Origin of the sequence: Leucobacter chromiireducens subsp. chromiireducens, assembly GCF_016758255.1 — a bacterium.
GTDB lineage: Bacteria > Actinomycetota > Actinomycetes > Actinomycetales > Microbacteriaceae > Leucobacter > Leucobacter chromiireducens.
This window is the reverse complement of the sequence record NZ_QYAD01000005.1, coordinates 1-57,258: the sequence shown is the minus strand read 5'-3', so window position 1 is coordinate 57,258 and position 57,258 is coordinate 1. Positions and strand designations below refer to the sequence as shown.

The 57,258-nt window shown below is 66.6% G+C and carries 51 protein-coding genes, 3 tRNA genes and 1 pseudogene; 26 read left to right on the top strand and 29 right to left on the bottom strand.

Features of this window, described 5'->3' with window-relative positions; genetic code table 11:
- Nucleotides 1–82 precede the first annotated feature (82 nt).
- Entirely contained in the window at nt 83–1,105 is a 1,023-nt protein-coding gene (locus D3226_RS13040) for a TerC/Alx family metal homeostasis membrane protein (RefSeq protein ID WP_202383045.1), read from the bottom strand.
- A 262-nt stretch (nt 1,106–1,367) separates the two neighbouring features.
- Between D3226_RS13040 and D3226_RS13035 the strand changes: the two genes are divergently transcribed.
- Together D3226_RS13035 and D3226_RS13030 are read left to right on the top strand one after the other, a co-directional pair.
- Nucleotides 1,368–2,195 (top strand): TIGR00645 family protein, encoded by an 828-nt coding sequence (locus D3226_RS13035; RefSeq protein ID WP_202383044.1) that lies wholly within the window; start codon nt 1,368–1,370, stop codon nt 2,193–2,195.
- 78 nt (nt 2,196–2,273) lie between these two features.
- A tRNA-Leu gene (locus D3226_RS13030) sits at nt 2,274–2,355 on the top strand.
- Between the two features lie 57 nt (nt 2,356–2,412).
- Here D3226_RS13030 and map read toward each other — a convergent pair.
- Entirely contained in the window at nt 2,413–3,210 is a 798-nt protein-coding gene (gene map / locus D3226_RS13025) for a type I methionyl aminopeptidase (protein WP_202383043.1), read from the bottom strand.
- A gap of 63 nt (nt 3,211–3,273) precedes the next feature.
- On the opposite strand from map, the gene D3226_RS13020 reads away from it, so the two are divergent.
- Nucleotides 3,274–3,582: a helix-turn-helix transcriptional regulator gene (locus D3226_RS13020; RefSeq protein ID WP_202383042.1), complete on the top strand. Its 309-nt coding sequence runs from the start codon at nt 3,274–3,276 to the stop codon at nt 3,580–3,582.
- A 167-nt stretch (nt 3,583–3,749) separates the two neighbouring features.
- Here D3226_RS13020 and D3226_RS13015 read toward each other — a convergent pair whose 3' ends face one another.
- Both D3226_RS13015 and D3226_RS13010 read right to left on the bottom strand, forming a co-directional pair.
- Entirely contained in the window at nt 3,750–7,007 is a 3,258-nt protein-coding gene (locus tag D3226_RS13015; RefSeq protein ID WP_202383041.1) for a Calx-beta domain-containing protein, read from the bottom strand.
- Between the two features lie 131 nt (nt 7,008–7,138).
- A complete protein-coding gene (locus D3226_RS13010) occupies nt 7,139–8,548 on the bottom strand; it encodes a DHA2 family efflux MFS transporter permease subunit (protein ID WP_202383040.1) in 1,410 nt (469 codons plus the stop codon).
- Between the two features lie 178 nt (nt 8,549–8,726).
- On the opposite strand from D3226_RS13010, the gene D3226_RS13005 reads away from it, so the two are divergent.
- Entirely contained in the window at nt 8,727–9,374 is a 648-nt protein-coding gene (locus D3226_RS13005) for a TetR family transcriptional regulator (protein ID WP_202383039.1), read from the top strand.
- Between the two features lie 68 nt (nt 9,375–9,442).
- Here the strand turns inward: D3226_RS13005 and D3226_RS13000 are convergent, their stop codons facing one another.
- The gene (locus D3226_RS13000; protein WP_202383038.1) at nt 9,443–10,108 is read right to left on the bottom strand and encodes a TetR/AcrR family transcriptional regulator; all 666 of its coding nucleotides are present in this window, start codon (nt 10,106–10,108) and stop codon (nt 9,443–9,445) included.
- A 75-nt stretch (nt 10,109–10,183) separates the two neighbouring features.
- Here D3226_RS13000 and D3226_RS15195 point away from each other — a divergent pair.
- Together D3226_RS15195 and D3226_RS12990 are read left to right on the top strand one after the other, a co-directional pair.
- Nucleotides 10,184–10,552, top strand: a pseudogene (locus D3226_RS15195) (amidase family protein); the annotation flags it as partial.
- Nucleotides 10,553–10,625: 73 nt separating this feature from the next.
- Nucleotides 10,626–11,576: an amidase gene (locus D3226_RS12990; RefSeq protein WP_202383037.1), complete on the top strand. Its 951-nt coding sequence runs from the start codon at nt 10,626–10,628 to the stop codon at nt 11,574–11,576.
- Here D3226_RS12990 and D3226_RS12985 read toward each other — a convergent pair.
- The 4 genes from D3226_RS12985 to D3226_RS12970 all read right to left on the bottom strand — a co-directional run bounded on the left by D3226_RS12985 (nt 11,573) and on the right by D3226_RS12970 (nt 14,841).
- On the bottom strand, nt 11,573–12,460 hold the full coding sequence (locus D3226_RS12985) for an EamA family transporter (RefSeq protein WP_237462884.1): 888 nt from the start codon (nt 12,458–12,460) through the stop codon (nt 11,573–11,575). The genes D3226_RS12990 and D3226_RS12985 overlap by 4 nt on opposite strands.
- A complete protein-coding gene (locus tag D3226_RS12980; protein WP_202383036.1) occupies nt 12,457–13,401 on the bottom strand; it encodes an endonuclease/exonuclease/phosphatase family protein in 945 nt (314 codons plus the stop codon). Before D3226_RS12980 ends, D3226_RS12985 begins: the two co-directional genes overlap by 4 nt.
- A 94-nt stretch (nt 13,402–13,495) precedes the next feature.
- Nucleotides 13,496–13,825, bottom strand: a complete 330-nt coding sequence (locus tag D3226_RS12975) for an antibiotic biosynthesis monooxygenase family protein (protein ID WP_202383035.1) — start codon at nt 13,823–13,825, stop codon at nt 13,496–13,498.
- On the bottom strand, nt 13,822–14,841 hold the full coding sequence (locus D3226_RS12970; RefSeq protein WP_337249000.1) for a MerR family DNA-binding transcriptional regulator: 1,020 nt from the start codon (nt 14,839–14,841) through the stop codon (nt 13,822–13,824). The genes D3226_RS12975 and D3226_RS12970 overlap by 4 nt, the downstream gene beginning before the upstream one ends.
- Before the next feature lie 304 nt (nt 14,842–15,145).
- On the opposite strand from D3226_RS12970, the gene mgtE reads away from it, so the two are divergent.
- A complete protein-coding gene (gene mgtE / locus D3226_RS12965; RefSeq protein WP_202383034.1) occupies nt 15,146–16,504 on the top strand; it encodes a magnesium transporter in 1,359 nt (452 codons plus the stop codon).
- Between the two features lie 64 nt (nt 16,505–16,568).
- Here mgtE and D3226_RS12960 read toward each other — a convergent pair whose 3' ends face one another.
- The 9 genes from D3226_RS12960 to D3226_RS12920 form a co-directional block, all read right to left on the bottom strand.
- The gene (locus D3226_RS12960; RefSeq protein ID WP_202383033.1) at nt 16,569–19,601 is read right to left on the bottom strand and encodes an aminotransferase; all 3,033 of its coding nucleotides are present in this window, start codon (nt 19,599–19,601) and stop codon (nt 16,569–16,571) included.
- A gap of 120 nt (nt 19,602–19,721) precedes the next feature.
- Entirely contained in the window at nt 19,722–20,327 is a 606-nt protein-coding gene (locus tag D3226_RS12955; RefSeq protein ID WP_202383032.1) for a non-canonical purine NTP pyrophosphatase, read from the bottom strand.
- Nucleotides 20,324–21,070, bottom strand: a complete 747-nt coding sequence (rph, locus tag D3226_RS12950; protein ID WP_202383031.1) for a ribonuclease PH — start codon at nt 21,068–21,070, stop codon at nt 20,324–20,326. Before rph ends, D3226_RS12955 begins: the two co-directional genes overlap by 4 nt.
- Nucleotides 21,071–21,118: 48 nt before the next feature.
- The gene (gene murI / locus D3226_RS12945; RefSeq protein ID WP_202383030.1) at nt 21,119–21,958 is read right to left on the bottom strand and encodes a glutamate racemase; all 840 of its coding nucleotides are present in this window, start codon (nt 21,956–21,958) and stop codon (nt 21,119–21,121) included.
- Between the two features lie 21 nt (nt 21,959–21,979).
- The gene (locus D3226_RS12940) at nt 21,980–22,642 is read right to left on the bottom strand and encodes a ribonuclease HII (RefSeq protein WP_202383029.1); all 663 of its coding nucleotides are present in this window, start codon (nt 22,640–22,642) and stop codon (nt 21,980–21,982) included.
- Nucleotides 22,635–23,351 (bottom strand): signal peptidase I, encoded by a 717-nt coding sequence (lepB, locus tag D3226_RS12935; RefSeq protein ID WP_202383028.1) that lies wholly within the window; start codon nt 23,349–23,351, stop codon nt 22,635–22,637. The genes D3226_RS12940 and lepB overlap by 8 nt, the downstream gene beginning before the upstream one ends.
- A 166-nt stretch (nt 23,352–23,517) precedes the next feature.
- Nucleotides 23,518–23,865, bottom strand: a complete 348-nt coding sequence (gene rplS, locus D3226_RS12930) for a 50S ribosomal protein L19 (protein WP_125099645.1) — start codon at nt 23,863–23,865, stop codon at nt 23,518–23,520.
- Between the two features lie 120 nt (nt 23,866–23,985).
- On the bottom strand, nt 23,986–24,564 hold the full coding sequence (locus D3226_RS12925; RefSeq protein ID WP_202383027.1) for a dihydrofolate reductase family protein: 579 nt from the start codon (nt 24,562–24,564) through the stop codon (nt 23,986–23,988).
- A 41-nt stretch (nt 24,565–24,605) separates the two neighbouring features.
- On the bottom strand, nt 24,606–25,523 hold the full coding sequence (locus tag D3226_RS12920) for a helix-turn-helix transcriptional regulator (RefSeq protein WP_202383026.1): 918 nt from the start codon (nt 25,521–25,523) through the stop codon (nt 24,606–24,608).
- Between the two features lie 112 nt (nt 25,524–25,635).
- On the opposite strand from D3226_RS12920, the gene D3226_RS12915 reads away from it, so the two are divergent.
- Nucleotides 25,636–27,750 carry a RecQ family ATP-dependent DNA helicase gene (locus D3226_RS12915; RefSeq protein ID WP_202383025.1) on the top strand — a complete coding sequence of 705 codons (2,115 nt, stop codon included), beginning with the start codon at nt 25,636–25,638 and terminating at the stop codon, nt 27,748–27,750.
- Nucleotides 27,751–27,765: 15 nt separating this feature from the next.
- Here D3226_RS12915 and D3226_RS12910 read toward each other — a convergent pair whose 3' ends face one another.
- From D3226_RS12910 to D3226_RS12900, 3 genes are read right to left on the bottom strand one after another with little or no spacing between them, the layout of a single operon-like run.
- Nucleotides 27,766–28,764: an Fpg/Nei family DNA glycosylase gene (locus D3226_RS12910; RefSeq protein ID WP_202383024.1), complete on the bottom strand. Its 999-nt coding sequence runs from the start codon at nt 28,762–28,764 to the stop codon at nt 27,766–27,768.
- 2 nt (nt 28,765–28,766) lie between these two features.
- Nucleotides 28,767–29,261, bottom strand: coding sequence for a ribose-5-phosphate isomerase (locus D3226_RS12905; protein ID WP_202383023.1), 495 nt, complete (start codon nt 29,259–29,261; stop codon nt 28,767–28,769).
- 31 nt (nt 29,262–29,292) lie between these two features.
- A complete protein-coding gene (locus D3226_RS12900) occupies nt 29,293–29,913 on the bottom strand; it encodes a mycothiol-dependent nitroreductase Rv2466c family protein (protein WP_202383022.1) in 621 nt (206 codons plus the stop codon).
- A 73-nt stretch (nt 29,914–29,986) separates the two neighbouring features.
- Between D3226_RS12900 and pepN the strand changes: the two genes are divergently transcribed.
- The 5 genes from pepN to D3226_RS12875 all read left to right on the top strand — a co-directional run bounded on the left by pepN (nt 29,987) and on the right by D3226_RS12875 (nt 34,699).
- Nucleotides 29,987–32,584, top strand: coding sequence for an aminopeptidase N (gene pepN, locus D3226_RS12895; protein WP_202383021.1), 2,598 nt, complete (start codon nt 29,987–29,989; stop codon nt 32,582–32,584).
- Nucleotides 32,584–33,477 carry a mechanosensitive ion channel family protein gene (locus D3226_RS12890; RefSeq protein WP_202383020.1) on the top strand — a complete coding sequence of 298 codons (894 nt, stop codon included), beginning with the start codon at nt 32,584–32,586 and terminating at the stop codon, nt 33,475–33,477. Before pepN ends, D3226_RS12890 begins: the two co-directional genes overlap by 1 nt.
- On the top strand, nt 33,474–33,920 hold the full coding sequence (locus D3226_RS12885) for a globin (RefSeq protein ID WP_202383019.1): 447 nt from the start codon (nt 33,474–33,476) through the stop codon (nt 33,918–33,920). Before D3226_RS12890 ends, D3226_RS12885 begins: the two co-directional genes overlap by 4 nt.
- Before the next feature lie 62 nt (nt 33,921–33,982).
- Nucleotides 33,983–34,552 carry an HhH-GPD-type base excision DNA repair protein gene (locus D3226_RS12880; protein ID WP_202383018.1) on the top strand — a complete coding sequence of 190 codons (570 nt, stop codon included), beginning with the start codon at nt 33,983–33,985 and terminating at the stop codon, nt 34,550–34,552.
- 71 nt (nt 34,553–34,623) lie between these two features.
- A tRNA-Arg gene (locus tag D3226_RS12875) sits at nt 34,624–34,699 on the top strand.
- 4 nt (nt 34,700–34,703) lie between these two features.
- Here D3226_RS12875 and D3226_RS12870 read toward each other — a convergent pair.
- Both D3226_RS12870 and D3226_RS12865 read right to left on the bottom strand, forming a co-directional pair.
- Nucleotides 34,704–35,597 carry a DUF1295 domain-containing protein gene (locus tag D3226_RS12870; protein WP_202383017.1) on the bottom strand — a complete coding sequence of 298 codons (894 nt, stop codon included), beginning with the start codon at nt 35,595–35,597 and terminating at the stop codon, nt 34,704–34,706.
- Nucleotides 35,598–35,605: 8 nt separating this feature from the next.
- Complete coding sequence (locus tag D3226_RS12865) at nt 35,606–37,480, bottom strand: AMP-dependent synthetase/ligase (protein ID WP_202383016.1); 1,875 nt, start codon at nt 37,478–37,480, stop codon at nt 35,606–35,608.
- Nucleotides 37,481–37,735: 255 nt separating this feature from the next.
- Here D3226_RS12865 and D3226_RS15105 point away from each other — a divergent pair, with 255 nt between their 5' ends.
- Complete coding sequence (locus tag D3226_RS15105; protein ID WP_337248999.1) at nt 37,736–38,098, top strand: cupin domain-containing protein; 363 nt, start codon at nt 37,736–37,738, stop codon at nt 38,096–38,098.
- A gap of 22 nt (nt 38,099–38,120) precedes the next feature.
- Entirely contained in the window at nt 38,121–39,242 is a 1,122-nt protein-coding gene (locus D3226_RS12855; RefSeq protein WP_202383015.1) for an FAD-dependent oxidoreductase, read from the top strand.
- Nucleotides 39,243–39,388: 146 nt separating this feature from the next.
- On the opposite strand, the gene D3226_RS15100 is transcribed toward D3226_RS12855, so the two are convergent.
- Complete coding sequence (locus D3226_RS15100) at nt 39,389–40,186, bottom strand: SIP domain-containing protein (protein WP_202383014.1); 798 nt, start codon at nt 40,184–40,186, stop codon at nt 39,389–39,391.
- A 330-nt stretch (nt 40,187–40,516) separates the two neighbouring features.
- On the opposite strand from D3226_RS15100, the gene D3226_RS12845 reads away from it, so the two are divergent.
- The 3 genes from D3226_RS12845 (at nt 40,517) to D3226_RS12835 (ending at nt 44,202) form a co-directional block, all read left to right on the top strand.
- On the top strand, nt 40,517–41,152 hold the full coding sequence (locus D3226_RS12845; RefSeq protein ID WP_202383013.1) for a TetR/AcrR family transcriptional regulator: 636 nt from the start codon (nt 40,517–40,519) through the stop codon (nt 41,150–41,152).
- Between the two features lie 81 nt (nt 41,153–41,233).
- The gene (locus D3226_RS12840; protein ID WP_202383012.1) at nt 41,234–42,898 is read left to right on the top strand and encodes an MDR family MFS transporter; all 1,665 of its coding nucleotides are present in this window, start codon (nt 41,234–41,236) and stop codon (nt 42,896–42,898) included.
- A 77-nt stretch (nt 42,899–42,975) separates the two neighbouring features.
- Nucleotides 42,976–44,202, top strand: coding sequence for an MFS transporter (locus D3226_RS12835; protein WP_202383011.1), 1,227 nt, complete (start codon nt 42,976–42,978; stop codon nt 44,200–44,202).
- On the opposite strand, the gene def is transcribed toward D3226_RS12835, so the two are convergent.
- On the bottom strand, nt 44,199–44,762 hold the full coding sequence (def, locus tag D3226_RS12830; protein ID WP_202383010.1) for a peptide deformylase: 564 nt from the start codon (nt 44,760–44,762) through the stop codon (nt 44,199–44,201). The genes D3226_RS12835 and def overlap by 4 nt on opposite strands.
- 137 nt (nt 44,763–44,899) lie before the next feature.
- Here def and orn point away from each other — a divergent pair, with 137 nt between their 5' ends.
- Nucleotides 44,900–45,562, top strand: a complete 663-nt coding sequence (gene orn / locus D3226_RS12825; protein ID WP_202383009.1) for an oligoribonuclease — start codon at nt 44,900–44,902, stop codon at nt 45,560–45,562.
- A 206-nt stretch (nt 45,563–45,768) separates the two neighbouring features.
- Nucleotides 45,769–48,093, top strand: coding sequence for a putative bifunctional diguanylate cyclase/phosphodiesterase (locus D3226_RS12820; RefSeq protein ID WP_202383008.1), 2,325 nt, complete (start codon nt 45,769–45,771; stop codon nt 48,091–48,093).
- A gap of 7 nt (nt 48,094–48,100) precedes the next feature.
- On the opposite strand, the gene D3226_RS12815 is transcribed toward D3226_RS12820, so the two are convergent.
- Nucleotides 48,101–48,973, bottom strand: a complete 873-nt coding sequence (locus D3226_RS12815) for a hypothetical protein (RefSeq protein ID WP_202383007.1) — start codon at nt 48,971–48,973, stop codon at nt 48,101–48,103.
- 261 nt (nt 48,974–49,234) lie between these two features.
- Between D3226_RS12815 and D3226_RS12810 the strand changes: the two genes are divergently transcribed.
- Nucleotides 49,235–49,984, top strand: a complete 750-nt coding sequence (locus D3226_RS12810) for a hypothetical protein (protein ID WP_337248998.1) — start codon at nt 49,235–49,237, stop codon at nt 49,982–49,984.
- Between the two features lie 137 nt (nt 49,985–50,121).
- On the opposite strand, the gene D3226_RS12805 is transcribed toward D3226_RS12810, so the two are convergent.
- Nucleotides 50,122–50,197 (bottom strand) — tRNA-His (locus tag D3226_RS12805).
- 166 nt (nt 50,198–50,363) lie between these two features.
- On the opposite strand from D3226_RS12805, the gene D3226_RS12800 reads away from it, so the two are divergent.
- From D3226_RS12800 to D3226_RS12790, 3 genes are read left to right on the top strand one after another with little or no spacing between them, the layout of a single operon-like run.
- Nucleotides 50,364–50,711, top strand: a complete 348-nt coding sequence (locus D3226_RS12800) for a metallopeptidase family protein (RefSeq protein WP_202383005.1) — start codon at nt 50,364–50,366, stop codon at nt 50,709–50,711.
- Between the two features lie 5 nt (nt 50,712–50,716).
- On the top strand, nt 50,717–51,004 hold the full coding sequence (gene clpS, locus D3226_RS12795; RefSeq protein WP_202383004.1) for an ATP-dependent Clp protease adapter ClpS: 288 nt from the start codon (nt 50,717–50,719) through the stop codon (nt 51,002–51,004).
- Nucleotides 51,001–51,633: a DUF2017 family protein gene (locus tag D3226_RS12790; RefSeq protein ID WP_202383003.1), complete on the top strand. Its 633-nt coding sequence runs from the start codon at nt 51,001–51,003 to the stop codon at nt 51,631–51,633. Before clpS ends, D3226_RS12790 begins: the two co-directional genes overlap by 4 nt.
- 24 nt (nt 51,634–51,657) lie before the next feature.
- On the opposite strand, the gene dinB is transcribed toward D3226_RS12790, so the two are convergent.
- Entirely contained in the window at nt 51,658–52,872 is a 1,215-nt protein-coding gene (gene dinB, locus D3226_RS12785; RefSeq protein ID WP_202383002.1) for a DNA polymerase IV, read from the bottom strand.
- A gap of 80 nt (nt 52,873–52,952) precedes the next feature.
- Between dinB and D3226_RS12780 the strand changes: the two genes are divergently transcribed.
- Nucleotides 52,953–54,695, top strand: coding sequence for a glycerol-3-phosphate dehydrogenase/oxidase (locus D3226_RS12780; protein ID WP_202383001.1), 1,743 nt, complete (start codon nt 52,953–52,955; stop codon nt 54,693–54,695).
- A gap of 13 nt (nt 54,696–54,708) precedes the next feature.
- A complete protein-coding gene (gene glpK, locus D3226_RS12775; protein WP_202383000.1) occupies nt 54,709–56,226 on the top strand; it encodes a glycerol kinase GlpK in 1,518 nt (505 codons plus the stop codon).
- Here the strand turns inward: glpK and D3226_RS12770 are convergent.
- Nucleotides 56,223–57,239 carry a CPBP family intramembrane glutamic endopeptidase gene (locus tag D3226_RS12770; RefSeq protein ID WP_202382999.1) on the bottom strand — a complete coding sequence of 339 codons (1,017 nt, stop codon included), beginning with the start codon at nt 57,237–57,239 and terminating at the stop codon, nt 56,223–56,225. The genes glpK and D3226_RS12770 overlap by 4 nt on opposite strands.
- Nucleotides 57,240–57,258: the final 19 nt, after the last annotated feature.

Below are 57,258 nucleotides of genomic sequence, written 5' to 3'. Positions count from 1 at the left end.
GCGGCACCCCAGGCCGCAGTGGCGTGCCGGGGGTGCCGCGGGTGCCAGAGCGAAAGCGCTGCCGGCCAGTGGTCACTGAGGATCAGTCCTCAGTGTGAGACTCGGCCGCTCCGAGGTGGATCCGCTCTCCGCCGGCCCGCTCCTCACGCTTCACCTTGATCAGGCTCGCCACCGTTGCGATGAGCATCGCGACCACGATGAAGCCGAGCGACATCCAGGTGGAGATCTCGGGCACCGGCACTGGGTTGCCGCCGTTGATGAACGGCAACTCGTTCTCGTGGAGCGCGTGGAGAATCAGCTTGACGCCGATGAACGCGAGAATCGCGGCGATACCGTACTTCAGGTACTCGAGCCGCTCGAGCAGACCGCCCAACAGGAAGTAGAGCTGGCGCAGGCCCATCAGCGCGAACACGTTCGCAGTGAACACAATGAAGGGGCTCTGCGTGATGCCGAAGATCGCGGGGATCGAGTCGAGCGCGAACAGCAGGTCGGTCGCGCCGAGCGAGATCAGCACGAGCAAGAACGGGGTGAACATCCGCTTGCCGTCGACCTCGGTACGGAGCTTTCCGCCGTCGTACTCGTCGGTGAACGGCATGACCTTCTTGACCTGACGAATCAGCCAGCCGTCGCCTTGCTCCTCGTGCCCCCCTGGCTTGATCTGCTGCCACGCAGTCCAGATCAACCAGGCGCCAAACACGAAGAAGATCGCGATGAAGCGCTCGATGATGGCCGCACCCACAAGAATGAAGATGCCACGGAAGATGAGCGCGAGCACGATCCCGATCATGAGAGCACGCTGCTGATACGCCGTCGGCACCTTGAACGCCGCGAGAATCAGCACGAACACGAAGAGATTGTCGATCGAGAGACTGTACTCAGTGAGCCAGCCCGCGAGGAACTCGGTGCCGTGCTGCACATCGCCGAGCAGGAAGATCGCGCCAGCGAACGCGAGCGCGAGCAGCACATAGAACCCCACCCACAGGCTCGCCTCGCGCATGGAGGGAACGTGGGGGCGGCGGATGATGAGCAGGAGATCGACGACGAGGATCGCGACGAGCACGATCATCGAAGTGATCTCGAACCAGAGTGGGAGTACTTGGGTCACGGGTGAAGCCTTCTCCTTCGGCTGGCGCAGGGTGCGCAAAAGACCGAAAGTCTCTTCCCGGCGTCGGCCCGATGTGGCCCGCGCCGCGCCCGCACCGGCCACGCGATCTGCGCGCAGCGTATTGACGACACGGACGAAACGGAATACTCCCCTTCGCAGAGAGCAAGTATACCCGTACATAGACTCCCCCAGCGTTGCCAGCCCGGGCTGCGATAGCATGTGACTCCGCTTTTCGCTCACCCCCAGCAGCAGGAGAACCCCAGTGAATCAACGCAAGACGTCGCCGATTGCGCGCAGCGCCGAGCACGGCCCGGGCGCGGCGTCGCGCACCCTCGCCGCGTTCATCTTTGCGAGCCGCTGGCTCCAGGCGCCGCTGTACCTCGGCCTCATCATCGCGCAGGCGGTCTACGTCATCCTGTTCTTCGTTGAGCTCTGGCATCTTGTGGAAAAGGTCGTGGTGACCGGACAGGTGACTGAGACCGACATCATGCTGAGCGTGCTCGCGCTCATCGACATCGTGATGATCGCGAACCTCCTCATCATGGTGATCATCGGCGGCTACGAGACCTTCGTCTCGAAGATTCGCGTACAGGGCCACCATGATGAGCCCGATTGGCTCTCGCACGTCAATGCCAACCTCCTGAAGGTCAAGCTCGCTGTCTCGATCATCTCGATCTCCTCGATCCACCTCCTGAAGACCTTCATCGAGGTGGGCCGCATGGAAGATGGCCTCGTAAAGTCCGGCGACAAGGTGATCTACTCGTCGACGGGCGTGTTCTGGGAGGTCATGATCCACCTCGCCTTCATCGTGTCCGCGCTCGCGCTCGCCTGGATCGACAAGATGGCGCAGCACCATCCCGCGGTGCAGCGCGACGAGGTCACGGCCGGTGGCATGGAGGCGGAGTTGCTCGCACCGATCGCCGCGCCCGCCGCAGCGCCCGCGCCCGCCGCACCACAGGCCGCCGCAGAGCAAGTCGCCACTGAGCAGGTCGCCACAGAGCAAGTCGCCACAGAGCACACCGGTTTCGTTACCGTCCGGCTCCCCGCAGGCGCGCCGCTCCCCGAGGGCGCGGAGGTCATCGAGCGGTAGCTCGAGTGTGCGGGGGCGCGTTTCGCGGCGCTCCCCCGCACACCACTAAGCTGGTCTGGTGCCACCCACGTGGCACGCGCGCGAGTGGCGGAATTGGCAGACGCGCTGGATTTAGGTTCCAGTGTCTTCGGACGTGGGGGTTCAAGTCCCCCCTCGCGCACGCGAATGACTACTGGCCTCTGACCGGGAATTGAGTTCTCTCGGTCAGGGGCCATTTTCACGAAGATGAGACAGCTGACGTTGACGCAGGAATCGTGAGTATCTCGGCGCCGCCCTCGGTGATCGCGATGGTGTGTTCACTGTGCGCGGTGCGTGCTCCCGTCGCGCTACGCAGCGTCCACCCGTCATCGGGATCGGTGATCAGACGGTCGGTGTCGTTCATCACCCAGGGTTCGAGCGCCAGGAGTAAACCGGGGCGCAACTTGTACCCACGGCCGGGACGACCATCGTTGGCGACATGGGGATCCTGATGCATGGTTGATCCGATCCCGTGCCCACCAAATTCCATATTGATGAGATACCCCGCACCTGAGAGCACCTGCCCAATCGTGTGGGAGAGGTCACCGAGGCGCACACCAGGGCCGGCGATGGCGATTGCGGCGGCCAGCGCTTGCTCGGTTGCGGCGATCATCGCCACGTCTTCGGGATCGTGGGTGTTGCCGATGATGAAGCTGATCGCCGCATCTGCCGCGATACCGTCCTTCTTGACGGCGAGATCAAGAGTGAGCAGGTCGCCGTCTCTGAGACGGTAGTCGCGTGGCATGCCATGCAGCACGGCATCATTGACGGCGGTGCAGATGTAGTGCCCAAACGGGCCACTCCCGAATGAGGGCGCGTAGTTGACGTAGCAGCTTGTCGCTCCGGCACTCGCAATCATCTCTTTCGCCCACTGGTCAATTTCGAGGAGATTCGTGCCGACCTGACACCGGGCTTTGATGGCGTGGAGGATGTCACCGACGAGTCGGCCCGTAGTCCTGGCGTGGTCTACCTCGGCTGGGCTGAGTATCTCGATCATGGGCGCCTCTCGCTGTATCCAATAACTATCCCGGTAATTCTATACCGGGATAGTATGACGGATATGGTTCGATTGCCACTCACTCCCGAAGACATCCAGCGAGGAGAACTCCTCGGCGCTCTGCTGCGCCACACGCGAGGCGCACGCCCGATGCTCGACGTTGCTCTCGCAGCAGGCATCTCCCCGGAAACGCTTCGCAAGATCGAATCTGGCCGTGTCGCAACCCCGGCGTTCCCCACGGTTGCAGCAATCGCGGCAGTACTCGGGCTTTCGCTCGACACCATCTGGTCGGAGATCAACCGCACTGACGAACAGCAGGCTCAGTCGAAGTGTGACCGACTCGAGCGCGGATCAGTTCTCCCCACGAGATAGCGGGATCGTTTCGCTGCGAGGCGAGCGGCATGGATGCCACGAAGTAGTTCCGGTCTTCGCGCGGCACCCATCGTTCCCCTCGGAGATATCTGGCTCCTCGGTGCAATCTGCACATAGAGTTCCGAGGAAGCAGATATCTCCGTGGCGAACGTACGCGGCCTCAAATGTTAGGCACGCTTCTTGCGGCGCAGCAGCAGCGCACTGCCCGCGAGAAGCGCCGCGCCGCCGAGCATCAATGGAAGCTCGATTCCCGGGCCGCCCGTTGCCGCGAGGCCGTCGCGCGGCGCGGACGTTCCGCCGCCGCTGCCGTCTCCGCCGCCGGAACCTGGGTCGGTCTCCGTACCCGGGTCCGTTTCGGGGTCAGCGTCTGGGTCGGGGTCTACCGGTGTCAGCTTCGCGTAGCTGATGGTCCCCACTGCCGTTGAAGCTCCGGCTTCCACCACCGCGTGCTCACTCGGTGCAGAGATTTCCAGCGTAAGCTGCCTGGACTCGTCACCGCGAAAGCCTGGAGTCGTCGGCACTTCGACTTGCTGTGAGGAATCGTCTCCGGCCTCCCAGGAGAGTTCAACGTCCACTGGAGTGAAGTGCGTGCCTGCGTGCGCTGTGCCATCCTGTGTGCGGACGCGTACCGTGACTGGCCCCGTCCACGTTCGTTCCGCGGCGTCTGTGCGAGTCACGGTGAACACTGCAGCCTCCCCCGCGCGCACCTCTGGCTCCCCCACGACGGCAAGCAGACTGGGATCGGGGACTTCTGCGACGATCACTCCTTCAACCTCCGAGGGGCTGCCGAATTCGCCGTAGGCGCCCGGTTCACTGAGCCGCACCTGGAAGGTTCGGTCCGGATCCCCCGCGGCCACGCGCTCGGTCGCCACAGTCACCGTCTTCGAATCAGTATCCCCCGCCTCCCAGGTCAGCGTGGTCGGAGCAACTGCGGTGAAGTGCGTACCGCCCTCCGCAGAGCCGTCAACGGTCTCTACCACGACGCTGGTCTCGCCCTCCCAGGGCAGCTGCGTCGCGTTCACGCGAGAGACCTCGAAGGAGAGCGTCTCTCCCGCGATCCCCTGCTGATCGCCGTTCAGAGCAAATACGGTGAGCTCGGGCGCGGGTGCGGTGATCGTCCCGGTCACCGAGCTCACCTTTCCGAGCGCTGCGAACGTGCTGGGCTCGCTTAGCTCCACCGCAAAATTCCGTTCCGGGTCGCCCGCGGCTGGCGCCAGCGTAGGGACGACGAACTGCTTCGCGGCAAAGTCGTTCGGCCCCCACTCGAGCGTTGCAGTGGTCTCCTCGTAGTGTGTGCCCGCGAGCGCAGACACGTCGGCCGTGGACACCTGCACGCTCGCCACCCCGGTCCAGGGGTCTTCTGCGGCGCGGCTCCGACTCACCTCAAATGTCAGAGACTCCCCGCCCTCGGCTCGCTGGGGGCCGGTGAAGTTCAACTCGTTGGGCACCGGAGTCGGGGCGACGATCGTCACGTCGGTGGAACCCCCCGCGCCAATTGCCACGAGGCCAGCCGGCTCGGCACCGGCGAGTTCCAGGGTGAAGCTGCGGTCAGGGTCGCCTGCTGCAGTTTCAAGCGTCGCCACCGTGACTTCCCGCGGTGACGTGTCGCCGTCGGCCCAGCTGAGCGTCTCGGCGAGAGGTGTGTAGTGGACGCCGGCGCGCGCTGGGTTCTCGTCGCCCGCGGCCCCGTCTTGCGTAGCCACAGTCACGGAGGCCGCGCCCGCGTATCCGTCGTTCGCGCGCGTCACGGTGAACGTCGCCGACCCCCCGGCTGCAACCGTCTGGTCGTGGCTGAGTTCGACCGTCGCAGTTCCAGGATCGGCAACCGCGATATCGAGCCGCTGCGTCATCGTGTTGCCGAGGGCATCAGCGACACGCAGATCAAACGCCCACTCGCCGAACGTGTCTGGCGTGCCCGAGAGCTTGCCCTCAGCATCGATCTGCAGCCAGTCGGGACGTTCCACCCCATCCCGCGGCACAAGCTCAAAGCTCGCGGCGGGGAAGCCCTGGGTGTACGTTGTCTGCTGCTCCCAGGGCTGCTGGAACGTGAGCGTCGCCGAGTCTTCGCTCGTAATCGTGCTCCACACAATCGGGTGATACACGGTTCCGGTGTAGCGATCGTTGTCGAGCTCGTTGGTCTCGGAAAACGTGTACTCCGCAGTAGGAATCGCGGAATACACGGTGATGTCAACGTACGGCAAGTCCGGTGAGAGCACCGGCGCCTGGTTTCCGCCGAAGCGGGGGAATGTGATCCCGTCGCGCAGCGCCAGCTCACCGCTCACATCAGCCCGGTAGCGCTTTGCTCCGCGCGGCACCCAGACATCTTCAAGATGGATCTGCTGCGCGGTGACCGCCATCGTCCCGTCGGAGCGGCTGCCCGGAGCTGCCGGGAGCCCCTCGAGCGATTGAATATGGTTGCCCATCGCCTGGAGACTCTTCAGACCGGCCAGTTCGCGTAACGGTGCAAGCGTGGTGGCCCCGATTGCGTCCATGTGAATTCGGTACAGCAGGGGCTTGTTTCCAATGGCGGTGATGTTGTCGCCCAGGTCGCTGTTGTGGTCGATCTCGAGCGTCTTCAAAGCTGCCGCGTTCTCGATGCCCGCCAGGCTAGTGAGCTGCGCGCGTGACATGCTCAAATTCGAAAGCGCGGTGAGCTTCGCAAGCGGTTCCAGGCTGCTCACCTGTGTGTGCGTAGCGGAGATCGAGGTGAGCTTCGTCAGCTCGGAGAGCGGGGCCAGGCTGTCGATTCCCGTCATTTGGGCGTTCAGGTAGCTCAGCTCAGTCAGGCCAGCGAGCGGAGCAAGGTCCGTGAGGAGCGGGTTCTGCGAGATCGTCAGGTCTCGGAGCGAGCGCAGCTTCGCGAGGGCTTCAAAGTCGCTCAGCGCCGCATTGCGGGAGGCATCCAGTGTGGTGAGGCTCGTCATCGTGGCGAGTGGCTCGAGCGTGGTGAGCTTCGGGTTGCCTACAACGGTGAGCCGCGAGAGTTTGCCCGCACCACTCACCACGCCAAGCGAGGCGTCCGTGAGGTTCGCGTCTGTGAGTGTGAGGCTCGAGAGCTTCGGCATCGTCGTGAGCGGACGCAGCACACCACTTCCGGAGAGGTCATGTCGCCCACCCAGGAAGGCAAGCGTGCGCAGGTCGTTCGCCGCCTCGAAGCCCTCGAGAGAGGTCACAGCGAAGTCGCCGTTGCAGGTCATCACGGTGATGCCCTCAATCTCGGCCTGCATGATCGGCGCATCCGGCGCTCGACTCGCTCCGAGCTTCGCATTGACACACGCGGTGAGCTCGGGATCGGCGAGGTGCACCCCTGCCGCCCTGTTCGCGCCCTCGTTCGCGAGCGCTGGCGAGCCTACGCCTCCAAGACTCGCCGCGATAGCCACCGCCGCACTCGCGGCAAGCAGACTTCTCCCCCAGAAACTCGCCATTGCACTCCCAGCTTCCTGAACTCACTCGGCGCCGTGCGCGCACGATGGATTCGCTGCCCCACCCCCGGTACGCAGCCTACACAGATCCTATCTATCCGCTATGGCAAATGACTACCCATGCCCTGCACCCGTCACCGTCGGGCCAGCCGCGTGAGAAAGAGCGCACAGATCGCGCCCGCGAGTGTGAGACAGCCACCGAGTTGGAAGGCGAGGCGCGCACCCGCGATAACCGCACCCGCTCCCGCGACCGGCGCCGCTGCGGAACCAACCGCGAGCGCCCCGACGAGCGCGGCCGTGCCCGCAGCGCCTGCGAGCTGCTGCAATGTGTTCAGAATGGCACTCCCGTGCCCGAAGAGCGGGGCAGGAAGCGCACTCATGCTGTGCGTCATCATGGGCGTGAGCACGAGCGCCATACCCGCTGAAAACATCACGTGCATTGCGATCAGCTCGCCGAGCGAGGTCGCCTGGGTGAGCGCACTGAGCCACCACTGCGCACCACTCATCAGCAGGAGCCCGGGGATCACAATCACCCGCGCACCGATGAGGTCGGTGAGCCGACCCACGATCGGCGCGAGCACTCCCTGGGTCACTCCCCCGGGAAGCAGCATCAGCCCAGTTGCCAACACGCTCATACCGAGCCCGCTCTGCGCGGCGATCGGCAGTACGACCACCGTTCCTAGGAGCACGCCAAACGCGATCATGATGAGCACGACTCCGAGCGTGAAATTCCGCTCTGCGAAGGGGCGCAAGTCGAGCAGCGCTCGATCTCCATCGCGCTGTAGCCCGAGCTGCCGGCGCGCGAACAGCGCAAGCGCCGCCACGCCAATCACCAGCGAGAGCACGGGACTCCAGGCCCCCTCGGCAATGTCCGCCGCGGTCGACAACGCCGCCACGAGCCCGCCGAACCCCAACAGGGACAGCACGACCGAGCGGATGTCGAGTGGGACCCGCTCACCGCCACCTATTCGCGGCAGGAACACCAGGCCCACCCCGAGCGCGATTGCCGCCACGGGAATCATCAGCCCAAACACCCAGCGCCACCCGAGCGCCTCGATAATCACGCCGGAGAGCGTGGGGCCGATGGCCGGGGCCACGGCGATCACAATTGAATTCAGGCCCATCACACCCCCCCGGCGCTGCGGCACCACAAGGCTCAGCGTCGTCGTCATAAGGAGCGGCATGATGATCGCGGTGCCACACGCCTGCACCACACGAGCCGCGAGCATCACGGGGAAGCTTGGCGCCAACGAGGCGATGAGCGTACCGAGGACGAACAGCACGAGCGCGGCGCCGAAGAGCGCTCGCAGTGAGAAGCGACGCAGCAAGAAGCCGGTCGTGGGAATCACGACCGCCATCGTGAGGAGAAACCCGGTGGTGAGCCACTGCGCGACGTTTGCGGAGACGCCAAACTCAGCCATCAGGGGCGGCAGGGCGACGCTCAACACGGTCTCGTTGAGGATCATGACAAACGCGGAGAACGCAAGCACGGCAATCGTTGCGGTGATCGCGCGAGTCGTGGGGGCCGGCGACTCGGCTGGCATAGGAGTTGTCACGAGCGGTGTGGCCTTTCATGAGGATTCATCAGATGAACAATCATGACACACAGTGCCAATATTTGCGGCGACGGCCGGAGCGCAGTATCTTCGGGCGTACGCCCGTTGACGGATCACACGGCGTGTCGGCTGCGTGCACCCCAGCACGCGAGAATCAGGGAGCACCGTGACAGAGGCCCAGCAATCTCTCGCCACAAGCGAGGGCGTCCGCGCGCGCAAGCACCGCGAAACCGCTCAGCGGATCCACCTGGCTGCGCTCGAATTCGCGGAACGGGACACAACACCTCACGCGCCGCGCACCGCGGCCACCGTCGGCGAGATCGCGGCCGCCGCTGGCGTCTCGAGACGAACGTTCTTCCGCTACTACAACAACCGAGAGGACGCGGTTCTCGCCGGCCATGCACGCGCACTCGCCGGCGCAACAGCACTCCCGCTGGTCGTCACATCACCGACTGAGACAACCCAGGCGATTGAGCAGCTCTTCGATGCGATCCTTGCGGCGGAGGGCTCCCCCGAGCTTGCCGAGCATCGTCGGGTCGGCGCGCTGCTCCGCACCGATTGCCAACTCCACGCTCACGCCGCCACTCAAGACGCCGCGATCGCGGCGGTACTTCGCGATCGCATCAGAGTTCAGCTCCCCTGCATGGACACGAGTGACCTCGAACTCGATTGCGAGCTCAGTGTCCTCGTGTGGCGGCACGGCTGGCAACGTTGGTCAGCGCAGGCCGACGTCCCCGATGCGGAGACGCCGGCCGAGAGCCATCGCCGGACGCGCGCGCGGTTTCATTCGCTCATCGCACGCGCTGACAGCTAGCGGGCGCCGAGCGCCGCACCCCCGGGACGGGAGAAAACGTTGATTGGTGGCGAGCTACTGCGCCCCCACTAGACCCCGGCGGTCGCGGCCCCCTGGCCCGAGCCTTCAACGTTCGGGGTCTCCTCCAGGGTTGCCGCGATCCCGGCAATCACTGCGGCAACGCCCCGGGCGTAGGCGAGCGGACTGTGGGAGGCCGCTGCCGCACCAGGCCCCTCGGCCCGCAACGCGGTACGCGCGCGCACCACCAGAAACCCTGTCGCGAACGCATCCGCGGTGCCCAGTGCAACACGGGCATCACTCGGATGCAAGCCGCCAGCGATGAGCGCACGCTCGGCACTCGCGAGATGAGGGGCAACTGGCCCGTCCGCGTACGGGGCGAGCGCAAGAAGCTCGAACGAGCGTGGGAACCGCTCGGCGAGTGATTTGTATGCGTCGAGCACCTCGGCGAGATGCTCGCGCCAATCGCCCCCGGCACGAGCAGTCACGCCCGGCATGTCGAGCTCCGCGATCAGCCGCTCGACGATCGCTTGCAGCAGATCGTCCCGCCCACGCACATGCGTGTACAGCGTCATCGTGCCAGCCCCCAGCTCAGACGCGAGCGCACGCATCGTCAACTCCTCGAGCCCCGCGGCTTCAGCGAGCCGAAGCGCAGCCTCAGCGATCACCCCACGGTTCAGGGGCTCGCGCCCCGCATTTCCCCGGGGCGCAGCTGTGGTGTCGGTCTGTTCGGCCATGCCTGCCAGAGTAGCCCCGTACAACGTACCGTACAACGTACGGGTCGCGACGATGCGGCCCAGAGAAGGAGAACCATGGATCTGAACTATCTCACCGCCACGGAGTCCGTACGTCGCTTCACTTCAGGCGAGCTCTCTCCCGTTGAGCTGCTCGATGCGGTCGTCGCGCGCACCGCCGCTACGGAGCCGCACGTTGGCGCGGTCACCGAGGAGCTCCTCGAGGACGCGTACAGAGCAGCTCGAACGGCCGAGACGCGCTACCGCAGCGGAGACGCACGTCCGCTGGAGGGAGTGCCACTCATGGTGAAGGAAGAGCAGCCCATTGCCGGCCGCCTCGCCGAGGAGGGCTCGTTGCCCGAACAGGGCACTGTCGCAGACATCGCCCACCCGATCGTCGAGCGCATCTTCGACGCGGGCGCAGTGGTGCACGGTCGCACCACGACCCCCGAGTTCTGCTGCGCCCCGGTGACCACACACCGCGCTCTGGGGTACCACGCGAAACCCCCACAACACCGAAATGACGCCCGGCGGCTCCTCGGGTGGCTCGGGCGCGGTGCTCGCCGCTGGCTCAACGATTCTCGCGACCGGCTCAGACATCGGCGGCTCAATTCGGATCCCCTCGTCCTACTGCGGTGTTGTTGGATTCAAGCCCCCGTTCGCACGAGTGCCCGGGCTCCCGCCATTCAACAGCGACACGTACTGCGCAGACGGACCCATGGGCCGCAGCGTCGCAGACGTCGCGATGCTGCAGAACGTGATTTCCGGCCCGTGGGCGGGCGACCCGGCGTCACTGCGCCCCCAGCTGCGCGTCTCGGGTGCAGTCGAGAGTCTTGCGGGCGTGAAGATTGCGCTCAGCTTCACGCTCGGCGGCTACTCCCCCGATCCCGCAGTCATTGAGAACGCCCGCGCCGTCGCCGATGCACTGCGCGCGGCGGGTGCGATTGTCGATGAGGTCGATCTGCCCTGGACTCCCGAGGAGGTGCTTCGAACCTCGTGGGCGCACTTCGGCGCGGTGATGGGCCCCTTCATCGAGAGCGTCGGCAATGGTGATCCTGAGCAGCTCGCTCAGCTCATGCCGTACACGCGCGCATTCATTGACTCTGCGAGCGACTCGATGGGCTACGTTGACGGGCTCGCCGCCGAGACCGCGTTCTACCGGCCGCTCGGCGAGATCCTTGGGCGCTACGACGCCCTCCTCTGCCCCACCATCGCAAACACAGGTATGCCCGCAGATGCCGCCCGCACCGATAGCAAGGCCACCTTCTCGGAGCTGATGACGCTGCCGTTCAACATCGTGGGCCGCGTCCCGGTGCTCGCGATCCCCTCAGGCCGCGCACCGAATGGGGTGCCGACCGGCGTGCAGATCGTCGGTCGCACCTTCGACGACCAGACAGTTTTCCGCATCGGCGCAGCCGCTGAGGCGGAGCTCGGGCTGTGGACGAACGCCGGCTGGTGGCCCGCGTTTTAGCTCGCTGAATCCCCGCGCACCCCGCCCCGTTGCGCAGCCGCGCCCGCGAGCACCACGAGTGCGATGCCGGCGATCTGCAGCGGAGTGGGGCGCTGTGCGAGCAGCAGCGCCCCGAGAAACACTCCGAACGCCGGTTCGAGCGACATAAGCGTGCCGAACGCGGTGTGCGTCATCCGTCGCAGCGCCAGCATCTCAAGCCCGAGCGAGATCACCGGGGTGAGCGCCGCGAGCCCGAGCGCGAGCGCGAGCTGCGGCAGCGTGAGCTCACCGAGGAGCGGCGGGATCCCGAGCGGCGCAGCAAGAACCGCCGCGATCGGAATCGTGAGCGAGAGGGCGCTCACCCCAGTGAAGCGGTCGCCCACACGCTGGGTCAGCAGCATGTAGCTCCCCCAGCCGATACCTGCAAGCACCGCGAAGCCGATGCCCACCGGATCGACGGCTCCGCTCCACGGCTCCGTGAGCAGGACCACGCCGCCGAGCGCGAGGCCCGGCCACACGAGCGCACGGCGCCCCCCGCTCATCATCGCGGCCACCCCCAGCGGGCCAAGGAACTCGATCGCGACTGCAGTACCCAGCGGGATGCGATCGATCGCGAAGAGGAACGCCATCATCATGAGCGCCGTCGCCGCACCCAGTCCGACGAGCGGGAGCAGGTCCCGGCGTCGCACCCGACGCAGCGGCGGGCGGGCGATCATCACCAGGATCACCGCCCCGAGAGTGAGCCGCAGCCACGCGGTGCCCGCGGGGCCGAGCTCATCGATCAGCTCGACCGACAGCGCGTTCACAAGTTGAATGATGAGCATCGCCGCGACCGCGAGCGTCCACGGGGGCACACCCCCGTCGCCACGCCCAAACCGCACGGGCGTGCCCTGTCCCCCGGTCATGCGGACGGCCGCAGCACGGCGGACACGGCGAGGTGATCGCTGTCACCGATCGGCGTCGTCGTCATCTCTCTCGCGTCAAAGCCGCGCAGCAGGATGTGATCCAAGCGCACCACCGGGAACTGCGCTGGCCAGGAGAATCCGAAACCGCCCGCACCTTGACGGGGTTCGGCCAAGAGCTCGCGCAGCGGAACAAAGGAGCGGTCGTCACTGCTCGCGTTGAAATCACCGGCCGCGATGATACGGGGGCTGCCGTCGTTTCGGATCTCCTCTGCGAGCTCGGCCAGCATTTCGTCGCGCGGCGCGTGTCCGTCGATCCGCGCCGACGCCGCGTGGACGACGTACACCTCGGTATCACCGCCGGGCGTGGCAATGGTCGCGCGCAGCGCGCGATCCCACCCGAGCCCCAGGTCGAGCGGCTCTGACGTGAGGATCGGATACCGGCTCCACAGCCCGACCGTGCTCGCGTGCGCCTCGTACGGGTACGTCTCACGCAGTGCCACGGCGACCGTCTCACGCTGTTCCGGAGCGATCTCCTGGAGCGCGAGCAGGTCGGCGCCCTCGCCGCGAAGCTTCTCCGCTGTCGCTCGGGCCCCAGCGGTATCACCGGCGCTGACGCGCACATTCTGGCTCAGCACCGACACCGTGTCTGTATTGCCGACCATGGCCACCGGCTCAAGCGGCAAGATCCGCGGCACGAACACCCAGGACCAGGCGGCCACCGCCACGAGACTCACCAGGATCCCGAGCCACGCGCGGCGAGCAAGTGCAGCGATGAGGAGAAGAGCCACCAGAACGCCGAGCCACGGCAACGCCGCCTCAAACGGCATGGCAAGCCCGAAGCTATTCGGGAAGCGCGCGGGCGCAAGAAACGCCGCCGCGAGCACCGCAGCGCATGCCGCGATGAGGATCCCGACGCGCCTGCGCCCGTTCCGTCGTGCCACGTCCACCCGTTCCTTGCCCACAGTTTCCGAAGCGGCCATCGTGAGGATGCCGCGAAGCCCTTGATGCTAGCAAGCGAGGAATGCGCGCTCCTGATCAATTGCCGAGCGGGGTGTGCGCGAGACCCAGCTCGCGGTCGCCGTACGTGGCCCGCACCTCGGCAATGACGACCCGATAGCGTCCGAGCCACTCAGCGGCGCGCCGCTTCGCGATCCCGTGCGTGTCCATGCCGATCAACTGCTGCAACGCGTCAAGCGTCTCCCAGTAGTACACCTCGGAGTGCAGCCCATTCTCGGGGTTCACCCAGTGTTCCTCACCGAGAAAGCCCGGAATCTGACGGGCGCGTGTCGCGATCTCGTCGTCAAGACGATAGAACTCTTCGCCGCGCTCGCGCGCCTCGAAGATAAACGTTGAGCTGTAGCTCATTCCCCCTCCTCAGGGTGGTCACGCAGCCAGGCGAGCACCTGCTGCGCGTGGGTGTTGGGTGGAAAGATCGGGTAGAAGACGTGCTCGACTCGCCCATCGCGCACCACCAGGGTGATTCGCGCGAACAGCCGTGGGTGCCCGGGCGCAGCGAATGTGGGCAAACGGAGCGCATCGGCGAGACGCAGCTCGGGATCCGAGAGCATCGGGAACGGGAGGCGCAACCGCTCGCAGAGCTCAGCCTGGTAGTCCGGATCCTGGCTCGAGAGCCCGAACACCCGTGCCGCTCCCGCCTCTTGGAGCTCAGTGAAGTGATCACGGAAGTCGCAGGCCTCCGTTGAGCAGCCACGGGCGCCAGGAATCGCGTCCCAGCCGTCGGGAAGGTCGGTGCCCGGCCGTCCGGATAGCGGATAGGCGTAGATGATCGTGCGACCTGTCCCGAGGCCAGCTAGTGACAGCCGCCCGCCGTCTGAGCGCCCGAGCGTGAGGTCTGGCAGCGGGAGGCCGGGCACGTGCCGTGCGGCACCGTCGTCCTCCGGCTGCGGGAGCCCCGGGGGCAAGACGGTGTAGTCCGGGGCAGGGGGCTCACCGGCGGTGGGCTCAGCGACGGGAGCCTCAGCCGCAAAGCCGCGGCCCGCGGCTCGGTCGAGACGCAGGGCAAGCTCGGAGCGCCGCGCGCTCAGCTCAGCAATGGCCCGATCCAGCTCGGCGATGGCGTCGCGGTACGCAGCAAGGGAGCTGACGCATTCGTCGCCGTGCTCGTGCCCGTCAGACAGGCACTCGACGAAGGGAGCTGCACGGCTGGGCGCGATCCCAAGCTCCGCGAGCGCTCGGATCTCTTGCACTGCGCGGAGGTCCGCGCCATCGAAGTCCCGGTACCCGTTCGTGTCGCGTTCGGGTGCGAGAAGGCCGATCTCTTCGTAGTAGCGCACGGCCTTCACCGACACTCCCGCGCGACGCGCAAGCTCCCCGATCCGCATCTTTCCCTCCACTTCCACGACTGAGCTGTCTGAACTCACGGTAAACCCTCCCCCCAGGGGACGAGTCAAGCCGACAAGGGGGTAGTCTGGTCTGTGGTTCTTGTGCGCACGCGTTTCTTCGCGGATGAGTCGCACTGAATGAGTTCTGAACACCGACCGAGGCGAGGTGAGTACGTGCCCAGTGACAGTTGCAGTCAGCAGCCGGACGCGGTGACCGTTCCCTCCCCTTGGACCCAGAGGTAGAGTTCCGCACGTCGTCCGGCACCCTCGGACGCCCCGCCCCGGGCGCGACCGAATCATTTTCCGCGCACCCTAGGCGGTGCGTGCCGGCAAGGAGCGACCCATGACCTCACCCCAGATCCAGAACATGGATGATCTGGCCACCACGATCGAGCAGCTGTTCGCGGCGCGTGACCTGACCGCCCTCACCGAGGTGTTGGCGCCTCTTCCCGCGACCGATCTCGTGCCTCTCTTCGAGCGGCTGAGCCGAAAGCAGCGAGCCGTGATCTATCGGCTGCTGCCGAAGGACAGCGCTGCCGAGGTCTTCGAGCTGCTCGACCCGCCGTTGCAGAGCGATCTGCTGCACGGCCTGCAAGACTCCGAGGTTGCGCAGCTCTTCGTCGACCTCGATCACGACGATCGACTGTGGCTACTCGACGAGGTGCCGGCCGCGCTCGCTACCCGGCTGCTCCGCGGTCTCCCCGAGCACGAGCGCGTGCTTACCTCCGCACTCCTCGGCTACCCGCAAGACAGCATCGGTCGCCGCATGTCGCTCGAGTACGTGTCAACGCGTGCCGCGTTTACCGTCGAAGAGACGATGCGGCGAGTGCGTGAGCGGCTGCAGGACGCCGAAACCGTCTACACGATTCCGGTGCTCGATGACTCCCGTCACGTGGTGGGGATTGTGAGCCTGCGCGATCTCCTGAGCGCCGAGGGCGATATCTCCGTCGCCGAGCTCATGAAGGACGCGCGCACCGCCGAGGCCGCGTCCGATGCGGAAGAGGCTGCGCGTCGCTGCGCGGACCTGAAGCTCCTCGCCATGCCGATCGTCGACCGCGAGAACCGGCTCGTGGGGATGCTGACCATCGACGACGCGATCCGCATTCTCGAGCACGAGGAGAGCGAGGACGCTGCACGTCAGGGCGGCACCGAGCCGCTGCGCCGCCCGTACCTGTCCACCCCGGTGAGCACCCTCGTACGCTCGCGCGTCGTGTGGCTTCTGGTGCTCGCCGTTGGTGCAACGCTCACGGTGCAGGTGCTCTCGGTATTCGAGGCTACGATCGAGCAGGTCACCGTGCTCGCGCTCTTCGTGCCCCTCCTGATCGGCACGGGCGGCAACACCGGCAACCAGGCCGCGACTACCGTGACCCGCGCGCTCGCGCTCGGCGATGTGAAGTCGCGCGACTTCATGCGGGTGCTCACCCGAGAGCTGCGTACGGGCGGCCTCCTCGGCCTGCTGCTCGGCACGATCGGCTTCACGATCGCCTCGATTGCGTACTCGGTGGAAATCGGACTCGTGATCGGGCTCACGCTGCTGTGCGTCTGCACGCTCGCTGCCGCGGTGGGCGGCTGCATGCCACTCATTGCTCGGGCGGTGAAGGTCGACCCCGCAGTGTTCTCGAACCCCTTCATCTCGACCTTCGTCGACGCGTCGGGCCTGATCATCTACTTCCTGATCGCACGCGCCATCCTCGGCCTCTAGCGCCGGAAACAACGCAGCGGGGCCCCAGACCGAAGAGTCTGGCGCCCCGCTGCGGTTGTTGCGACTACCAGCCCTCGGTGAGCACCCGGTCGAGCGCCGCGACCACGAAGTCGGCGCTCTCACGTGTGAGGCAGAGCGGTGGCTTCACCTTCAGCACGTTTGAGCGCTCTGAGGTGGTGAGCACGATGACACCGAGCTCCCTGAGACGCTCGCAGATCGCGGCAGCCTCGGCGGCTGCGGGCTCCATCGTCTCGCGGTCGCGCACGAGCTCGACACCGAGGTAGAGGCCCTCACCGTGCACCGGGCCGATCAGCGCGTGCCGGTCAGCGAGCGAACGGAAGCCCGCCGCCAGGTGCTCCCCCACCACGCGCGCGTTCTCTTGGAGGCCCTCCTCGGCCATCGCGTCGAGCACCGCGATGCCCACACGGCAGCTCAACGGGTTTCCGCCAGCTGACGAGAAGAACTGCCCCTGCGACGCCAGCGCATCCGCTACCCGCTTCGACGTGATCACGCCACCGATCGGGAAGCCATTGCCCATCGGCTTCGCGATTGCGATGATGTCCGGGCGCACGCCCGACTGCTCAAATCCCCAGAACGAGGATCCCATGCGTCCGAAGCCCACCTGCACCTCGTCGGCGATGCAGAGCCCGCCGGCCGCGCGAACTCGCTCATAGGCGGCTTGCAGGTATCCCTCGGGCAGCATCACGCCGCCCGCGTTCCCCAGTACCGACTCGCAGATGAACGCGGCAACACCTCGGCCCTCCGTCGCGAGCGCGTCGAGATCGGCCCCGAGATCTGCGGCGTAGCGCTCTCCGACGCTCAGGTCGGCGGCGTCGCCACGATACGTACCGCGGAATCGGTTCGGTACATCGGCGACGTGCACCCAGTCGGGCCGGTTCTCCAGCGCGTACGGGTTGTCGTACGCGCTCGTAGTCACCGCGTCGGAGGCCATCGTCCAGCCGTGATATGCCTCACGGAGCGCCACAACGGTGCGCTGCCCGGTGGCGGCCTGTGCCAGACGGAGCGCGAGGTCAACAGCTTCGGAACCACTGTTCACGAGCAACACGGTGTCGAGCTCAGAGTCCTCGGGCAGCTGCGCAAGCAGGCGCTCGCTGTACTCTGCAAGCTCGCGGAACAGGAAGCGCGAGTTCGTGTTGAGCACTCGGATCTGGCGATTCACTGCGTCGGCAACGCCCGGGTGGCCGTGGCCCAGTCCCGTGACGTTGTTCACCATGTCGACGTATGCACGACCGGTCGTGTCGATCAGGTGGTGGCGCCACCCCCGCTCGATCTGCATGGGGCGCTCGTAGTACCGCTCCTGCGCGCTCGCGAAGATCTGCTCTCGGCGCGCAAGCTCATCGCCCGCCTCGTCGCGCTGTGCCAGCTCCGGCAGGGCAAGCAGCCCGGCCGGATCGTGCGTGAAGCGCCGCCAGGCCGCGACGCGTTCCGGTTCGACGAGCTGAGCGCGGCCGGGTTCCGGCGTCGGCACCGAGAGGATCGGCGGCTCAGCCCCCTCGGCTGCGTCGCTCCGCACCAACGCAACGGTGAGCGGTCGAGCGGCGTCGGCTGCGCGCAGCTCGCCCAGCGTGGCGCCGGCGGCAAGCTCGCTCCCCGGCATCACGCTCGATGCCACCGCGAAGCCATCGATCGAAAGGATCCAGCCCCCAGCGGTTTCAAGCAGCAGGCCACGATCGGTCACCGTGCGCACCACGCCCGCCGCGGGTGCCGCCACGAGCTCAGCAACGCCCGCCGCCACCCACACCTCAGTGCCGAGCGGCCAGCTCGCGGCGCCCGATGCACGATCGATCTCAGTGCGGGTAAGGCGGTACACGCCGTATGGAAGCACCGCGGCGGCCGCGCCGGTGGTCCATGCGCTGGCAACGAGTTCCGCTTCCGCATGCGTCTCCTGCCAGACGCCACCCGCCAGCGCCTCCGACTCCACGCCGGGGTCGAGCACAGTCACAGTGCCGACGAGCTCGGACAAGAGCGACCGGAGTGGTTCGGCAGCGCTGCGCTCCAACCCGGCGCCGGGGGCGACACTCAGCTGCAGCCCGGCAGCGCTCGGAGCACCATGGAACCCCAATCGGACGAGCACCTGTTCGGTGGCTTCCGCGAGCGGCAGCGCGGTCGCAGCGTCGAAAATCGCCTGCTCACCCGCAATCCGTTCGCGCGCGTACTCATTGCCACCGTCGATCTCGAGCTGGCGCCACCCGCTTGCCACGAGCACGGCGGCGCGCAGCACGATGAGCGGCCAGACCGCCCGAGCTTCCGCAGGCGAGAGTGGGGCATCGCGATGGAACGCGGCGATGAGATCGAGCAATCGCAGCGGCCGCTCGGGATCGTGGTGCAGCATCGACGATGCGGTCACTGAGAGCTCAGCCACCCGCCAGCCGTACGCGAGGTCACCCAGGTCAAGCACGGTGTGTGGATGTACGCGCGAGTCGTCGCCCGGCAGCCCCGTAACGTTGTCGTCGGTGAGGTCGCCGTGGATTGCCTGCGTGGGCAGCTCAGCCCCAACCTCCTCGAGCGCGAACTGCGCACGGTTCGCGGCGTCCACGACGCGCTCCCGAATCTCCGCATCAGCAATCGCCGATGCGAGCGCGAGCGTCTGCTCGTGCGCCACGGCCATCACCCACATGTGGTCGCGGTCAAGTCCCGGGTGCTGCAACTCAGCCAGGGCGCGCACGGAGGCCGCCGCGAGCGCACCGAACTCCTCCAGCACACGCGGCGCGAAGTAGCCGAGGTCCACCATGGGCGCGCCCGGTGCGAACTCACTGCGGCGAACGGCAAAGCCACCCCAGCGCTGGGTCTCCTCCCCGTCGAGCCCAGGCAGCACCGCTGCGACCGGCACGCCCGCCGCGCGGTACGCCTCGAGCGCTGCGTGCTGCGCGTCTCGTTCGGGATCGGTAAACACGGGATTGTCGACGCGCAGCACACTGCGCGAGCCATCCCCCTCGGTCAGCACAAAATTGCGGTCCTGATTACTGCCGAGTTCGGTCGCAACCGCCTCGATCCCATAGCACTCGCGCGCAATCGAGGCCGCGTCGGCCTCGGAAACGTCGGGGCGGACCAAGCCGCCCGTCTGCTCTTCCGTCATCGTGAGATCTCCATCTCTGGTGTCGAAAATAGTGTCGTGCGTGTGTTGGGTGCCGGCGTCGCGGATGCGGGGCACTCGGGCTCGGATCATGGGACCACACAAGCCAGCGTTCAGGGGCGCCTACAGGCGCGTGCGAATCTCCTCTGCAAGCGCGGTGAAGGCGCGGGTTCGGTGCGAGTGCTGATCCTTCTCTGCTGCGGTCATCTCCGCAGCCGAGCGACAGCTGCCCTCCGGCTGGAAAACCGGGTCGTAGCCGAAGCCGCCCTCACCGGCGGGCGCACGAAGCACAGACCCTTTCCAGACACCGAGCTCGCACACCTCCTCAGGGGCGGCACCGTCGGTTCCCGGGATGACGAGTGCCGCAGCGCACACGAAGCCCGCGGCGCGGTGCTCGTCCGCGAGGTCGCTGAGCTGCCACAGCAGAAGATCGACGTTTGCCGTGTCGCTGCGCGCGGGACCACCCCAGCGCGCGGAAAAAATGCCTGGGCAGCCACCCAGCACGTCCACCGCGATGCCCGAGTCGTCCGCAATTGCGGGGAGTCCCGTGTGCTCCGCTGCGGCCCGCGCCTTCAACAGCGCGTTCTCTTCAAAGCTCGTGCCGTTCTCGACCGGCTCGGGGCCGTCGTAGCCGATGAGCTCGATCCCCGGGATCAGGGGGCCGAGGATGCGCTGCAGCTCAGTCAGTTTGTGTGCGTTGTGCGACGCGAGCACCAATTGCTGGGTCATGCGGAGCGCTCCTCAGAGAGAACCGCGCGCTGCAGCTCGCTGAGCTCCCCCGCGCTCGCGAGCGCAAGGTCCAGCAGCGTGTCGAGCTCCGCGCGCTTGAACGGCACTCCCTCAGCGGTGCCCTGCACCTCCACGAAGTCGCCCGAACCGGTCACAACGACGTTCATGTCGGTCTCTGCACGGGAGTCCTCGATGTACGCAAGGTCGCTCATCGCGGTCTCTCCCACGATGCCGACGGACACTGCGGCCACGCTATCGGTGAGCGGCTGCGCCTTCCGCGCGATGTGACCCTGCGCGCGCGCCCACTCGATCGCATCCGCGAGGGCGACGTACGCACCAGTGATCGAGGCCGTGCGCGTGCCACCGTCCGCCTGCAGCACATCGCAGTCGATCACGATCGTGTTCTCGCCGAGCGCCTTCGTGTCGATGACCGCTCGAAGGCTCCGCCCGATCAACCGGGAGATCTCATGCGTGCGTCCGCCGATCTTGCCCTTCACGGACTCGCGCTGCATCCGCTCGTTCGTCGAGCGCGGCAGCATCGAGTACTCCGCAGTGACCCAGCCCGTCCCCTTCCCCATCAGCCAGCGCGGCACGCCAGGAGTGAAGGACGCGGTGCAGAGCACCTTGGTGTTGCCGAATGAGATGAGGGCGCTGCCCTCGGCCTGTCCGCTCCAGCCACGTTCGATCGTGACGGGTCGCATCTCGGCCGGGGTGCGGCCGTCTGCTCGGGTGAGCTCAGTCATGTTGAGAACCTCTCTGAGAAGGGTGGGAAAATCTTGGCGCCGCGGGCGTCAGCCCGGGAGCTGAATAGCGCCGGTCTGCACGCGCTCCACGCGCTCGATGCTGTTGCCGAGCATGCGCCGCGCGAGCGTCACAAACGCCGCTGTGTCGGGCCCCGTCGCTTCGTAGCGCACGGTCGGCTCGCCCGCGTCAGCGGGACGCAAGAGGCCGCGCTCGGTGAGTGTCTGGAACACCTCGCTCGCGGTCTCAAGGTCACTCGAGACGAGGGCGACGTCAGGGCCAACGACCTGACGCAGCGCGCCGCGCAAGAACGGATAGTGCGTGCAACCGAGCACGAGGGTGTCGATCCCCTCGGCGATGAGCGGCGCAAGGTACTGCTGTGCGACAGCATGAACACGCGGACCGCTCGTCTCGCCCGCCTCGGCGAACTCGACGAAGCGGGGAGCCGCGGCGGACGTGAGCGCGATCTCTGGGCGCATGGCAAAAAGATCGTCGTAGGCACGCGATTGGATAGTCCCCTGGGTGCCAATCAACCCCACGCGTCCATTCCGGGTGATTGCAGCTGCGCTCCGCACAGTCGGCGCGATCACCTCGATCACCGGGACGTCGTACCGCTCGCGCGCGTCTCGCAGCACCGCCGCGGATGCGGTGTTGCACGCGATCACGAGCATCTTGACCCCCTGCGCGACCAGGTCGTCGAGAATCTCGAGCGCGAAGCGGCGCACCTCAGCAATGGGGCGCGGACCGTACGGCGTGCGAGCGGTGTCGCCCACGTAGATCATCGATTCACCGGGCAACTGATCGCGGATCGCCCGTGCCACCGTGAGTCCACCTACACCCGAGTCAAACACCCCGATGGGAGCTTCCGGGCTGATGGTACGCGCGCTCATTCCTCCAGCTTAGCGGAGGGGTCAGGGCAGGGATTTGATCCAGGTAGCGCGGTGCATCTCGGTGAGTCCCGCCGCCGCGAGCCCTGCATAGTGCGCCTTCGAGCCGTAGCCCTTGTTCGAGTCCCAGCCGTACTCGGGGTGCTCCTCGTGGGCGGCGCGCATCACGGCGTCGCGCTCCACCTTCGCGCGCACCGACGCCGCGGCGACGCTCGCGCACGCGCGATCCGCCCCGACACGGGTGTGCACCGTGAGCGGTCGCTTCAGCACGGGGCTCAGCCAATCGTGCGAACCATCGAGAATGATCACGGCATCATTGACCGGCACGCCGAGCTCGTGGAGGGCGAGGAGCGCACGACGCGCCGCCGCGCCAAGCATCGCAGTGATCCCGAGCGAGTCGATCTCCTCCGCACTCGCGAACCCCACGGCGCCCTGACCCCACTCGCGCACGAGCGGCGCAAGGGCGTCCCGTCGCTTCTCGCTGAGCAGCTTGGAGTCGCGCAGGCCCTCCGGGAACTCTGCTGTGCCCACGACGACAACCTGCGCGCCGACCGCCACGGGCCCCGCGATCGCGCCGCGTCCCACCTCGTCGAGACCGATGACCAGGGTCGCACCGTCGGCAAAGTACGCTGCCTCGACGTCGAGCGTGGGGTCCTTCGAGGGCTTCGCCGGCTTCGGCTCAGTCACCCTTCGCCTGCTCCACGCCCGTGAACGTCCCCTCGGGAACGCCGAGCCAGGTGAAGCGATCGAGCGGCCAGTTCAGCACGAAGGCGCGGCCCACAATCTCCGATTCGGGCACGAAGCCCTTGCCCGGCTGATCCTGGTTGTAGCGCGAGTCCTTGCTCTGGTAGCGGTTGTCGCCCATCACCCAGATCGAGTTCTCCGGCACCGTCACATCAAAATCGATCTTGGAGGCGCGTGTCTCCCCCGGCGGAATCACGATGTACGTCTCGTCAATCGGCACACCGTTCACCATGACACGGCCCTGCGCGTCGCAGCACTGCACGCGGTCGCCGCCCACACCGATGACCCGCTTCACGACGTACTCGTTACTGGTGTCTGCGGCGAGTCCGAGCGTCTGCAGCACCTTCTCAAACCCGGTCGGCGGGTTCTCCCCGCGGGGGTAGAGCCACCCGCCCGGGTCCTTGAACACGACGACGTCGCCGCGCTCCACGTCCATCACGTTGGGGACGAGCTGGTTGACCAGGATCCGGTCGTTCACCTCGAGCGTGTGCTCCATCGACGGCGATGGGATGTAGAAGCTCCGCACGAGGAACGTCTTGAGCAGGAACGACACCAGGAAAGCGACGATCAGGATCACTAGCAGGTCGCGCACGAACCCGATGAACCCGCCTCGACGTGTCCGACCGCCTGCGCTGTGCTCGGCCTCACTCATGTGCGCTCCTTGCTGTATCGGCCGCGCGGTGCTCGCGCGGCGTCCGCTCGCGCAGTGCGCGGGCAACATCTCTGGTGAGACACTTCAGGCTCCCATACCCTGGCGGGAGGGAGCCTGAAAGCGTCACGGGCGTGTCGAATGACGTACCCAGGAATCAGTGCGCAGCTTACGCGTCGCGCTTCTCCTTGATCTTGGCCTTCTTGCCGGTGAGGCCGCGCAGGTAGTACAGCTTCGCGCGACGAACGTCACCGCGGGTGACGACCTCGATCTTGTCGATCGCGGGCGAGTGCACGGGGAACTTACGCTCCACACCCACCTGGAAGCTGATCTTGCGGACCGTGAAGGTCTCGCGAACGCCCTCGCCGTGACGCGAGATCACAACGCCCTGGAACACCTGGACACGCGAGCGGTTGCCCTCGACGATGTTGACGTGCACCTTGACGGTGTCGCCGGCACGGAAGGCGGGGATGTCGCTCTTGAGCGACGCGGCATCGACGTGGTCGAGCTTCTGCATGATGTTCTCTCTCTGCGCCCGCCGCAAGTCGGAACGCGGATTTTCAAAGTATTAAAGAGGTGTTGGCTCACGGTGTGTGCGGACCCTCGCGGCAGTGCCGCACCGTGGCACAAGGATCAATTATGCCACATCGAGAGGCGAAGCCGCATCACCGTGCTTCGGCGCGGCGACGCGGTAGCGGGCGGTGAGGAAGGCGCCGTTCGTGCCGTGCTCAGTCAGCTCGAGATCGAGGCGTCGTGGCAGGAGCGGGCGCCCCGCGCCAAGCGTCACTGGCGCGATCGACAGTTGCACCTCGTCGAGGAGCCCGGCATCGGCGAACTGGCCAGCGAGATCACCGCCGCCGACGACCCACAGGTCTCGCCCGTCTGCTGCCGCAAACATTTCGGCGTAGACATCGGCGACCGAGCCGTTCGCGAAGCGCACGTCCGGCGTCGCGCCGCTCGCGCTCGGGGCAGGTGGAGCGAGATCCCGGCTCGTGAGGACCCACGCGGGGACGTCATAGCTCCACCCGCCGTTCGCGAGTACCCACTCGTAGGTGGTGGAGCCCATCACGATGGCGCCGATGCCGGGAATGAACTGCTCGTAGTCGTTCCCTCCGCCCGGCACTTGCTCCTGCGACAGCAGCCAGTCAAGTGAATCGTTCTCATCGGCGATGAAGCCGTCGAGGGATGACGCAACGTAGTAGATCAGTCGAGACATGTGGGAGTCCTTTCGTTGAGTTCAGAGTGGGGCGAGACTGGCTACGCCTCGCCGCGGCGCGCGCGAAGCCAGAGGATGGGATCGCCGCCATCGCGTTCGAGTCCGTGCTCCGCGAGCATGCCTCGTGCAAGTTCGCGGCGATGGGCGGCATAGTGCAGCACGTGTGCGACGACCCCGCTCAGCTGGAAGCTCTCGGGAGGCTCGCAGAGCGCGTCGATCACGCGGTCCTGCCAGGCCCCCTTCCGATCAATCTCGCGGACTCTCGCGGTCCACGCGGCGGACACCGCCGCGTGCCGCTCAGCGAGTTCAGCAAGGAGCTTCGGCGAGTTCAGCGCGGGCGCCTTCGGCTGAATGCGCCCCTCAACCACCGCGAGCCAGATTTCCTTGGCGCCCACCAGACCAGCGAGCACCGCGGCGATGCTCGCTTCCTCACCCGTCCAGTCGAGCACGCGCTGGCCAGGCCGCTGCGCGTGCATGACCACCTCGGCCGGGAGCGTCGCCGCGTATGCGATGAGCGCGGCGGTATCGTCGGCATCGTGGAGGAGCTGCTGCTCAAGCAGCGGACTGCTCGCGGTACGCTGCTCCTCGATCCAAATCGACATCGGTGGGTGGAAGTGAATACCGTTGGCACTCGGCAGCCAGTGCCCAGCGCCGTGAACGCTCGGCGGAGCGCCGAACGCGCGGGTGTACGCGCGGCTGAAGCCCTCCGCAGAGTCATAGCCCGCCGAGAGCGCGGCGTCGATCACGCGCGCCCCATCGCTCAGTTGCCAGGCTGCACGCTCAAGGAGCACGCGTCGGCGGAGCGCCGCCGGCGACTCTCCGGCGGCAGCCGAGACCGTCCGCGCGAAATGGAAACGCGAGGCGTGCGCTGCTCCCGCCATCTCGTCGAGCGTGCGATTGGGTTCCGCGAGCACAGCATCAAGGAGTTCGCGAAGGCGATCAGGCTCTGATGTGGTCATGCCTCCAGTCTGACTCGCTCACAGGACATGCGCATGACCGTTCTTGCGCAGTTGTGGGGCAGCTTGCGGGAAGCCCCGTGCGCACGTCGGTGGCGACTGAGAAGATCGAGGTATGGCAGATCCAGCGATTTCCACTCACTCGCAAGCGCTGACGGTGCTGCGGCAGCTCACCGGTGCCGCCACGGCAGAGTTTCATCCGGGCCAGTTTGAGGCCATCAGCGCTCTCGTCGATGAGGGGCGGCGGGCGCTTGTGGTGCAGCGCACCGGGTGGGGGAAGTCGGCGGTCTACTTCGTGGCGACCGCGCTGCTTCGAGAACGGGGCGCCGGGCCCACGCTACTCGTGTCTCCGCTGCTCGCGCTCATGCGAGACCAGGTGGCGGCGGCGGAGCGCGCCGGGGTGCGCGCAGCCGCCATCAACTCGGCGACCGCCGAGGAGTGGGAGGAGATTGAGGGGCGCCTTGCCCGGGACGAGATCGACGTGCTCCTCGTCTCCCCCGAGCGGCTGAATAATCCGCGCTTTCGTGACACGCAACTCCCCACGATCCTGGCGCGGATGGGACTGCTCGTGATCGATGAGGCGCACTGCATCTCTGACTGGGGCCACGATTTCCGCCCGGACTACCGGCGCATCGCCGCGCTGCTCGCGGGGCTCGAACGGCACGTCCCGGTGCTCGCGACCACGGCGACCGCCAATGCCCGCGTTGTCGCTGATGTGGTCGAGCAACTGGGCAGCGACGTGCTCACGCTGCGGGGCACGCTCGCTCGTGACTCGCTGCGACTCGGCTGCCTTCGGCTCCCCTCCGCGGAGACTCGGCTTGCCTGGCTCGTGGAGCACCTGGGCGGCTTCACCGGAAGCGGGATCGTGTACGCCCTCACCGTGTCCGCCGCGGAGGACACCGCACTTCTCCTCCGCGATGCTGGCTACGAGGTCGCGGCGTACACCGGCCGAACTGACCCGGAGGAACGGGCGCGACTCGAGTCCGCGCTGAAGAACAACGAGGTGAAAGCGCTCGTCGCGACGAGTGCTCTGGGCATGGGGTTCGACAAGCCGGACCTGGGATTCGTGCTGCACCTCGGGGCGCCGTCCTCCCCCGTCGCGTATTACCAGCAGGTGGGTCGAGCCGGGCGTGGCACCGCGCACGCCGATGTGTTGCTGCTCCCCGGCGCTGAGGACCAGGCGATCTGGCAGTACTTTGCCACCTCGTCGATGCCAGATCCCGAACGCGCGCGGGCGGTCATCGAGGCGCTCGGCGCCCCGGATGCGCCGCCACTGTCAACACCGGCTCTGGAGGCCCGCGTCGACTTGCGACGCACGCAGCTTGAGCTGTTGCTCAAGGTGCTCGATGTCGATGGGGCGGTGAACCGTGTTGCCGGCGGGTGGGTGGCAACCGCTGCGGCGTGGCACTACGACGCTGAGCGGTACCGCCGCATCGCTGCGGCCCGGGAGGCGGAGCAGGAGGCCATGCTGAGGTACGAACGCGGCGACGCGTGCCGTATGGCTGAGCTGCAGCGCGAACTCGACGATCCCACCGCGGCAGACTGCGGTCGCTGCGACGTCTGTGCTGGGCCGTGGTACCCCGCTGAGGTTGCCGCGGGCGCGACCGCGCGGGCAACGAGCCGCCTGCAGCAGGCAGGCGTGCCGGTTGACCCCCGCGGGCAGTGGCCCACCGGCGCAGACCGGCGAGGCCTCCCCGTGCGGGGGCGGATCGCGGCGAACGAGCGCGCCGAGCCGGGGCGGGTCGTCGCCCGACTCACCGACCTCGGATGGGGCGGACCGCTGCGCGAACTCCTCGCGCCCGGCGCAGCGGATCAGCCGCTCCCCGAAGCGCTGCTCGCGGCGGTGCTCACCACGCTCCGCGACTGGCCCTGGGCCGAGCGGCCTGTCGGTATTGTCGCAATGCCGTCATTCACGCGCCCCACGCTGATCAGCAGCACCGCTGCGACCATCGCGGAGCGCGGCAAGTTGCCCTTCCTGGGCACCCTCGATTTCGCAGACGACCGGCCAGCCGGCGGCCCGGGCGGCAACAGCGCGTTTCGGCTCGCGTCCGTGTGGGGCCGGTGGAGCGTGGGCCCGGAACTCGCTGCCGTGGTCGCCCAGGCGCCGGGCCCCCTGCTGCTTGTCGACGATCTCGTAGACAGCCGTTGGTCGTTCACCGTCGCAGCGCGCGAACTGCGGCGGGCCGGGGCGCCCGCAGTGCTCCCGTTCGCGCTCGCCTCAGTCGGCTAGCTCCCTCGGGGAGAACTAGTGCTGGCAGCCCGGGCACCAGTACAGCTTGCGCGCGCCAAACTCCTCGAGAATGATGTTCGCGCCGCAACGCTTGCACGGCGTCCCCTCGAGCTTGTACACCCAGTGGCGTTCATCTCGCTCGACCAGGGCCCGCTGATACGCCTCGCCCTCAAGACCATCAATCGTGATCATCTGCCCGACCGTGATCCCGATCTCGAGAAGTTCCGCCCAGTCGTCCCACAGCGCCTCAAGCACGGTGCGATCCAGCGTGTTCGCCGGAGTGTGGGGATTGAGCTCGGCTCGGAAGAGCATCTCAGCTCGGTACACGTTGCCAATGCCCGCCACGACGGACTGATCCATGAGCACGAGGCCGATCGGCGTCTTCTTCTTCCCCGCGCGCTCCACGAATCGCGCGCGTTCGGCCGGCGTATTCGCGTTTGCGGGATCAGGCCCCAACCGCTGCACGACCGCATCGACCTCTGCTGGTGTGAGCACCTCGCAGGCGGTCGGGCCGCGGAGATCGGCACACACGGTGTCGGTGAGGAGCCGCACGCGCACCTGCCCCACGGGTTCAGGCGGGAAGGACTCTGACGCAGCCGATTCCTTGTCGGTCTCCGCCATACGCACGCGGGTCCGCCTGGGCGCCCCGATGGAGGTCACCGAGTCCTCGGCGTCGCGGTCAACATGGTTACCGGGACCCGAGTTCTCCCCGTTCTGTCCGAGCCGCGAGTGGCCGGGGGTCTGCCCGTGGATCTGAATCGACGAGTCGATTCGCACCTCACCGGAGAAGTCCCATGCACCGTAGATCCCGAGGTGCACGCGCAGCCACTGATCCCCCTCGAACTCGAGGAACATCTGCTTCCCGACCGCGCGCGCATCGAGCACATTGCGCCCGTCGAGGAGCGCAGCGCCCTGCGCAAAGCGTCCCTGCGGACTCGACACCGCTGGGTGCTCGCCGACGAAGTTCACGCCAAACTGCCGCGCAATGCGGTGAACAGAATGCCCCTCAGGCATGCTTAACCCAGCTGGTCGACGTGCTTGCCGGCGATATCGCCCGTCTGCTCGTACTCGCCGAGCTGCGCGATCCGGCGCACGTGACGCTCATCCCCGGGGAACGGCGTATTGATGAACAGCTCGATGAACCGGATCGCGTCTTCCACGGGGTGCTGGCGGGCGCCGATGGAGATGACGTTCGCATTGTTGTGCTCGCGCGCGAGCTCGGCGGTCGAGTCGTTCCACACGAGCGCCGCCCGGATCCCGGCAACCTTGTTCGCGGCGATCTGCTCGCCGTTCCCCGAGCCGCCGAAGACCACGCCGAGCGCTTCCACGCCCGCGCGCTGATCCTGCGCAACGCCGATTGCCGCGTTGATGCAGAACGAGGGGTAATCATCGAGCGCGTCATACTCGGCGGGCCCGTGGTCAATAACCTCGTGCCCGAGGCCCTGCAGATGCTGCTGCAGCTGCTGGCTAAATTCGAGTCCGGCGTGGTCAGTGGCTACATGGATGCGCATGGGGTCAATCCTAGCGGCGCGAGCGCCTTCGCTAGAACTGCGGCCCGGCGCTCCGACCGCGCTTGAGCTCGTAGAAGCCAGGCACGCTCGCGGCAGCAACGATGCCGTCCCAGAGCCGCAGCGCCGTCTCCCCAGTCGGAGCAGGTGTCACGACCGGCCCGAAGAACGCGTTGCCATTGACCGAGATGATCGGCACGCCCACATCGGGGCCCGCGATCGCCATCGCGTGATCAGTGTTGGCCCGCAGCGTCGCATCGGAGGCCTCGGTGTCCGCAGCGGCGGCGAGCGCGGCATCGAGCCCCAACTCGGCGAGCGCCTCGGCGATGATCGCGTCAGTGTCTGTGCGGGCGCCCGGGTGAATGCGCGCACCGAAGGCGGTATACAGCGGGCCCACTACGTCCTGACCGTGCGCCACACGCGCCGCCTCTACAACGCGCCCCAGCCGCTGCCCGGCGAGGTGGTGCGGGGTGTGATCGTTCGGCTCGTTGCCCTCATTGAGAATCGCGAGGCTGATCGGGTGCCAGGTGATCTCGAACCCGCGAGCCTCAGCGACTTCGCTCGCCCACCGGCTGGTCATCCAGCACCAGGGGCAGATGGGGTCGAACCAGAACTCGACCTCGGGCTTCTCGGGAATCGGCTGCGCAGCGTTCATGTCGCCAGCCTACCCGGGGGCGGCGGGCATAAGGTGGGAGTCGTCACAACCGTTTACTCGTCAGGAGCAGTACGTGCCAGGAACGAACCTCACCCGCGTCGAGGCCCAGGAGCGGGCCGCAGTCGTCGCAACGCAGCGCTACGAGGTGGCGCTCGATCTCACCACCGGTCCGGAGACGTTTACCGCGGCCACGACGATCCACTTCACCGGCACCGCGGGCGCCGACACTTTTGTTGACCTCATCGCAGACTCGGTTGAGCGGGTCGCGCTCAATGGGGTCGAGCTGGATCCCGCAGCCGTGTTCGCGGACTCCCGCGTTCAGCTGCCCGGACTCGCCGCCGAAAACACCGTGGTAATCGAGTCGACGCAGCGCTACACCAACACGGGCGAGGGCCTGCACCGCTTTGTGGACCCCGCCGACGGCGAGGTGTACCTGTACTCACAGTTCGAGGTGCCCGACTCGCGCCGGATGTTCGCGGTGTTCGAGCAGCCCGATCTCAAGGCCACCTTCGCGTTCACCATCACGGCGCCCGCGCGCTGGAAGGTCGTCTCGAACCAGCCCACTCCCGCCGCCGTTTCGGCTGGCACCAAGGCTGCTGCGCAGGGTGCCGACTGGGCGGAGCAGGAGATCGCGACGTGGACGTTTGAGCCCACTCCCGTGATGTCCAGCTACATCACCGCGCTCATTGCCGGCCCCTACGCCGAGGTGCGCTCGGAGCTCACGAGCCGCGATGGCCGCACGATTCCGCTCGGCGTCTTCTGCCGCGAGTCGCTCTCGGAGTACCTCGACGCCGACTACATCTTCGAGAAGACCCGCGAGGGCTTCGCCTTCTTCGAGGAGCAGTTCGACTTCCCCTACCCGTTCGACAAGTACGATCAGCTCTTCGTTCCCGAGTACAACATGGGCGCAATGGAGAACATCGGCGCGGTGACCTTCACCGAGGCCTACGTGTTCCGCAGCCAGGTCACCGATGCGATGCGGGAGCGCCGGGTCGTCACGATCCTGCATGAGCTCGCGCACATGTGGTTCGGCGACCTCGTCACCATGCGCTGGTGGAACGACCTGTGGCTCAACGAATCGTTCGCGGAGTACATGTCCACGCTCGGTGTCGCCGAGGCCACCGAGTGGACCGAGTGCTGGACGACGTTTGTTGCTTCGGAGAAGTCGTGGGCGTACCGCCAGGATCAGCTCCCGTCGACACACCCGATTGTCGCCGAGATCCGCGACCTCGAGGACGTGCTCGTCAACTTTGACGGCATCACGTATGCGAAGGGCGCCTCGGTGCTGAAGCAGCTCGTCGCATGGGTGGGCCGCGATCCCTTCATGCAGGGCGTGCACGAGTACTTCGTGAAGCACCAGTACTCCAACACCGAGCTCCCCGACCTCATGCGCGAGCTGGAGGCGAAGTCCGGCCGCGACCTCTCCGACTGGACGAAGAAGTGGCTCGAGACCGCGGGCGTCAATACGCTGCGCCCCGTCTTCGAGCTCGACGAGACCGGCAGCTACACGAGCTTCGCAATCGAGCAGACCGCGATCGCCGAGTACCCGACGATCCGACCCCATCGCATCGCGGTGGGCCTGTACGGCACCGACGATGACGGCAGTGTCCGCCGCCTGCAGCGCCTCGAGCTCGATATCGATGGCCCGCGCACCGAGGTCCCGGCGCTTGTGGGCGTCGCGCAGCCCGAACTGCTGCTGCTCAACGACGACGATCTCACGTACGCGAAGATCCGCCTGGACGAGCGTTCCCTTGAGACGACCGCCGCGAAGCTCGGCAGTGTCGAGGATTCGCTCGCTCGCGCGCTCCTCTGGGGCACGCTCTGGGACGCGACGCGCGACGCCGAGTTCCCCGCCTCACGCTTCGTGGACATCGTGCTCGCACACATCGGCAACGAGTCCGCGTCGACCACGCTGCGCACGCTCCTCGGCCAGCTACTGCTCTCCGCTTCGAGCTACGTCTCTCCTGAGCGCCGCGCAGCCACCCTGGAGAAGGTTGCCGACGCGCTCTGGCGACTCGCGGTCGATGCCGAGCCCGGAAGCGACCGCCAGTTCCAGTTCGTCAAGTCGTTCGGCCAGCTGGCTGAGAGCACCGAGCAGCTCGACACGGTGCAGGGGCTCTTCGACGGGTCGCTCCCCCTCGACGGTCTCGACATCGACACGGATCTCGGCTGGGAGCTGCTCATCGCGCTTGCCGCCGGCGGCCGCAGCTCGCTCGAACAGATCGAGGCCCGTCTCACTGAGGATCGTACGGCGAGTGGCAACCAGTCCGCTGCGCACGCACGCGCAGCGCTCCCCACGGCAGCCGACAAGGAGGCCGCGTGGGTGTCGGTGTTCGATGACGCGAACAAGCCGAACGCCATCGTGCGCGCCACGGGGCTCGGTTTCACGCGTGCGCACGACGTGACGCTCCTCGAGCCGTATGTCGAGCGCTTCTTCGCGGCACTGACGCCCGTGTGGGAGTCGCGCAGCTACGCGATCGCCGAGGAACTCATCGAGGGCTTCTACCCGGCCCCGCTGGCGCACGCGGCCCTCGCCGAGGCGACCCGCCAGTGGCTGGACGCGAATCCCGCGGCACCCGCAGCGCTTCGCCGCATGATCTCCGAGCACCTCGCCGGGGTCGAGCGGGCGCTGCGCGCGCAGCAGGCTGACCAGGCAGCACAGGGCGCGTAATGAGTGAGTTCGGCGCGGCGCTCGCGAGCTTCTACGAGACTTATCACACGGCGATCAACATCTCCGTGATTGTGGTCGTGGCGGGGCTCGCCAACTGGGCGCTGCGCCGACTCCTCATGCGCACGGTCACACAGGTAGTGCGCGGCGTCAAGCGCGCACAGGATGTGGAGACCACTTCCGAGATCATGGCGGCGCCCTACGTGAACGCGCGCGCCGTGCAGCGCACGCGCACGCTCGGCACCGTCGGGCGGCACGTGATCTCCTGGACGGTGGTGATCACCGCCCTAATTTTGATCCTCGCGCAGCTGGGAGTGGACCTCGGCGCGGTGCTCACCTCAGCCGGCATTGTCGCTGCGGGTCTCGCCTTTGGCGCGCAGAACATCGTGAAGGACATCCTCAACGGCATCTTCATGGTGTTCGAGGACCAGTTGGGCGTGGGCGACGTGGTGCAAATCGACACGATTAGCGGCACCGTCGAGGACGTGGGCATCCGCGTCACGCAGGTTCGCGCGCTCGACGGCACCCTCTGGCACATTCGCAACGGCGAGATCCTCACCCTCGGCAACTCTTCGCAGGGGTGGGGGCGCGCGCTCATCGACGTGACGGTGGACGCGGATCAGGATCTCACCCATGTGTCCGACGTGATGGTGCAGGCGGCGCGCGCGCTCCTCACCTCCGAGCGCTACGCCCGCAAGGTCACGGGCGAGCCCGAGGTTCTCGGTCTCGAGAGCGTGTTCGGCGACCGTGCCACCCTGCGCCTCGCCGTTCGCACGCGCCCCGAGGCACAATGGGAGGTGCAGCGCGGCATCCGCGCGGAGATTCGCCGCGCGTTCAAGGACGAGGGCATCGTGCTCTCCGATGAGCGCCCCAATCTGCCGGGAGGCACCGCATGACCGACACCACTCCGAACACCCCGACGCCGCGTCTCACGCTGCGGACCGGATCCGACGGCGCCGCGGTCACCGAGACGCTCTGGTCGCAGGTCGGCGGCACCGAGACCTTCGAGGTGATCGCACGCGCGTTCTACCGCGGCGTGCGCGAGGACGAGGTGCTCGCGCCGATGTACCCGCAGGACGATTGGGAGGGCGCCACCTGGCGGCTGCGTGCGTTCCTCGAGCAGTACTGGGGCGGGCCGACGAGCTATTCGGAGGAGCGCGGGCATCCCCGTTTGCGGATGCGACACCAGCCGTTCGCGGTGACGCCCGATGCGAAGGAGCGCTGGCTGCGCCACATGCACGCCGCGCTCGACGAGGCTGCGCTTTCCCCCATGCACGATGCGGCCTTCCGCGACTACATCGAGCGTGCGGCGCTCGCTATGGTGAACCGCTTCGAGTAACACGGCGCAGCACACAGGATTCGAGGGGTGCGCTCCGGGCGATCCCGACTTATACTCGCGCCATGACACTCCGCCTGACTGATGATCCCGCTGCGGACGCGCTCTTGTCCGCGAACCCGCTCGCGCTGCTCATCGGCATGCTGCTCGACCAGCAGGTTGCCATGGAGGTCGCGTTCTCTGGCCCGCTGAAGATCGAGCAGCGGCTCGGGGCGGTCGACGCCGCGGCGATCGCGGGAGCCGATCCCGATCTGGTGTCTGCCGCGTTCTCGCAAACACCTGCTGTGCATCGCTTCCCCGGGTCAATGGCCGGCCGCACCCAGGCGCTCTGCCAGGTGCTCGTCGACGAGTGGGGCGGAGATGCGGCGGCGATCTGGACACGCGACTCCCCCGACGGGCCGACCGTGCTGAAGCGCTTGCAGACTCTCCCTGGGTTCGGGCCGCAGAAGGCGAAGATCTTTCTCGCGCTGCTCGGAAAGCAACGCGGCTTCGCCGGCGAAGGATGGCGCGAGGCATCCGCCCCGTATGGCGAGGAGGGCTCGTACCGGAGCGTTGCCGACATCACTTCGCCGGAGACCCTGCAGCTCGTGCGCGAGACGAAGCGGGCCGCCAAGGCAGCCGCGAAGGGCCAGTAGCCCGCCGGTCCGGGCGGAGTCGAGGCGACGCGTCGAAGCATCTCCCGCGCGCGGTGTACGCTCGTATGGTCGCCTCCGTAGCTCAGTGGATAGAGCAACGGCCTTCTAATCCGTCGGTCGCAGGTTCGAATCCTGCCGGGGGCACCAAGCTTTAGGGACGATTCCCGCGGCGCGGAAGCCGTGGGATCAAGACCGGTGTCTCACTCGTGTACGCCTCGTAGTCGGGCTGCCCGCCCCAGCGCTTCTCAGCTTTCGCTTCGAGCAGCGGGATCCCGCTCACGCGGGTGAGCAGCACGGCCACCAGAATCGGCGAGAGCAGTGCGATCCATTGCCAGCCGCTCAGCACTGGCGCAGCGACCAGGAACACGCCGATCCAGAGCAGGATCTCCCCGAAGTAGTTGGGGTGTCGGGACGTCGACCAGAGGCCTGAGCGAATGAATTTCCCCGCGTTTCGCGGGTCGGCCTTGAACGCAGACTTCTGAAGATCGGCAATCACTTCGAACGCGAAGCCCGCAAGCCACACCACAACGCCGACGATGGCGAGCCAGTTCATGGGCGCGCGCTCCGCAGCGTCACCGCTCAGCGCAATCCAGGCTGCGGAGGCAGTGACGCTCACCCAGAGCCCCTGAATCACCCACACGCGAAGGAATACCAGCGGCTGCTGCTTGATCTCGGCGAAGCGGTCATCCTCACCCGCTCGGCGGACTCTGAGGAAGAGGAACGAGCCAAGTCGCGCCGCCCAGATGATCACCATCGCTGCGAGGACCAGGCCCCGAAGGTCTGGTGCCGGGGCGAGGAGCACCAACGCGATCGAGACTCCGATGTAGGTGAGCGCTCCCGTGAGGTCGAAGAAGCGTTCACTCTGGAGCAGCGCAGCGGGGATGAAGGCGAGCAGCTGCACCACGTACGCGGCAAGGACCGCGAGCGCGAAGAGCGGAACTCCGCCCAGAGCAGCGCCGCCCGCTGATCCGGCGATCGCAACGACGCCGCCCAGGAGGAGGGCAATCAGGATGCCAATCAGTGCGGAACGGTTTTTCGGTGACACGATTTTCCTCAGTTTCCTGTGTGGTGCAGCGGTTGGGCGTAGCTTTCTTCGACGAGCAGTGCGCCGCGATCGAGCGCCACCCGCCGCTTGATCTTGAGTGTTGGGGTGATGAGCGCTGGGTCGTTCAGATCTGCGGAGATTACCGTGTAGCGCCGCACCTGCTCTGCGCGGGAGACGATCGAGTTCGCGTGCGCAATGGTGTCCGCAAGCTCGGCACGAATCCGCTCATCCGTGACCTCGTCGAAGCCCCCTGGGCCCGCCACGCCAATCGTCACGCCCTCGCGCGCCGCCCACGCGATGAGTTCATCTGGGTCGAGGACGAGGAGCGCAGACAGGTACGAGCGTCCCTCTCCCACCATGACGGCGTGCGAGACGAGCGGGTGCGCCGCTGCCACGTTCTCCCAGCGCATCGGCACGACGGTCTTTCCCGTCGATGTCACGATCACGTCTTTCAGCCGCCCACTCAGCGTGAGCCGGCCGTGCTCATCTAGTGAACCGAGGTCCCCGGTGCGGAAGAACCCATCGACGAACGCATGCTCGTTGTGCGCCGGATCGCGATAGCCCTCGAACACGCCAATGCCACGGGCGAGCACCTCGCCTGCGTCGCTGATGCGCACCGTCAGCCCGGGGAGCGGGGCCCCCACCGTACCGGAGCGGATACTGCGCGGCAGATTGCCCGTGAGCGGTGCGGTGGTCTCCGTCAGCCCGTAGCCCTCGATCACGGGCACGCCAATCCCCCGGAAGAGCAGGGAGAGTTCCGCGTCGAGCGCCGCGCCGCCAGAGAGCATGTAGTCGAGGCGGCCGCCCAGCACGGCGCGGAGCTTGCGGTAGAACACACGGTCGAACACCGCGTGTCGGGCACGGAGCGCGAGCGTCGGGCGTACCGCCTCGCCGTCATCCCGCGCCTCTGCGATTCGCGCCCAGGAGACTGCGGTGTGCTCTGCCGAACGCCACACGCGCCCCAGCCCCCGGTCCTCCGCCTTCTGCGCGGCGGCGGCTCGAACCTTTTCGAGCACGCGGGGCACCACCACCAAAAAACTCGGCCGCAAGACTCGCAGCGACGGGACCACCTGGGCAGGGTCGGCGAGATGCGCAATTCGCATTCCGCTCGCGAGGCAGATGAGCTGCAAGCCTCGAGCGAGCACGTGCGCGAGCGGCAGGAAGATGATGGTGTTCCCCGTGTCACGAACGACATCCTGGTACGCGGCCGCGATCCCCAGTACCTGTCCGAGGAAGTTTCTGTGGCTCAGCACCGCGCCCTTCGGCTCACCCGTGGTGCCCGATGTGTAGACAATCGTTGCGGGCGACTCCGGCCCGGCCAGCCGTCGCCGCGTGTCAAGGACTTCGTCACTCACCTCCGATGCGCGCGCAGCGAGCGCTCCGAGGCTCCGCGCGTCCGCATTCATGGGCGGATCCCCCATCACCCACACGCCAATCGTGTCGTGCGACGCCTGCTCCAGCGCGGCGTCGAGAACGCACAGCTGGGTCGCGTCCCCTGCAACCGCGAGCCGCACCCGGGCATCCCCCACAATCGCGGCGACCTGCTCGGCGGATGCCGTGTCATAGATCGGCACAACGACGGCCCCCGCAAACCACGATGCAAGGTCGGCGACCGCCCACTCGTAGCGCGTCGCGGACATGATCCCGATCGCGTCGCCCGGGGAGACGCCGGCAGCGATGAACCCCTTCGCGAGCGCGGTGACCTCGGCGAGAAATTCCTGAGTTGAGACCTGGCGCCACTGCCCACCGGGATCGCTCGGGTCTGTCGGAACCTCGAAGGCGGCGTGTTGCGGGGCCCGCTGCGCCCGCCGAAGCAGCAGATCCGTCACATTGCGGTGGCCCGAGAGATCCACCTGCATGGGCGTCGACCATTCCTGCACCATCTGCTGCTCCCATCACCCACGACCCGGCGTTTCGGGCCCTTCGCAGCGCAACCGAAGAGCTGCGCGTATGCAATCATCTTAGCCAGGCGAATATCTTGCCGACAATAACTAATTAGTTTGCGGGCGACTTCCGGGCACATCGCGAGGCCTGGCGCACGCACCACCCGCTTCATACTCCGTCACACAGCCCCCAGGCGACCGCTCAACTCGTACGCTCGACTCATCCCGCACCACCCCGCCGAGAGGAACCCCGTCGTGAGCTTTCACCCCCAGATGCAGTCAGCCACCTTTGCCCGCCTCGAGGCGTCAAACTACGGGCTCATCTCCAAGCGTTCGACCGCGCTCGAGGGCGTCGAAGCCACCCAGGTCACGTTTCACGCAGGAGCGCGCTGGTCAACGGATCTGAAAGAGGCTGCGGGCACAGAGCTGTGCGAGCTGCCGCACGTTGCGGTGGTCACCGCGGGCACCCTGGGAGTCGAGATGCGGGATGGCACCTACCAGGAGTTCTCCGCGGGCGACGCGATGCTACTCCCGCCGGGTCACGACGCCTGGGCCGTCGGCGACACGGACTGCACGTTCGTTGAATTCTCGCAGGGCAACAACTACTACGCCGAGTAGTGCGCAGAGAACATCGCTCGAAGTGAACGAGGAACTCGACCACATCATCGTTGGCGGTGGCGTCATCGGCCTCGCCACCGCCTGGCAGCTATCACTTCGCGGGGAGCGGGTGCATCTGCTCGAGCAGTTCGGCCCACACCACACCCGAGGCGCGTCGCACGGCTCCACTCGCAACATCAACAACGCGTACCGCGAGGAGCACTATCTCGGCCTGTTCGACGAGGCACTGGCGCTCTGGCGCGAACTCGAGACCGGCGCGAGCACCCCGCTCCTCGGACTCCACGGACTCGTGACTCATGGCGAAGAGCAGACCGTCCGGGAGACACACGCCGCTCTTGCCGCACGCGGCGCGGACGTTGCGCTCATCTCCCCCGCCGAGGCGACGGCGCGCTGGGCTGGCATGCGCTTCGCAGGCCCGGTGCTCCTCAGCCGCACCGCTGGCGTTGGCTACGCCGCACGCGCACTCGACGCATTCGAGGCCGCTGCGACGCGGCACGACGCACGGATCGAGCGCGGTGCGACCGTTGCCGAGATTCTTCCTGGGGACGCGAGCTCTCGCGTTGAGTACACGGACGCGGCCGGGGTTCGCCGCACGCTCAGCGCACCGAGCGTCATCGTCGCAGCGGGAGCGTGGGCCCGGCCGCTGCTTGCCGGGCTCGTCGAGTTGCCGCGACTGCGGGTCACGGAGGAGCACCCGGCCCACTTCGCCCCGCGGGATGCCGCGCTGCTCTGGCCGTCGTTCAACCACATGTTCGATGACGAGCAGCTCGAGGCGCGAGGCGGCAACGTCTACGGGATGCCAAGCCCTGGCGAGGGCGTGAAAGTGGGGCTTCACCTCGTTGGGCACGAGGTCGACCCGGACGCGCGCACCTTCGGCGCAACTGCGGAGGCGCGGGCAGCACTCCGCGAACACGTGGCCGAGTGGTTCCCCGGCCTCGACCCCGCGAGCGCTGACGAGATCAGTTGCACGTACACCTCAACCGATTCGGGACGCTTCGTGCTGGATCGCGTGGGATCGCTGACCATTGCCGCGGGCTTCTCGGGCCACGGCTACAAGTTCGCGCCAGCAGTCGGCCGCATCCTTGCCGACGCTGCCACCGGCCTCACCCTCCCCCCAGAGCCGTTCCGCCTTGGAGCACATTAGCTGGCCCGATTCTCCGCCGTCTCGTCCGGCACGATGCTGTTGAGTGAGCCAGCTCCACAGCAGCCGCAACAACACCCGCGGCCGCCAAACCCACGGGTCAGGCGGGGGTGACTTCAGACACTCGAGCAGTTCACTCCACTCGCGCGTCAGTCGACGTCGGCGGACATATTGCCCGTGCGGTCCTGCGTCCAATAGCCGATCGCGTGGTGCCGATCACGCGCGAGGCCGAGCCGCGTGCGCAGCTCGCGACGGATCGCGCGGCTGGTCGCGGCTTCGCACGCCACCCACGCGTACCAGGGTTCGCCCGGCTCATCGAGCTGCGCAACCTCTTCGAGCAGCGCACTAGGCGCCAGTCCGTTGCCTGTCCCGACTCGCCACACCAACTCGACATCAGCTCGCGTATCGAACTGCTGGATATCGGCTTCGCTCGGCACCTCGACGATGGCGCGCGCACGCACCTCAGCGGGGAGCTGCTCAAGAATGCGGCCGAGCCCCGGCACGCCCGTCGCATCGGCAACGAGCAACTGGAACTGCGCGTCCTCGGGCGCCGCGTAGTACGAGGAGGGCTCGTCCCGGGTTCCGGCTCCGAAGATCCCAATGATGTGCCCCGTTTCGGCACGCTCAGCCCAGCTGGAGGCAAGTCCGCCCTCGTGCACCACGAAGTCGATGTCGAGGAGACGCCCACCCTCGTGCACACCGCGCACGGTGTAGTGGCGCCAGGGTGGTTCTTCACCAGTCCAGCCGCGCCCATACTCGGGCAGGTTGAACACGTCAATGCGTGCCTCGGTCTCACCGGGTGCCGGGAGCGCGATATCGATTCGCTCATCGCCGCGCCCGTGCGTGGGCCAGCGCCACTTACCCACCGCTTCGAAGCGAATACGCAACATGTTCGGAGTCAGGAAGCGCTTCTCGACGACGCGCGCGGGCGCACATGGGATCGCCACGGCTAGGCCCCCTGCGCCCGCACCGCACCTGCGAACACGGAGAATCGGCACGCGTCACAGCGTGCACGGGAGAATGGTCGGATCGTCGACGGCACAGTTGTCCTCTTGCGTAAATCTGGCCAGCGCACGGTTGCCCTGACCTTCATCAGACTACGGTCGCCTGATGTCGCGTAACGTTCGGGTCGTGTTGCGTTTCGACCATATCCGCGGCACAGGTGTGGCGGGCACAGCGCACCAACCGCAGCGCGGACGCCGCTCAGCCAGCCCAGTTGCGCACATCTCCAACAGCCAATTTTGCACTCCCAGGAGAATCGTGCATAATTGCACTTTATGATCGAGAGTGCAGTTGAGTCCGGGCGGGCAGCCAAGATGCGACGCACGCGCATCGCGATCACCGAGCACGCCCGCAAGCTCACCGCGGCACACGGCCTCGCCGGATTCACCATCGAGGACGTGTGCGAGCCCGCGGGGATCTCGCGTCGCACCTTCTTCAACTACTTCCCCTCGAAAGAGGCCGCGGTCGTCGGCTCCCCCGCCGACCCATTTGAGAGCGAGGCGGTCCGCCGATTCTCGGCTGCCGGCGCTCGCGATGGCCAGATCAGCCCCACACTCCTCGACGAGCTCGTTGAGGTTGCCGTGGAAATGATGGACGAGGTCTTCGACATCGCGGGCACCATCACGCACGTCAACCAGATCATCGCACGCGAGCCCGAGTTCATGGAAAAGTTCATGCATGACTCGGAGGAAATGAATCAGCGATTCACCGCGGTGATCGAAGAGCGTGAGGGCCTCGCACCCGGAGACCAGCGCGCGGCGATCGCACTCCAGGTACTCGGCGGGTTGCTGCATCACGCCGCTCACGCGTTCTTCGGCCGCGGCGAGACCGGCAGCATTGGCCCCGAGCTGCGGCGAGCGCTGACGCTCAGTCGAGAGCTCTTCACCGGCACCCCGCCCGTGTCACGCTAACTTCCTCCCCGTTCCATCCGTTCCCCACCTGCCCGGCTCCCACAGCGGGGCCAGGTTTCCCGATCCCGAAAGCCTCATCGCATGACAGCAACTGCCTCAGCGCAGGCCGGCCAGGCCCCGCTTCTCCTCACACAACGCAGAATCTGGATCATCTTCTCCGCCCTCATCGCGGGAATGATGCTCTCAAGCCTTGACCAAACCATCGTGTCGACCGCGATGCCCACGATCGTCGGACAGCTCGGCGGCGTGGAGCACCAGGCGTGGATCACCACCGCGTACCTCCTCGCCACCACCATCGTCATGCCGATCTACGGCAAGTTTGGCGATGTCCTGGGGCGGCGCACACTGTTCCTCGTCGCGATCGCCCTGTTCACACTCGCGTCAGTTGGCGCAGCCTTCGCGCCAGACTTCCTCTGGCTTGTGATCTTCCGCGCCATGCAGGGCCTCGGCGGCGGTGGCCTCATGATCCTGTCGCAGGCGATTATCGCCGATATCGTTCCCGCCTCCGAGCGTGGAAAGTACATGGGACCCCTCGGCGCGATCTTCGGGCTCTCCGCGGTTGCCGGTCCCCTGCTCGGCGGCTTCTTCGTCGACCACCTCACCTGGCAGTGGGCGTTCTACATCAACATCCCAGTGGGCATCGCCGCATTCGCTATCGCTTGGTTCGCGCTCACGCTGCCGAGCAAGAAGGCTGAAAAGAAGATCGACATCCTCGGCGTCCTGACGCTTTCGATCGCGACGACCTGCCTCATCTTCTTCACCGACTTCGGCGGCAAGGCCGAGTACGGCTGGGATGCGCCGGCGACGTGGCTGTGGGGCGCGGGCCTGCTCCTCGCCGCGCTCTCGTTCGTGCTTGTCGAGGCGCGAGCAGAAGACCCGATCATCCCACTCGGGCTCTTCAAGAACCCGATCTTCATCAATGCGACGGCCATCGGCTTCACCCTGGGCCTTGGCATGTTCTCGGCGATCGCTTTCGTGCCGACCTTCCTGCAGATGTCGTCCGGTGCCTCCGCTGCCGCTTCGGGCCTCCTTATGCTCCCCATGATGGCGGGCATGATGGGCACGTCCATCTGGTCGGGCATCATGATCACGAAGCGCCAGAAGTACCGCATGTACCCCATCGTGGGCACGCTCATCACGGCGGGCGCAATGACCGCCATGACCACACTCGCGGCGAGCACCCCTATTTGGCTCATCTGCGTATATCTGTTCGTGTTCGGCGCTGGCCTCGGCCTGATCATGCAGGTCGTGGTGCTCGTGGTGCAGAACGCCGTGGACCCGTCAATGGTGGGAACAGCGACAAGTACCAACAACTACTTCCGCGAGGTGGGTGCATCCCTGGGTGTCGCGATCTTCGGCGCGATGTTCACCACCCGACTGAGCGAAAAGCTCGGAGAGGTGTTCGCCGGGGCCGGCGTGCCGAACGCCGGTGAGGCGGTCGCGACGATCGACCCGCAGAAGCTTTCCGAGATGCCCGACGCGATTCGGGACGGCGTCGTGAACGCGTACGCCGATTCGCTCGCCCCGGTGTTCTGGTACCTCATTCCGTTCATCCTCATCGCGTTCGTTCTCGCACTGTTCCTCAAGCAGATTCCACTCTCGGATCAGTCCGGCATGGTCGCACGCGGCGAGGCCGTTGCGGGCGAAGAAGCCGAGGCACTCGAGGCTGCCCAGCGCGGACGCACCGAATCGGGCTCCGCGGAGCCCGAAGCGGCACGCCCCGAACGTACGTCGCCCGACGCGTAGCCGCGATCGGACCCAGGTGGCCCGGCGGAGCATCGCGCTTCCGCCGGGCCACCTGCGCACCCGGCTAGACTCGTGGGGTGCATGCCTCTCCCCGCGCTCGGCTCCCTTTCGAGGTCTGGGCGCTTGTCGCCGGCGGTTTCACCGTCGCACTCGGCTACGGCGTGGTGGCGCCCGCGATTCCCCAGTTCGCACTCGAATTCGGGGTCTCCACCTTCGCGGCATCCGCGATCGTGAGCGCATTCGCGTTCATGCGCCTCGTCTCCGCTCCGCTTGCCGGCTGGCTCGTCGGGAAGTTTGGTGAGCGCCGCAGCTACACCGCGGGCATTCTGATCGTCGCGGGATCAACCGGCGCCGCCGCGCTCGCGATGAACTACGGCCAGTTCGTCGTGCTCCGTGGCCTCGGCGGAATCGGCTCCACGATGTTCACCGTTGCGTCCACCGCGCTCCTCATCAAGGTGAGCCCGCCGACAGCGCGGGGCCGAGTCGCGAGCCTCAACGCGGCAGGCTTCCTCCTCGGCGGGCTTCTGGGCCCCGTGTTCGGCGGCCTCGTCGCTGGCTTCGGGCTGCGCGCGCCGTTCGTCTTCTACTTCCTCACGCTGATCGCGGCCGCCATCGTCGTGACCATCGCGCTCCGCCGCTCGCAGGCAGCGGGAAGCCCGGACCCCGAGGCACACGGCGTCCCGGCAATGACGCTGCGCGAGGCGATCGGGATCGGGCAGTACCGCACCCTCCTGCTGTCCGTGTTCGCGTTCGGCTGGACATCGTTCGGTGTGCGCGTCTCAGTGATCCCCATCTTCATCGCCGTCGCGTTCCACGGCGATGCGGCGACCGCAGCCTGGATCCTCGCCGCATACGCGGCGGGCAATGCGATCTTGATCTTCCCGTCCGGGCGCTGGAACGACACGCTGGGACGCAAACCGATGCTCATCATCGGCATGCTCACGCTCGCCGCCACCTACGCCGCGTTCCCCGCCTCGCCCACGCTGTGGGTCGCCGCGGCGCTCATGTTCGTGGCTGGTGCCGGCTCGGCGCTCGTCAACCCCGGGCAGCAGGCTGTGCTCGCCGATGTGCTCGCGCAGCGGCGCGGCGGCAACGTGGTTGCCGCGTACTCGATGACGAGCGACCTCGGCGGCGTGCTTGGCCCGCTCATCGCCGGCGCGATTGTCGACTGGGCAGGGTTCGGCTGGGCCTTCGGCGTCACAGCGCTGCTCGTCGCGGTTGCCGGCGTCGCGTGGACGCTCGTCCCCGACTCGCGCACGCTCGGTGGCGCGCCGGACCTCGGGGACGCAGGCCCGAGCCGCTAGCCTTCGAGGTCGTCGACGCCCGGCTGCCAGCTCAGGCCCGGTCGGCCCCACCCATTCTTGCGCTGTGCCTTGTGCGCGCCACGGTTCTCGGGGTGCACCAGGCGGTCAACATAGAGCAGACCTTCAAGGTGATCGAACTCGTGCTGGAGGATGCGGGCGAACCAGCCACTCGCCTGAATCTCGAACGGGTTCCCGTCGACGTCCTGTGCGCGCAGCAGCGCGCGGGGCGAACGGCGCAGCGCGAACCGCTCTCCGGGGAACGAAAGGCAACCCTCAACCTCATCTTCGCCGGGCAGACCCGGCTCGAGCGGCGCGATCCACAGCTCCGGGTTGATCGCAACTCCCTGTGCGGGGGCCTCATCCTGATCGTCGTACATCCACACGAAGACTCGCTTGCCAACGCCCACCTGTGGGGCCGCGAGGCCCACTCCCGGCGCAGCCACGGTCGTCTCGAACATATCGTCGACGAGTGTGCGGAGCTCAGCGTCAAACTCCGTGACGGGCTCGGCGGGACGGTGCAGGACGGGGTCGCCAGAGATGACGATGGGAAGAACAGCCATGCTCGCAAGTGTAGAGCGTTGCCCGCACCCGTGCGCCCAGCTCCGTGCGTTCAGCCCCCTGCCGGGCACGAGCCCACAGCGATAGACTGGGGCGGTTCCGGCGCACCCGCGCCGCGACCCCGTCGAGAGGACCCCACATGTCGAACACCCCCGCCGAGCAGATCGTATGGATCGACTGCGAGATGACGGGCCTCGACGTGGATCGGGATGGGCTCTGCGAAATCGCCGTCATCGTCACCGACTTCGAGCTGAATCCGCTCGACCCCGGCTTCGAGATCGTCATCAACCCGGGCGAAGACGCCCTCGCGCACATGAACGACTTCGTACGCAAGATGCACGAGACCTCCGGCCTCCTCCCCCGCATCGCAGATGGTGCGAGCCTCGCCGACGCGGAAGCACAGGTCATCGAATACCTGCGCCGCTTCGTGACCGCCGGTCGCCGGCCACTCGTCGCAGGAAACACGATCGGCATGGACCGCCGCTTCATCGCCAAGTACATGCCCACGCTCGAAGAGCGACTGCACTACCGCAGCGTGGATGTCTCCACGATCAAGGAGCTCAGCCGGCGCTGGTACCCCGCGGCCTACTTCGGCGCCCCCGAGAAGAACGGCGGTCATCGCGCACTTGCCGACATCGCGGAGTCAATCCAGGAACTCGCGTACTTCCGCGACGCAGTGATGGTGGCGCAGCCCGGCCCCGACAAGTCCGCCTCCCAGCAGATCTCCCAGACCGCAACCGAGCGCTTCGCGGCGTTGATCTCGGGGCCTGCCCCCGAGACGGTGGCACCCGACGCGCTCTAACCCTGCGCCGCCGCACGCTGCTCCCGGCGCAGGCTGAAGCCGGCACACGCCGCCGGATCCCACGCAAGTTCTCGCTCGAATGAGGGATGTGCCCGCGTGTCGAACTCCCGAGCCGTGGCATAATTGACGCGGTTCGACCGCTGCAGGTCACGTCGAACGCTTCGCGTGTGATGGTCGCGTCACGGAGAACGTCAGTAGGAGAACGCATGGGTGCGCTGAAGCGAGAGACCATTTTCATGGGTGTCTTCGCAGCATTCGCTCTGGCTGCCGCGGTGTGTGGCGCAGTGCAGTTGCCGGGCGCCTCTCCGCAATCGTGGACACTCGTGATCACCGTCATCGTCGGCGTGATCATTTGCAGCCCGCTCCAGTTCAACGTGGGGCGCGACGCGAGCTTCCCCCTCGTGGGCGTGTCGATCGTGATGCTCACGATCCCGCCGTTCGAGCAACGGCCCTGGCTCAGCGTGTGCGTGTGGATTATCGGGCTCGGGATCTCTCAGCTGCTCATCCGGCGCATCGCGCTGCACGCGCTCTACCTCACTGGCCTCAGCGGCGCTGCTGCCGCAGGATTCATGCTCATCCGCGTGTGGCTCGAGGCGTTCGGAGTCTGGGAGGGCGTGGCCTTCCTGAGCGGCACCGCGCTGTACTACGGCATCTTCGTGCTTGGTGAGCTCGCACGGCGCAGCCTCCAGCAGGCGGACGCGAATGTGCTCGCCCGCAGTGCGCCGCTCAGCTTTGGGCGGCTCGCCCTCGTCACGCTCGCGGTGACCACCGCATCCATCCTGATGCGCAGCATCGACCGCAACCTCATTCCCTGGCTCGAGCAAAACTCAGAGCTCACTCGGTCCCCCTTTGTGGTGCTCTTCACCGCACTCATGTGTTACGTCCTGGCGCAGCGACTCCGCGCAATTGAGGGAAAGCGCCGACTCGATGCCGTCGTAGCCTCTGCGGTTGAGCTCCCGCAGGAGAGCGGTGCGAAGCTGGCTCTGGCCCTGCAGAACCGCGCCTGCGACCTGGTTCGCGCCAGCCACGCGGAGGTTCGCGATACCGCCCCCGAACGCGGGGAGATCGGCGCGCGCGTTGTGCTCCAACCCGGTTGCGAGCAGTTCCTCATCGCCACCCGAAAGGTTGGGGGAACCGCCTTCAGCCGCGAAGACGACCGGGCTCTCGCGTCGCTCGCGCATCTCGCAAGTGAGGCCGCTCGCATTCAGCACGAGGTGAACTCACTCGAGCGGCGCGCGAACACCGATCCGCTCACCGGACTCCCGAACTATGGCGCGTTCCAAAAGGCACTGGTGCACGCGAACGAGTTCCGCCTGTACCACGAGGGCATCGCGCTGCTCTTTATCGACCTCGACAACTTCAAGCGCTTGAACGACACCCACGGGCATCGCACGGGCGACGAGCTGCTGCGCGAAGTCGCGAGGCGCCTGGAACGCACCGCGGGTGGCGGCGACTTCGTCTCGCGCGTCGGCGGAGACGAGTTCGTGGTGATCCTCGCGGGTCTCGTGTCCATTGAGCATGCGAAGGAGTCCGCAGAACGGATCATCGCGGCGGTCAGTGAGCGGGTGTCACTCGAGGGGGAGGATATCCGGCCCGCGGTGAGCGCCGGCCTCGCGTTCTCGCACCACCGCGAGCTCGATGCGCAGACGCTCGTTGAGGACGCGGATCGCACCATGCTCCAGGCGAAGCGCTCGCGCCACGAGAATGGCGCGAGCGGGGGCGGAAGTAGCGTCAGCGTCTCGTCTCGGCGCTCCACGCGCACCAACGACATCGTCGCGCGCGCAATCCAGAGCCAGCGCCTCAACCTCGCGTTCCAGCCCATCGTGCGTCTCGACACCTCGCGCGTGTGGGGCTTCGAGGCGCTGGTGCGCTACGTGGATCCGGAGCTTGGACCGATCTCCCCGCCGTCGCTCGTGGCGCGCGCTAAGAGCCTCGGGCTCATGAACGAGCTGACCTGCCAGGTCATTTCGAAGGCGCTGACGACCGCAACCGAGTTCGTCCGTATCAACCCGGAGCTCGACACCATCACCGTGAATCTTGAGCTGACGCAGATCAGCGAGGATCAGCTCGGTCCGTTCATCCGGGAGGCCGCAGCCGCGCACCCCGAGGTGAAGCTCTGCATCGAGCTCAACGAGCGCTCGCTCCGCGACGTGACCGACGAGCTCCGGCGCGACGCCGAGCGGCTTCAGCGCGCGGGCATCATTATCGCGCTCGACGACTACGGCTCGGATGACTCGTCAGTGGGCGCGCTCGTGCACTTCCCCATGAACATCCTCAAGATCGACAAGAGCCTCATCAGCAACCTCGACGATGTGCGCCAGCGCGAAGTGGTGAAAGCGCTGCAGGGCTTCGGAGACAGCCTCGGGCGCACCACCGTAGTCGAGGGCGTCGAGGACGCACAGATGGCCGCGGTGCTCGCAGAGCTGGGTGTGAGCAACGCTCAGGGCTACTTCTACGGCCGCCCGATCTCAGCGGCGCTCACCATCGCCCGCATTCGGCGTTGGGGAACACAGGCGGTCACGACGGCCTAGTCCGGGGCTACTCCCCCGCGGGCGTCACGTCGACGCCGCCGTTGAGCCGCGCGATTGCTTCGTCCGCGTTGAACGCGGGATCCGGCTCGATGAACGCGTCGACCACGCCCATGAAGGCGAGCGCCGCAACCGACCACGACTCCACACCCGCCGCGTGCTCCGCCGCCGCTTCCTCGACGCCGAGCGTCTCAAAGTGGGCTTCAACGAGCGCAGGGACTGTTGCGCGCACGATACCGAGCCCCTCGATTACCGACGCAGCCGCCACAACGAACGGCTGGTAGTCGCCGCGGAGCAGGGGCCGGAGGCGGTACCCCACGGTGGGAAGCACGTTGCGGTAGAAACTCTCCATCGTCTCGACGAACGCGAGCTCGCTCGCCCGGAGAGCGTCAATCACTCGGGTGCGCGCCTCACCCTCAGGCCACGACAGGATTGTCGTGGACAGCGCGGCGTAGGTGCGCCACTTGCTCGAGGCGGTGACCACGTCGAAGTTGTACTCCGCCGCGGTACGAATCACATCGACCAGCACCGCCCGTCGCCCCTCTGCAGAGCGCAGATCACCGCTGCGCATGCCGAGGTACTGCCACGTTGTGAGGAGCGTCTCTGAGTCCGCTCGGTCGATTTGCGCGTGGTTGGCGAGCTCACAGAACAGTTCGGCAAGGTAGGCCTCGGGTGAGGACCAGATCTGGGCGAACTGCTTGGGCGTCGCGCCAGCGGTCGCGACGAGCTGCTCGACGATCTTCGCCGGGACGCCCAGGGAAAGACCGACGGTTTCGACGTGCTCTTCGCCGGTACGGAGGATCCGCGTGCGCACATCATCGAGCGGCGACTGACCTCGACCAGCCGCACGAATCCAGTTCTCTCCCGGCACGAGTGCTCCCATCACGACGTCGTTAGCTCGCTCTATCGTAGCAACGTCGCCACCGACATGCGGTAACATCGCGCGCCCGCGCGCCGAGAAACTGTGAGCAGGCGCCACGCGATCCCAAATCGTTTCCGGAGCGGTGCTGCGGTGGCCCCGGCCCGTAGGGCAGAATGAGACGTCAGAGATTTCGCGGCGTGATGGGTCGCCGCGTATCGCCGTGCGCGCATCCCTCGCGCAGCTTCCCCGAAGGACTCCGCGTTGTCCCAAATCGATCGTTCTGTGACCAATCACGATGTCATCCCCGTTCTCAGTTCCGGGGTGTTCGATGAGCATCCGACCGCGCGGCTCGCGTGCGGTCTGCTCGCTGTCGACGGCGTTCCCCTCCCCGGGCTCGAGGCGGAGTACACGGCGCACTTCTCGCTGCGCCGCCGCGTCTACGTCGACCAAACGGGCCAGCTCTCGGAGAGCGACATCCTCGAGGACGGAACCGACCGCGACGCCGACGATGCACGCTCCGCGACCTTCGCGGTGTTCGAGAATCATCGCGAGGGCGTTCGCGTGCTGGGCGTCTCGCGCCTCATCGTGCGCGGCACCGAAACACAGCTGCCCGTGGAGGAGTTCTGCCCGGAGTCGTTCCCCGCGGGCCCGCTCTCTGAGCGGAGCGTCGAGGTGTCGCGCATGATCGCACGCCACGAAACCGCAGCAATGCAGGATCTCGTGCAGTGGCACCTCTTCACGCTCATGCTCGCGTACATCGCGAACCACGAGCTTGAGCGCACCTTTGCGATCATCGAGCCCTGGTTCGAGCGCCACCTGAACAGCATCATCTCGATCTCGCGCATCGGTGAACCCCGCTACGTCGAGCACTACCTCGACTACAACCTGCCGATCGAGATTGACATTCCGGCGTCCGCCGAGCTCACGAACACGCGCCGGGCCGGCTCGATCGACGGCTACCGCGCTGCTGAGCCCGGGCTTACCTTCCTCGGGCGCGCGCCGCACGTGGCTCGCAGCGCGGCGGCGGTCTAGCCTCACGGCCGGCCGGGCGCTCCCCCGGCTGAGCCTTTCACCTGACAGCCGCATCAGGCGGTCTGCCCGGCAGATGCCGGAGCAGACCGCCTGAGACACAAAAACACCCCCGATTCGAAAATCGGGGGTGTTTTCCTTGGGGTGGCTAACGGGACTTGAACCCGCGACCACCGGCACCACAAGCCGGTGCTCTACCAACTGAGCTATAGCCACCATGCTGACCTGACGTTCACCGGGGCGAACGAGGCAACTCTACGATCATAACCCATGGCAGTCCCCCGCTGCGAACTCGCGTGTCATCCCGGGTGTGCCGCGAGGTCATCAGTCGCTTGCCACGCATTCACACCCACGCCTCGCGCCAGCTGTGTAGGGTGAAGATATGCTCGCCATGCCGCCCGAAGAGTTCGAGGCCCTCGTCGCCGACGGCCTCGATTCGCTGCACGACGACATGCTCGCCCAGCTCGACAACGTGATTTTCTTGGTGGAAGACCGGCCCGCCGATGGCAGCGACATTCTCGGTGTGTACGAAGGCTTCTCGCTCGCTGAACGCAATGTGTATGGCTACGGAGAGGAGCCCGATCGAATCATCCTGTTTCGCGAGAATCTGCTCGAGCACTGCGCGGATCACGAGGAACTGGTGCATGAAATCCGCGTGACCCTCGTCCACGAGATCGCGCACTTCTACGGCCTGAGCGAGGCACGTATTCATGAACTCGGGTGGGGCTGATGGTCATGGCGGGAACTGAGACGAGTCGACGTGAGGCGACGCGTGTGCTTCCCGACAGCGGGTGGCAGACCGTGGTGTGGGATGATCCGGTGAACCTCATGTCGTACGTCTCGTTTGTCTTTCGGACGCACTTCGGCTTCGACGCGCAGCACGCCGAAGAACTCATGCTCCGTGTGCACCATCGAGGCAGCGCAGTTGTCGCAGAGGGCGGCCGCGAGGCGATGGAGATGCACGTTGAGGCGATGCATGGCTACGGGCTCTGGGCAACGATTCGAGAGGTGGGAACTCAGTGAAGCTGATCCCCCAGCCGAACGGAATGCGCGTCGTGTTTGAACGCGATGAAGCGGCGATGCTTGACCAGCTCGTCTCCCAGCTTGCCCAGCTCCTCGACAGCCACAGCGGGACGGCGCTTGACCCGGATCCATTTTTCGCGAGCCTCGAGGTCGGCGGAAGCGACGCGTTGCCGAGCGACCCCGCACTCGCCCGCCTCTTCCCTGATGCGTACGAGGGGACAAGCGAGGCCTCCGAGTTTCGCAAGGTGACGGAGCAGGGGCTCGTGAACCGCAAACTCCAGGACGCGCTCTTCGTCACGAGTGCACTCGGCGTCGGGCAGATCGACGACGAGGCTCGCGCACAGCGGACGGATGACGCGGACATCGAGTCTCGTGATGACGCGGACTCCGGTGCCGTGATCGTGGAGATCTCAATTACCACCCTGCCGGTCTGGGTTCGCACGCTGACCGCGCTGCGGCTCGCGATCGCCGCCCGCATCGGCCTCGACGAGCACGATGATCGCGAACGGCTGCTCGCCGACGAAGAGACGCGGGGAACGGTGCTGGTGTTCGACTGGCTTGCAGCAGTACTCGAGTCGCTCCTCACCGTTATGCAGAGCGACGTGCCGAGCGAACCCTCGCACGACTAGCCGCGCCCGCCCGGAGCGGCTCGTCTAGCTCGGGTCTTCCAGCGAGCGAGGATCGACGACCGCGCCGCGCCCCGTCAGGAGGCTCGCGGACGTGATACCCGCCGAACCGAAACGGTCTTTCAACTCGTCGACCGCCTGGTCAACCGCGCGCCACTCGTCGTCGTCGCTCCAGAGCCCCACAGGCTCGCTGCCGGCTGGGCGGAGCTGTTCCGCCCGCACGCCGATGAGGCGCACCGGACGCACCGCATCGAGGCTCGCGTAGAGCTCGCGCGCCGTCTGCACGATGCGGCGCGTTGCGTTGGTGGCCTCGGCGAGCGTTCGCGATCGCGTAACCGTCTCAAACGTGTCCCACCGGACCTTGATCGCGATCGTGCGCGCCTCAAACTGCGCAGCACGGAGCCGCTCACCCGTGCGCGTCGCGAGCCGAAGCAGCTCGCGGTCAATCACCGCGGGATCGCTAACGTCACCCGCGAAGGTCTCTTCGTGCCCGATGCTCTTCTCCGTGCGCGTGGTCTCGACCGCGCGCGCGTCGCGGCCATTCGCGAGCGCGTGCAGCTTCATTGCGCTCGCGGACCCCACGATTCGAGTGAGCGATGGAAGCGGTTCCCGTGCGAGGTCGGCGACGGTGTGGATGGCCCGTGACTTGAGCGCGCGTGCGGTGGCCTGCCCCACCCCCCACATCGCTTCGACAGGCAGGCTGTGCAGAAACTCGAGCGTGCGCGCCGGAGGGATCTCGAGTACCCCGTCGGGCTTCGCGCGCTGCGACGCGAGCTTGGCCACAAACTTCGTTGCCGCGAGGCCCACCGACGCGGGCAGCCCCGTTCGCTCACGCACCCGGTGCCGAATCGCGCGCGCAATCTCGATGGGCGAGCCGAACAGTTTCATCGAGCCCGCAACGTCGAGGAACGCCTCGTCGATACTCAAGGGTTCGACAAGCGGAGTGAACTCGTGGAAAACGCTCATCACCTCGCGAGAGGCGAGCCGATACTTCTCAAACGTCGGAGTAATGAGCACCAGTTCGGGGCACAGCTGTTTTGCGCGAGCCACCGGCATCGCAGAGCGCACCCCGTAGCGACGCGCCTCGTAGCTCGCGCTCGATACGACGGAGCGCACGGTGTCGTGCGCCGCCGCAACGGGCCGGCCGACGAGCTCCGGCCGATCGAGCAGCTCGACCGACACGAAGAAGGAGTCCATATCGACGTGCAGCATCGATGCCTCGGTGCGCTGCGCTTCGGTCATGCATCCATTGCATCACACACCACCGACGTTTCCAGTACCGTTGAGGAAGACCCCACCCGCTCCAGCAGCAAGGCAGGCAGATGGCACGGCAAAACTCCCCCACCGCACGTCCGAGTGTCGAGGCCCTTCGCGGCCGTCCCAGCGCTGATGTGCTGATTATCGGCGGCGGGATTAACGGCATTGCCACCTTCCGAGAGCTCGCCCTTCAGGGAGTCGACGTCGCCCTCGTTGAGCGCGGCGACTACGTCTCGGGCGCGTCGTCCGCTTCGAGTCACATGGTGCACGGCGGCGTGCGCTACCTCGAGAACGGCGAGCTGCGGCTTGTCCGCGAGGCGGTCCAGGAGCGGAATCGGCTGCTGAAGAACGCCCCGCACTACGTCGCCCCGCTGCAAACCACGATCCCAATCTTCAAAACGTTTGCAGGGGTCCTCTCCGCACCGTTCCGTCTGCTCGTCACCCACGGCCGCGGAAAGCCCAGCGAGCGCGGAGCGCTGCTCATCAAAATCGGCTTGTTGATGTACGACACGTTCTCGCGTGGGGGCGGCCGGGTGCCGAGACACCGCTTCCACGGTCGGGAGCGCTCGCTGCGCGCTCTGCCCCGGCTCAATCCACGCATCAAATACACCGCAACGTACTACGACGCGTCGATGCACGATCCGGAGCGGCTCGCGCTCGACGTGCTGCAGGATGGTCTCGCGGCGGGGCGAGAGCGGCACACGGGCGCTGACGCGAACTCGCGCGCCGCAAACTATCTCTCCGCGGTCGGCTATCGGGACGGAGCGACTGTGCTCCGTGACGAAACCACTGGGGATGAGTTCCCGTTCCACGCAAAGGTAATCGTCAACACCAGCGGCCCCTGGACCGACGAGACGAATGCAGCGCTCGGCCGACCGAGCTCGTTTATGGGTGGCACGAAGGGCTCGCACATCGTGCTCGACCACCCCGAACTTCTCGATGCCACCCGTGGGCGCGAGATGTTCTTTGAGCACTCCGACGGGCGCATCGTGCTGATCTATCCGCTCAAGGGGCGCGTCATGGTGGGCACGACCGACATCGACGCCGATCCGGCCACGCCGACGGTCTGCACTGACGATGAGGTCGACTACTTCTTCGACCTCATCCCCCATGTCTTCCCGGGAATCGCGGTCGATCGATCGCACATCGTCTACACGTTCTCCGGCATCCGCCCCCTCCCGAAGCACGACGACACAGCGCCAGGGTTCGTGTCCCGCGACTACCGGATCGAGCACGGCTGGCTGGGAGCGGTGCGCACCCTGAGCCTCGTGGGCGGGAAGTGGACGACCTTCCGCGCGCTCGGTGAGCACCTCGCAGACGAGACTCTCGCGCTGCTCGGCGCCCCCCGCACCGTGAGCACGCGCGCCACCGCAATTGGCGGCGGCGCGGGCTTCCCGCGAGACGCAGCGGCACGCAAGGTCTGGCTGGCCCGGCATCGCGGCGACCACGATCCCGCCCTCGTGGATCAGCTCCTGCAGCGCTATGGAACGCAGGCGACCGAGGTGCTCGCGGCGCTTCCCCAGAAGCCGACGCCACTCGCGCACGTGCCTGGCTACACCGCGGAGGAGCTTGCCTACCTGGCTGAGACTGAGCAGGTGCAGCATCTCGATGACGTGCTGCTTCGGCGCACGTCGATCGCGTTTGTTGGCGGTCTGAGTTCCGCGACCCTCGAGGAGGTCGCCGCAGCGATCGCACCCGTACTCGGGTGGAGCGCCACGACGCAAAAGGCCGAGGTGAAGCGCGCGAGCGAGCTGCTCCGCGCCGCACACCGCGTCTCACTCGACGGCCCCGGCCTCACCCCGGCGTAAACAAGGAGTTTCGATGCGCAACTTCGTACTGTCGATTGACCAGGGCACCACATCCTCGCGAGCGATCATCTTCGACCGCACGGGTTCGGTTGTGGCGCTGGGTCAGAAAGAGCATCGGCAGATCATGCCGAGCGCCGGACTCGTTGAGCACGACGCCAGTGAGATCTGGCAGAACGTGCAAGAGGTCATCGGCACGGCACTCGGACGGGCAGACCTGACAGGGGCAGACATCGCCGCCGTCGGCATCACGAACCAGCGCGAAACCACGATCATGTGGGATCGCGCCACGGGCAGCCCTGTGCACCACGCAATCGTTTGGCAGGACACGCGCTCGCAGGATATCGTCGATCTTCTCGCCGCTAACGGCGGGCCGGATCGCTTCCGCGAGCTGACCGGGCTCCCCCTCACCGCCTATTTCTCCGCATCGAAGATTGCCTGGCTGCTCCAGAACGTGCCGGGGCTGCGGGAGCGCGCGGAAGCGGGCGAGATCCTCTTTGGCACACCGGACACCTGGGTGCTCTGGAACCTCACCGGCGGGCCGGATGGGGGCGTCCACGCCACGGACGTGACCAATGCGTCGCGAACGTTCTTGATGGATCTGCGCACGCGCGCATGGAGCCCCGAGCTCCTCGCCGCGTTCGACATTCCCGAGTCCCTCCTGCCGGAGATCCGTTCGTCCTCGGAGGTGTACGGATCCGCCGAGGCATCCTCTCTCCTGCACGGAGTTCCCGTCGCGGGCATCCTGGGTGATCAGCAAGCCGCGGCCTTCGGGCAAGCCGCATTCGATGCCGGTGAATCGAAGAACACCTACGGCACCGGTTGCTTTCTCCTCATGCAGACGGGCGCAGAGCTCGTCCATTCGAGCAATGGGCTCATCACGACGGCGGGCTACCAGCTTGGCAACGGCCCCGTTCACTATGCACTCGAGGGATCCATCGCAGTCACGGGATCACTCATCCAGTGGCTCCGAGATCAGCTCGGGATCATTCCCTCTGCCGAAGAGGTGGAGCCCCTCGCGCTCAGCGTGCCGGATAACGGCGGCGTGTACATCGTGCCGGCCTTCTCCGGGCTCTTTGCGCCGTATTGGCGGCCGGATGCGCGTGGCACCATCGTCGGGCTCACCAGGTACTCAAATCGCGGGCACTTTGCGCGTGCCGCGCTCGAAGCGGTTGCGTACCAAACCCGTGACGTGCTCGACGCGGTGAACGCGGACGTCGAAGTTCCATTGACCGAGCTCCGCGTCGACGGCGGAATGGTGGCAAACACGACGCTCATGCAGTTTCAGGCCGACATCCTCGGCGTCCCGGTGGTGCGACCCAGAGTCGCAGAGACCACTGCGCTCGGCGCCGCCTACGTTGCGGGGCTCGCAGTGGGGTTCTGGCGGGATCTCGACGAACTGCGTGCGAACTGGCGAGAAGGCGAACGGTGGGAGCCGCGGCTCGAAGAGGCGGAGCGTGCACGGCTCCTCCGGGAGTGGCGCAAGGCAGTCACGAAGTCCACGGGGTGGGTCGACGACGACACACCGCACTAGTGTGTGGAAGACCGCGGCCCCAACCTCCAAATCGCAACCGCGGTCACCAAGAGGTACAGAACGTTGAAGACGGCAGCTGCCGCGAGCAGGGCTTCCGCTCCGGTTCCTTGCGAGCCGTGCGTATCGATCCCGCCCGTGGCAAGAATCGTAGTCGGATCTGTAATCGCGTGGAGCGCAATCGCCCACCACAGGCGTCCAGTCGAAATTAACGCAAGGTACATCATCCCGCCAAAACCGAATGCGTACGCCGCAGTGACCAGCACCGTTACTACAGATTGACCTGAAACGACGTTCCCCAGATGGAGCACGGCAAAAAGGGTTGCCGACACGATCAACACCGTTCGCTCCCCGAACCCCGCGTTTTGCAATACACGGACTGCGATTCCTCGAGTCAGGAGCTCCTCAGCGAAGCCGATACACAGGCCAAGCAGGAGTATAGAAAGCACAAGAAGCCACGAGTAGCGTGACCACTCAGTGGCGACTACCCGCAACACGACCGGCAAGATCATGATGGCTACGACGCCCCACAGCCAACGTGGATGCAACACCGGATGAGCTTTGAAGAGGCTCCTCGTCCACCGTAGAGAACCCGAGAACGCGAGCAGGAGTGCCCCCATCACCGCGATGGGGACAGCAATACCGAACATCACACTTGCGGGGGTAGAGATCGGGTCTTTTGCGTCGATGGTCGACGCAAAAAGAGTTGAGGTGGCGAGCCCAACGAGTTGGTAGAGCAGCCAATAGCCGACCACCAACAGCGCGGCTTTCCACCAGCCTCCGGTGTTCCAGAAAGCACGCCACCGGTTGCGTTCATGTAGCATGCTGAGCTCCTCTGCCGTAGGGGTAGAGAAGAAGCGTATCCAGAAAAACACTTCCCCCACAAGAATAATGAGGCGTGCGACAACGACGACCGTGGGCAGCCGCCCAAACGAACCATGGTGCGCATGAGCGCCTGTTTTTGGGGTCAAAAAAAGGGAGGGCCACACCCGCAAGCCACCATCACTGGTGACCAACAAGTGCAACCCTCCCTAT

Coding starts and splice junctions, on each gene's coding strand:
- map (WP_202383043.1), bottom strand. CDS start 3,210: ATGATCGAGATACTCAGCCCAGCCGAGGTAGACCACGCCAGGACTACG.
- D3226_RS13020 (WP_202383042.1), top strand. CDS start 3,274: ATGGTTCGATTGCCACTCACTCCCGAAGACATCCAGCGAGGAGAACTC.
- D3226_RS13015 (WP_202383041.1), bottom strand. CDS start 7,007: ATGGCGAGTTTCTGGGGGAGAAGTCTGCTTGCCGCGAGTGCGGCGGTG.
- D3226_RS13010 (WP_202383040.1), bottom strand. CDS start 8,548: ATGCCAGCCGAGTCGCCGGCCCCCACGACTCGCGCGATCACCGCAACG.
- D3226_RS13000 (WP_202383038.1), bottom strand. CDS start 10,108: ATGGCCGAACAGACCGACACCACAGCTGCGCCCCGGGGAAATGCGGGG.
- D3226_RS12990 (WP_202383037.1), top strand. CDS start 10,626: ATGACGCCCGGCGGCTCCTCGGGTGGCTCGGGCGCGGTGCTCGCCGCT.
- D3226_RS12985 (WP_237462884.1), bottom strand. CDS start 12,460: ATGACCGGGGGACAGGGCACGCCCGTGCGGTTTGGGCGTGGCGACGGG.
- D3226_RS12975 (WP_202383035.1), bottom strand. CDS start 13,825: ATGAGCTACAGCTCAACGTTTATCTTCGAGGCGCGCGAGCGCGGCGAA.
- mgtE (WP_202383034.1), top strand. CDS start 15,146: ATGACCTCACCCCAGATCCAGAACATGGATGATCTGGCCACCACGATC.
- D3226_RS12960 (WP_202383033.1), bottom strand. CDS start 19,601: ATGACGGAAGAGCAGACGGGCGGCTTGGTCCGCCCCGACGTTTCCGAG.
- D3226_RS12955 (WP_202383032.1), bottom strand. CDS start 20,327: ATGACCCAGCAATTGGTGCTCGCGTCGCACAACGCACACAAACTGACT.
- rph (WP_202383031.1), bottom strand. CDS start 21,070: ATGACTGAGCTCACCCGAGCAGACGGCCGCACCCCGGCCGAGATGCGA.
- murI (WP_202383030.1), bottom strand. CDS start 21,958: ATGAGCGCGCGTACCATCAGCCCGGAAGCTCCCATCGGGGTGTTTGAC.
- lepB (WP_202383028.1), bottom strand. CDS start 23,351: ATGAGTGAGGCCGAGCACAGCGCAGGCGGTCGGACACGTCGAGGCGGG.
- rplS (WP_125099645.1), bottom strand. CDS start 23,865: ATGCAGAAGCTCGACCACGTCGATGCCGCGTCGCTCAAGAGCGACATC.
- D3226_RS12925 (WP_202383027.1), bottom strand. CDS start 24,564: ATGTCTCGACTGATCTACTACGTTGCGTCATCCCTCGACGGCTTCATC.
- D3226_RS12920 (WP_202383026.1), bottom strand. CDS start 25,523: ATGACCACATCAGAGCCTGATCGCCTTCGCGAACTCCTTGATGCTGTG.
- D3226_RS12915 (WP_202383025.1), top strand. CDS start 25,636: ATGGCAGATCCAGCGATTTCCACTCACTCGCAAGCGCTGACGGTGCTG.
- D3226_RS12910 (WP_202383024.1), bottom strand. CDS start 28,764: ATGCCTGAGGGGCATTCTGTTCACCGCATTGCGCGGCAGTTTGGCGTG.
- D3226_RS12905 (WP_202383023.1), bottom strand. CDS start 29,261: ATGCGCATCCATGTAGCCACTGACCACGCCGGACTCGAATTTAGCCAG.
- D3226_RS12900 (WP_202383022.1), bottom strand. CDS start 29,913: ATGAACGCTGCGCAGCCGATTCCCGAGAAGCCCGAGGTCGAGTTCTGG.
- D3226_RS12890 (WP_202383020.1), top strand. CDS start 32,584: ATGAGTGAGTTCGGCGCGGCGCTCGCGAGCTTCTACGAGACTTATCAC.
- D3226_RS12885 (WP_202383019.1), top strand. CDS start 33,474: ATGACCGACACCACTCCGAACACCCCGACGCCGCGTCTCACGCTGCGG.
- D3226_RS12880 (WP_202383018.1), top strand. CDS start 33,983: ATGACACTCCGCCTGACTGATGATCCCGCTGCGGACGCGCTCTTGTCC.
- D3226_RS12865 (WP_202383016.1), bottom strand. CDS start 37,480: ATGGTGCAGGAATGGTCGACGCCCATGCAGGTGGATCTCTCGGGCCAC.
- D3226_RS12845 (WP_202383013.1), top strand. CDS start 40,517: ATGATCGAGAGTGCAGTTGAGTCCGGGCGGGCAGCCAAGATGCGACGC.
- D3226_RS12840 (WP_202383012.1), top strand. CDS start 41,234: ATGACAGCAACTGCCTCAGCGCAGGCCGGCCAGGCCCCGCTTCTCCTC.
- def (WP_202383010.1), bottom strand. CDS start 44,762: ATGGCTGTTCTTCCCATCGTCATCTCTGGCGACCCCGTCCTGCACCGT.
- orn (WP_202383009.1), top strand. CDS start 44,900: ATGTCGAACACCCCCGCCGAGCAGATCGTATGGATCGACTGCGAGATG.
- D3226_RS12820 (WP_202383008.1), top strand. CDS start 45,769: ATGGGTGCGCTGAAGCGAGAGACCATTTTCATGGGTGTCTTCGCAGCA.
- D3226_RS12815 (WP_202383007.1), bottom strand. CDS start 48,973: ATGGGAGCACTCGTGCCGGGAGAGAACTGGATTCGTGCGGCTGGTCGA.
- D3226_RS12800 (WP_202383005.1), top strand. CDS start 50,364: ATGCTCGCCATGCCGCCCGAAGAGTTCGAGGCCCTCGTCGCCGACGGC.
- clpS (WP_202383004.1), top strand. CDS start 50,717: ATGGCGGGAACTGAGACGAGTCGACGTGAGGCGACGCGTGTGCTTCCC.
- dinB (WP_202383002.1), bottom strand. CDS start 52,872: ATGACCGAAGCGCAGCGCACCGAGGCATCGATGCTGCACGTCGATATG.
- D3226_RS12780 (WP_202383001.1), top strand. CDS start 52,953: ATGGCACGGCAAAACTCCCCCACCGCACGTCCGAGTGTCGAGGCCCTT.
- glpK (WP_202383000.1), top strand. CDS start 54,709: ATGCGCAACTTCGTACTGTCGATTGACCAGGGCACCACATCCTCGCGA.